At 53.7% G+C, this 57671-nt stretch carries 41 protein-coding genes (2 of these 41 running past the window's edge); 20 read left to right on the top strand and 21 right to left on the bottom strand.

The features are described 5' to 3' along the window. Positions 1-1324, bottom strand: partial view of an NADPH-dependent 2,4-dienoyl-CoA reductase gene (locus tag KUV22_RS00435; RefSeq protein WP_222227698.1) — the 5' portion only. It extends 707 nt beyond the left edge of the window; the window shows 1324 of its 2031 coding nt (coding positions 1-1324); it begins with the start codon at positions 1322-1324; the stop codon falls past the left edge of the window. A gap of 361 nt (positions 1325-1685) precedes the next feature. Here KUV22_RS00435 and KUV22_RS00440 point away from each other — a divergent pair, with 361 nt between their 5' ends. Together KUV22_RS00440 and KUV22_RS00445 are read left to right on the top strand one after the other, a co-directional pair. Next, positions 1686-2462, top strand: a complete 777-nt coding sequence (locus tag KUV22_RS00440) for an SDR family oxidoreductase (protein WP_222227699.1) — start codon at positions 1686-1688, stop codon at positions 2460-2462. A 2-nt stretch (positions 2463-2464) separates the two neighbouring features. Continuing rightward, positions 2465-3259 (top strand): SDR family NAD(P)-dependent oxidoreductase, encoded by a 795-nt coding sequence (locus tag KUV22_RS00445; protein WP_222227700.1) that lies wholly within the window; start codon positions 2465-2467, stop codon positions 3257-3259. A 16-nt stretch (positions 3260-3275) separates the two neighbouring features. Here KUV22_RS00445 and KUV22_RS00450 read toward each other — a convergent pair whose 3' ends face one another. The 4 genes from KUV22_RS00450 to dinB all read right to left on the bottom strand — a co-directional run bounded on the left by KUV22_RS00450 (position 3276) and on the right by dinB (position 6214). Beyond that, entirely contained in the window at positions 3276-3755 is a 480-nt protein-coding gene (locus KUV22_RS00450; protein ID WP_222227701.1) for a hypothetical protein, read from the bottom strand. After that, positions 3752-4468 (bottom strand): RNA polymerase sigma factor, encoded by a 717-nt coding sequence (locus KUV22_RS00455; RefSeq protein ID WP_222227702.1) that lies wholly within the window; start codon positions 4466-4468, stop codon positions 3752-3754. Before KUV22_RS00455 ends, KUV22_RS00450 begins: the two co-directional genes overlap by 4 nt. Positions 4469-4667: 199 nt before the next feature. Continuing rightward, the gene (locus tag KUV22_RS00460; RefSeq protein ID WP_222227703.1) at positions 4668-4955 is read right to left on the bottom strand and encodes a DUF6116 family protein; all 288 of its coding nucleotides are present in this window, start codon (positions 4953-4955) and stop codon (positions 4668-4670) included. 176 nt (positions 4956-5131) lie between these two features. Further along, positions 5132-6214 carry a DNA polymerase IV gene (gene dinB, locus KUV22_RS00465; RefSeq protein ID WP_222227704.1) on the bottom strand — a complete coding sequence of 361 codons (1083 nt, stop codon included), beginning with the start codon at positions 6212-6214 and terminating at the stop codon, positions 5132-5134. 72 nt (positions 6215-6286) lie between these two features. Here dinB and KUV22_RS00470 point away from each other — a divergent pair, with 72 nt between their 5' ends. Further along, positions 6287-6823, top strand: coding sequence for a carboxymuconolactone decarboxylase family protein (locus tag KUV22_RS00470; RefSeq protein WP_222227705.1), 537 nt, complete (start codon positions 6287-6289; stop codon positions 6821-6823). 92 nt (positions 6824-6915) lie between these two features. On the opposite strand, the gene fdxA is transcribed toward KUV22_RS00470, so the two are convergent. Next, positions 6916-7239: a ferredoxin FdxA gene (fdxA, locus tag KUV22_RS00475; RefSeq protein WP_010133230.1), complete on the bottom strand. Its 324-nt coding sequence runs from the start codon at positions 7237-7239 to the stop codon at positions 6916-6918. 137 nt (positions 7240-7376) lie between these two features. Further along, entirely contained in the window at positions 7377-10037 is a 2661-nt protein-coding gene (gene mutS, locus KUV22_RS00480) for a DNA mismatch repair protein MutS (RefSeq protein WP_222227706.1), read from the bottom strand. A gap of 344 nt (positions 10038-10381) precedes the next feature. Between mutS and KUV22_RS00485 the strand changes: the two genes are divergently transcribed. From KUV22_RS00485 to KUV22_RS00505, 5 genes are all read left to right on the top strand, one after another. Further along, the gene (locus KUV22_RS00485; protein ID WP_222227707.1) at positions 10382-11014 is read left to right on the top strand and encodes a DUF1214 domain-containing protein; all 633 of its coding nucleotides are present in this window, start codon (positions 10382-10384) and stop codon (positions 11012-11014) included. Then, positions 11011-11550, top strand: coding sequence for a DUF1254 domain-containing protein (locus tag KUV22_RS00490; RefSeq protein WP_222227708.1), 540 nt, complete (start codon positions 11011-11013; stop codon positions 11548-11550). Before KUV22_RS00485 ends, KUV22_RS00490 begins: the two co-directional genes overlap by 4 nt. A 34-nt stretch (positions 11551-11584) precedes the next feature. Continuing rightward, a complete protein-coding gene (locus KUV22_RS00495) occupies positions 11585-13981 on the top strand; it encodes a TonB-dependent receptor (RefSeq protein ID WP_222227709.1) in 2397 nt (798 codons plus the stop codon). 124 nt (positions 13982-14105) lie between these two features. Beyond that, positions 14106-15443, top strand: a complete 1338-nt coding sequence (locus tag KUV22_RS00500) for a spinster family MFS transporter (protein WP_222227710.1) — start codon at positions 14106-14108, stop codon at positions 15441-15443. A 373-nt stretch (positions 15444-15816) separates the two neighbouring features. Next, positions 15817-16578, top strand: a complete 762-nt coding sequence (locus tag KUV22_RS00505; RefSeq protein ID WP_222227711.1) for an alpha/beta hydrolase family protein — start codon at positions 15817-15819, stop codon at positions 16576-16578. A 124-nt stretch (positions 16579-16702) separates the two neighbouring features. On the opposite strand, the gene KUV22_RS00510 is transcribed toward KUV22_RS00505, so the two are convergent. Beyond that, positions 16703-18058 (bottom strand): helix-turn-helix domain-containing protein, encoded by a 1356-nt coding sequence (locus tag KUV22_RS00510; RefSeq protein ID WP_222227712.1) that lies wholly within the window; start codon positions 18056-18058, stop codon positions 16703-16705. A gap of 278 nt (positions 18059-18336) precedes the next feature. Here KUV22_RS00510 and KUV22_RS00515 point away from each other — a divergent pair, with 278 nt between their 5' ends. Continuing rightward, positions 18337-20154, top strand: a complete 1818-nt coding sequence (locus tag KUV22_RS00515) for a long-chain-acyl-CoA synthetase (RefSeq protein ID WP_222227713.1) — start codon at positions 18337-18339, stop codon at positions 20152-20154. A gap of 123 nt (positions 20155-20277) precedes the next feature. Here KUV22_RS00515 and KUV22_RS00520 read toward each other — a convergent pair whose 3' ends face one another. Next, on the bottom strand, positions 20278-20748 hold the full coding sequence (locus KUV22_RS00520; RefSeq protein ID WP_222227714.1) for an Lrp/AsnC family transcriptional regulator: 471 nt from the start codon (positions 20746-20748) through the stop codon (positions 20278-20280). Positions 20749-20968: 220 nt separating this feature from the next. Between KUV22_RS00520 and KUV22_RS00525 the strand changes: the two genes are divergently transcribed. Next, positions 20969-22636, top strand: coding sequence for an aminotransferase class V-fold PLP-dependent enzyme (locus KUV22_RS00525; protein WP_222227715.1), 1668 nt, complete (start codon positions 20969-20971; stop codon positions 22634-22636). Positions 22637-22761: 125 nt separating this feature from the next. Here KUV22_RS00525 and KUV22_RS00530 read toward each other — a convergent pair whose 3' ends face one another. Genes KUV22_RS00530 through KUV22_RS00545 form a run of 4 tightly spaced genes read right to left on the bottom strand, consistent with a single transcriptional unit; the run spans position 22762 to position 27290 of the window. Beyond that, the gene (locus tag KUV22_RS00530; RefSeq protein WP_222227716.1) at positions 22762-25047 is read right to left on the bottom strand and encodes a xanthine dehydrogenase family protein molybdopterin-binding subunit; all 2286 of its coding nucleotides are present in this window, start codon (positions 25045-25047) and stop codon (positions 22762-22764) included. Between the two features lies 1 nt (position 25048). After that, a complete protein-coding gene (locus KUV22_RS00535; RefSeq protein ID WP_222227717.1) occupies positions 25049-25534 on the bottom strand; it encodes a (2Fe-2S)-binding protein in 486 nt (161 codons plus the stop codon). Next, on the bottom strand, positions 25525-26193 hold the full coding sequence (locus tag KUV22_RS00540; protein WP_222227718.1) for a nucleotidyltransferase family protein: 669 nt from the start codon (positions 26191-26193) through the stop codon (positions 25525-25527). The genes KUV22_RS00535 and KUV22_RS00540 overlap by 10 nt, the downstream gene beginning before the upstream one ends. Further along, a complete protein-coding gene (locus KUV22_RS00545) occupies positions 26190-27290 on the bottom strand; it encodes an XdhC family protein (protein WP_222227719.1) in 1101 nt (366 codons plus the stop codon). The genes KUV22_RS00540 and KUV22_RS00545 overlap by 4 nt, the downstream gene beginning before the upstream one ends. 439 nt (positions 27291-27729) lie before the next feature. On the opposite strand from KUV22_RS00545, the gene KUV22_RS00550 reads away from it, so the two are divergent. From KUV22_RS00550 to KUV22_RS00560, 3 genes are all read left to right on the top strand, one after another. Then, the gene (locus KUV22_RS00550; RefSeq protein ID WP_222227720.1) at positions 27730-30510 is read left to right on the top strand and encodes a TonB-dependent receptor; all 2781 of its coding nucleotides are present in this window, start codon (positions 27730-27732) and stop codon (positions 30508-30510) included. A gap of 118 nt (positions 30511-30628) precedes the next feature. Continuing rightward, a complete protein-coding gene (locus KUV22_RS00555) occupies positions 30629-32182 on the top strand; it encodes a tryptophan halogenase family protein (protein ID WP_222227721.1) in 1554 nt (517 codons plus the stop codon). A 51-nt stretch (positions 32183-32233) separates the two neighbouring features. Further along, complete coding sequence (locus KUV22_RS00560) at positions 32234-32965, top strand: SapC family protein (RefSeq protein ID WP_222227722.1); 732 nt, start codon at positions 32234-32236, stop codon at positions 32963-32965. 70 nt (positions 32966-33035) lie between these two features. On the opposite strand, the gene KUV22_RS00565 is transcribed toward KUV22_RS00560, so the two are convergent. Together KUV22_RS00565 and KUV22_RS00570 are read right to left on the bottom strand one after the other, a co-directional pair. Continuing rightward, complete coding sequence (locus KUV22_RS00565) at positions 33036-35432, bottom strand: alkaline phosphatase D family protein (RefSeq protein ID WP_222227723.1); 2397 nt, start codon at positions 35430-35432, stop codon at positions 33036-33038. 48 nt (positions 35433-35480) lie between these two features. Further along, positions 35481-36437, bottom strand: coding sequence for a sugar kinase (locus tag KUV22_RS00570; RefSeq protein WP_222227724.1), 957 nt, complete (start codon positions 36435-36437; stop codon positions 35481-35483). 478 nt (positions 36438-36915) lie between these two features. Here KUV22_RS00570 and KUV22_RS00575 point away from each other — a divergent pair, with 478 nt between their 5' ends. Then, positions 36916-40410 (top strand): TonB-dependent receptor, encoded by a 3495-nt coding sequence (locus KUV22_RS00575; protein WP_222227725.1) that lies wholly within the window; start codon positions 36916-36918, stop codon positions 40408-40410. Positions 40411-41077: 667 nt separating this feature from the next. Here the strand turns inward: KUV22_RS00575 and KUV22_RS00580 are convergent. Then, the gene (locus KUV22_RS00580; RefSeq protein ID WP_222227726.1) at positions 41078-45184 is read right to left on the bottom strand and encodes a carbohydrate-binding protein; all 4107 of its coding nucleotides are present in this window, start codon (positions 45182-45184) and stop codon (positions 41078-41080) included. Between the two features lie 145 nt (positions 45185-45329). Between KUV22_RS00580 and KUV22_RS00585 the strand changes: the two genes are divergently transcribed. Then, positions 45330-45590, top strand: coding sequence for a hypothetical protein (locus KUV22_RS00585; protein WP_222227727.1), 261 nt, complete (start codon positions 45330-45332; stop codon positions 45588-45590). On the opposite strand, the gene KUV22_RS00590 is transcribed toward KUV22_RS00585, so the two are convergent. Next, the gene (locus KUV22_RS00590; protein ID WP_222227728.1) at positions 45567-48005 is read right to left on the bottom strand and encodes an agarase; all 2439 of its coding nucleotides are present in this window, start codon (positions 48003-48005) and stop codon (positions 45567-45569) included. The genes KUV22_RS00585 and KUV22_RS00590 overlap by 24 nt on opposite strands. Positions 48006-48280: 275 nt before the next feature. On the opposite strand from KUV22_RS00590, the gene KUV22_RS00595 reads away from it, so the two are divergent. From KUV22_RS00595 to eno, 3 genes are read left to right on the top strand one after another with little or no spacing between them, the layout of a single operon-like run. Next, positions 48281-49765 carry an aldehyde dehydrogenase family protein gene (locus KUV22_RS00595; protein ID WP_261319047.1) on the top strand — a complete coding sequence of 495 codons (1485 nt, stop codon included), beginning with the start codon at positions 48281-48283 and terminating at the stop codon, positions 49763-49765. 2 nt (positions 49766-49767) lie between these two features. Then, positions 49768-50760, top strand: a complete 993-nt coding sequence (locus KUV22_RS00600) for a phosphotransferase family protein (RefSeq protein ID WP_222227730.1) — start codon at positions 49768-49770, stop codon at positions 50758-50760. Positions 50761-50799: 39 nt separating this feature from the next. Then, complete coding sequence (gene eno, locus KUV22_RS00605) at positions 50800-52083, top strand: phosphopyruvate hydratase (RefSeq protein ID WP_222227731.1); 1284 nt, start codon at positions 50800-50802, stop codon at positions 52081-52083. Positions 52084-52240: 157 nt separating this feature from the next. Here the strand turns inward: eno and arsH are convergent, their stop codons facing one another. Both arsH and KUV22_RS00615 read right to left on the bottom strand, forming a co-directional pair. Beyond that, positions 52241-53059, bottom strand: coding sequence for an arsenical resistance protein ArsH (gene arsH / locus KUV22_RS00610; protein WP_222227732.1), 819 nt, complete (start codon positions 53057-53059; stop codon positions 52241-52243). A 131-nt stretch (positions 53060-53190) separates the two neighbouring features. After that, complete coding sequence (locus KUV22_RS00615; protein WP_222227733.1) at positions 53191-53493, bottom strand: ArsR/SmtB family transcription factor; 303 nt, start codon at positions 53491-53493, stop codon at positions 53191-53193. Between the two features lie 227 nt (positions 53494-53720). On the opposite strand from KUV22_RS00615, the gene KUV22_RS00620 reads away from it, so the two are divergent. Next, positions 53721-54233 (top strand): BLUF domain-containing protein, encoded by a 513-nt coding sequence (locus tag KUV22_RS00620; protein ID WP_222227734.1) that lies wholly within the window; start codon positions 53721-53723, stop codon positions 54231-54233. 9 nt (positions 54234-54242) lie between these two features. On the opposite strand, the gene KUV22_RS00625 is transcribed toward KUV22_RS00620, so the two are convergent. After that, complete coding sequence (locus tag KUV22_RS00625) at positions 54243-55325, bottom strand: SMP-30/gluconolactonase/LRE family protein (RefSeq protein ID WP_222227735.1); 1083 nt, start codon at positions 55323-55325, stop codon at positions 54243-54245. Between the two features lie 271 nt (positions 55326-55596). On the opposite strand from KUV22_RS00625, the gene KUV22_RS00630 reads away from it, so the two are divergent. After that, entirely contained in the window at positions 55597-57216 is a 1620-nt protein-coding gene (locus tag KUV22_RS00630) for a sulfatase-like hydrolase/transferase (protein ID WP_222227736.1), read from the top strand. A 71-nt stretch (positions 57217-57287) separates the two neighbouring features. Here the strand turns inward: KUV22_RS00630 and KUV22_RS00635 are convergent, their stop codons facing one another. Then, positions 57288-57671: the final stretch of a carbohydrate-binding protein gene (locus KUV22_RS00635; RefSeq protein ID WP_222227737.1), read on the bottom strand. The gene runs 1425 nt beyond the window's last position; 384 of the gene's 1809 nt are visible here — the last part of the coding sequence; its start codon lies off the right edge, out of view — the gene reads right to left on this strand; its stop codon occupies positions 57288-57290.

The following is a 57671-nucleotide window of genomic DNA, read 5'->3' on the forward strand; positions in this document are numbered from 1 at the left end:
CCGTGAGCTCAAGCTTGCGCTTGAAGTAGCGCAGGGTTTCTTCAAATTCCGCTTTACCGGGGATCTGTTTGGCGATATTGAACTGGCCGCCAACCTTGTCGCTGGCTTCGAATAGCGTCACCTGATGTCCACGCTCGGCAGCGACGGTGGAAGCCGCGAGCCCGGCAGGGCCAGCACCCACGACGGCAATTTTCTTGGGCTTTGCCGTTGGCAGGTAATTGAGTTCGGTCTCATGGCAGGCGCGGGGGTTGACCAGGCACGAGGTGAGCTTGAGTTCAAAGGTATGGTCCAGGCATGCCTGGTTGCAGCCGATGCAGGTGTTGATCTCGTCCGCACGATCCTCTGCGGCCTTGTTCACGAACTCCGAGTCCGCGAGGAAAGGGCGCGCCATGGAGATGATGTCGGCTTCACCTGCGGCGAGTACATCTTCCCCCACTTGCGGCATATTGATTCTATTGCTGGTAACGACGGGTAGGTTCAGGTGTTGCCTGACCTTGGCGGTGATGCCACTGAAGGCCGCACGGGGAACGCTGGTGGCGATGGTAGGGATACGCGCTTCGTGCCAGCCAATACCGGTATTGATGATATTGGCACCGGCCTTCTCAATCGCCTGACCCAGGGTTACCACCTCGTCAAAGCTGCTACCGCCCTCTACCAGGTCGAGCATGGAGAGGCGATAGATAATAATGAACTCCTCTCCCAGTGCCTCGCGGATACGGCGCACGATCTCGATAGGCAGGCGCATACGGTTCTCATAGCTACCGCCCCAGCGGTCGTCCCGGTGATTGGTGCGAGTGACGATGAACTGGTTAATAAAGTAACCCTCCGAACCCATCACTTCGATGCCATCGTAGCCGGCACTTTGGGCAAGGGTCGCACAGCGCACATAGTCGTCGATTTGTTTCTCGACCCCCGCATCGCTCAGCGCCTTGGGGGGAAACGGGTTAATCGGCGCTTGGATAGCAGACGGCGCAACGAGATTGGGGTTATAGGCGTAACGTCCGGCGTGCAGTATCTGCATGCAGATCTTCCCGTCTTCCTTGTGCACCGCTGAAGTAATCACCCGGTGTTCTTCGGCTTCTTCCGGAGTGGTCAATTTGGCACACCCCTGAAATACCCCGCCTTCCTCATTCGGGGCGATACCACCGGTGACAATCAGGCCGACACCACCGCGTGCGCGCTCGGCGTAGAAAGTGGCCAGACAGTGATAGCCCCCCGGGTGCTCTTCCAGGTTGGTGTGCATCGAGCCCATCAACACACGGTTCTTGAGTGTGGTGAAGCCCAGATCCAGCGGGGCGAGCAGGTGCGGGTAGGCTTGGGTCATGTTATGGATTTCCTTTTATGGAAGCTGGCCAAATACCTGGAAAATTAGCGAGAGAGCTAGCTGGAAACATAGCACCGGGGCTGGAGGGCCGGGAAAATCGGCAGCAAAAGTGTGTAGATACCGCTGTGACTGGGGTCATTGGCGCCTGAGTGGTCGCGCTGGAATAAGATTGTACCGCTATAGATATTTTGAATGTGGGGTGATTCACATAATTAATTTGGTTGATCCACATGGAGGCGGTAACGTGAAATTTAGGACTCTAATGGAGCGCTCTGGTGCACTTTTTATACAGCGCCGAGCGGTGTGCCTCGGATGTCAATAACCGAACAACGTATAAGACGACAACCGTCGGGAGAAATTCATGGCGACCAACCTCTTTGACTTAACCGGAAAAATTGCTCTGGTAACCGGCGCCAGTCGTGGCATTGGTGAGGCCATTGCCAAATTGCTCGCGGAGCAGGGTGCCCATGTGCTGGTTTCCAGCCGTAAGATCGATGGCTGTCAGGCGGTAGCTGATGCGATTAATGACGCGGGTGGTAAGGCGGAAGCGTTGCCCTGCCATATCGGCAATATGCAAGACATAGAGCAGGTGTTTCAGCATATTCGCGGGCAATACGGCAAGCTCGATATCCTCGTAAATAATGCCGCTACCAATCCCTATTTCGGGCATATTCTTGATACCGATCTTGGTGCATTCCAGAAGACCGTGGATGTAAATATTCGCGGTTATTTTTATATGTCTGTAGAGGCCGGAAAATTGATGCGGGAAAGCGGTGGCGGTTGCATCGTAAACACCGCTTCAATCAATGCATTACATCCAGGGGTGGGACAGGGTATTTACTCCATTACCAAGGCCGCCGTAGTGAATATGACCAAGGCCTTTGCCAAGGAATGCGCGCAGTTCAATATCCGCGTAAATGCGCTATTGCCGGGCCTTACTAAAACCAAGTTTGCCGGCGCCCTGTTTTCTCACGACGAAATCTATCAAACCGCTATCGGGCATATTCCTATGCACCGACATGCGGAGCCCGAAGAAATGGCCGGCACGGTTTTGTATCTGGTATCCGATGCAGGCAGTTATACCAATGGTGAATGTGTCGTTGTTGATGGCGGCCTCACCGCCTGTGGAGGATTGTGATCATGGCAGACTTTCAGCGAGATTCACTACTGGATTTTACCGGCAAGGTAGCGTTGATTACCGGAGCAGCCAGTGGTTTTGGGGCGCTACTGGCCGAGGAACTAGGTCGTCGTGGAGCGCGTCTGGTCCTCGGGGATGTCAATGAAGATGGCTTGCACGCGGTGGTCGAAAAATTGACGGCACAGGATATCGAAGTCCAGGCCGTTACCTGTGATGTATCCTCAGAGACGGACTGTGCTGCGATGGTAGCACTGGCGCGGGAGAATTTTGGGGGACTGGATATTGCGGTGAACAATGCCGGATTAGCACCGCCACAAGTACATTTCGAAGACGTCGATGAAGAGACTTTCGATCTTCAACACAGTGTCAATGTCAAAGGGGTCTTCTTTGGCATGAAGCATCAGCTCAAGCTCATGCGTGGACAGAAACACGGCATTATTTTGAATGTCAGTTCCATGGCAGGCCTTGGTGGAGCGCCGAAGGCGGCAGCCTATGCAGGAGCCAAACATTCGGTGGTGGGGCTTACGCGCACCGCTGCAGTGGAATACGCGCGGCACAACGTACGGGTCAATGCTATCTGCCCCTTTTATACAATGACTCCCATGGTAACGGGGCTGACGCCACCACCGGGAGCCAGTGTCGAACAATTACACGGAGTGCTTGCGGCGGGGTGCCCGATGAAACGTCTCGGCGAACCGGAAGAGGTGGTTAATGCCATGGTGATGCTGTGTTCGCCAGCGCTTACCTATGTAACCGGGCAAACACTGGCGGTAGATGGGGGCGTATCGGCTTATTGATTGGAGGGCGCATCCCTCAAGGAAGCAAGCGGCAGTGTTGCTTTGCCTTGGTCGCCAAATCCTTGGGTAAACGTGTGTTGTTGTCGCCACCCTGTTGCCGCCGCCACTGGGCGCACAGTGACATATAGTTGCCAGCCTGTATTTCTGCGCGCATGTGGTACCACTCGTCTAGCACCGACGGGATGGCTGCAGAAGCCGGCGCTTTCCGCGCAAGCTGCTCTTCTGCCGATTTTACTTTCTCCGCCTGGCCCGGTGTCACCTGGCCGGGTTCAGCCCCGATGTATTGCGCGGGGTGCAACAGCACAATGGCTACTGCCACAATGCCCAATCCCGAGCCAACCTTCGAAAGCATACTCGCCCCACCGTGCGCACTACGGATCTGCTGCTCAGGTCTTATGTTGCGCAGACCTTCCATCACCTTTTCATCGAGATGCGAAGGCACATGAATGGTGTCGATGGCCTGCTGGTAGGACGATTCCCATTGATTCGTGTTCATGCCTGCGCAATCTCAACAGAAGGTTTGCTGGTTTCGGAACTGGATGATTTCAGGCTTTTTTCCGCCCACCGTAGTCCCCAGGTGAAGCGCGGCTTGACGGTTTGTGTCTGTGCCTGCTCTTGCTCTTTAGCGAGTGCCTCTGCTGCGGCCGCCTGCTTAGCGAGTGTGACACTGGAAACCCAAGGCTTGCGCGCACTGCCGTGCAAATTGAACTCAAGGGAATTCCCGCCGTCTGCCAGTTCCTGACGGCACTCGGCCAGAGAGATTCTCTCGATGTCTGCCACCGTTGCCAGGGAGAGTCCGCACTGGTTGTACAACAGGAAAATATTGCGTTGACGGCGCGGTAACTGTTGCAGGGCCTTGAGCATGTCGGACTGCTCGAAGGCACTTTGCAGTGGGTCTTGCAGTGGGGCTTGCTGTGGGTCGGTTTCGCCTGCAATTTCGCTAGCGCCTGATTTGAGCAGGCGGTTCACACGGATGTACAGCCAGTTTTTCAGCTGTTGACGTTCAAGCAGAGGAGGCTCTGAAAGCAAGGAAAGCCAGAAATTTTCCATAAGCAAGTTGCAACGAGCCAAATCCATTTGTGCACAGTAACGGAACAGCGGCTCCTTGTAGCGACGAAAAATCTCGCGAAATGCCTGACGGTTTCGTGTGTGATAGTACTGTTGAATTAAGTCTTCGTCACTGAGACTACACAATCTGTCCGCAAACATGGGATCTGCCTCCTTGGCCTCAATTCCCATTGTTACTTATTGGTGCGTATATCCTGGGGAGTCCTTCCCTGGGCGTCATCGCCGAACCAATAAATAGTGTGTTAACGCTATTTCGCTGAAAAACGTTTCGAGCGAATACCACTCTTGACTCAGTGTTAACCGTATTGGGTTCGCAACTGCGTCGTCTCAAGTGCGACGCTTAATGTGTTGGGGGCTGCTTTTGGGGAGCCACCTTTTCTGCAGTACCGTGCACCACTTTTTCTTTACGCTCTGGAGGATCTCGCAGATCATCCCGACTTTTCCGCCAGGAGGCGAGGAAAATCGTAGCGAGTCCTAACAGGATCTCGTCCACAAATGGCACCAGATCCGGAATAATCAGATCAATTATAAAAAGGGCGCATATCCACTTGAATAGCTGCGGGTGCTTCAACTTGCGGGCGTAATTGAGGAACCAGCCCACAAATGCGCTGGGAAGTACACGCTTCATAGATTCAGTGGAGCAGCTTTAGAACCGTGTTGGGAGTATAGTCGGCAGACGCTCGACAGGTATTTGAGACAAAGGTTCCGCGACGCGAAATTCTGCCAAAACTGGCGTATAAGTCGTTTGTGATTTGAGCGCCTGAATCGAGTGCGGCACGATAGGGGACCTAAAGTTGAGCAAAATCAGGTATTGGATGAGAGCCGGTAGCGCAGTGGGAGCGGTAGCTGCTCAGGCCCCAATTCGGCGCGCAAGTCTTTGAGTTTGATGCCGACACCGAGCAGACGAATTGGATCGCTGCGCTTCTCCCAACATTGCTCCAGCAGTTGCTTGAACTCGCTGATGCGTCCGGCCTTGCTGGCGCGCTCGTGGGTGGACTGGGTAAAGTCGGCATACTTCACTTTTACGATTGCGCCACTGATTTCGTAGCGGTCACCTAGCTTCTCCATGCGCTCTTGCAGTCGACCATATAAATTGATCATTTCTTCCTGCCATGATTCCAAATTGATCAAGTCGTCGCGAAAAGTGCGTTCCACGCTCACGCTTTTGCGTGAACCATCGCTGCTGACTTTTCTGTCGTCGATGCCACGGCACAATTGGTACAGTCGGTTGCCAAACTTTCCGTATTTTTGTGCTAGCTCAATTTGGCTATAACGCCGCAAATCGCTGCAGGTGCGTATTCCCTGCCGTTGCATTTTTTCTGCGGTGACTCGTCCTACACCGTGTATCTTTTTGATAGGTAAACGCAGCACAAAGTCTTCAACGGCATTTGGGTGGATGACTGTGAGTCCATCCGGTTTTTGCCAGTCACTAGCGATCTTGGCCAGGAATTTATTCGGCGCTACACCTGCGGAAATCGTAATGCCCAGATCCTGCTGCACCCGCGCGCGAATTTCCTGGGCGATTAAAGTTGCGCTGCCGTTGCAGTGCGGACTATCGGTGACATCCAGATAGGCTTCATCTAGGGACAGCGGCTCAATAAAGTCGGTATACGATAGAAAAATTTCCCGTATCTGCGCGCTGACTTCTCGATATTTTTTCATGTTGCCCGGCACTACAATCAGATCAGGACACAGCTTTTTGGCCTGTGCAGTAGGCATGGCCGAGCGCACCCCGAAGCTGCGTGCTTCGTAGTTGCAGGTTGAGATAACACCCCTGCGGTCGCTTGACCCGCCCACGGCGATAGGGCGCCCCCGTAAATTGGGGTCGTCACGCATCTCTACCGAGGCATAGAAGCAATCACAGTCACAATGGATGATTTTGCGCATGCTGGGATTATATCCAGTATTTGGGCGCAGCCAACCATAATCTGTGCTGGTAATGGCACAGTGGGAGGAGACATGAACTCAATGCCACTGGTACATACAGCAATGGATGCTCCCCAAGACGCGGGCGTGAAAGCTGTACTGGATGATGTACGTACCCAGTTGGGTGGCGTGCCTAATTTATTCCGCGCCTATGCGAACAATCCGACGTTGCTGTCTCAATTGTGGGATCGGTATCAGCACGTGATGCTCACCGGCCATCTATCGCCCAAATTGAAAGAAGCGATGGCGTTGATGATTGCTGCGGACGAGCACTGTGACTACGGCATTGCCCAGCATGTGGCGTGGCTGGAGAAGCTGGGCGTGGCGCCGAAGGAAATCCTGCGCATTCGTACTGATCCCGACCACGCGCATTTTGATAGTAAAGAGCACGCTCTGCTGGAGCTCGCTCGTCATATGAATTCCGCACCACATGATCATGGCGATCTCGCGGTGAAGGCCGCGCGCAAGGCGGGCGCGACGGATGCGGAAATTCTCGAGGCGGTGGCAGTTGCCGGGCTGTCGGCGGAACTGAGCCACGCGGCATCGTTTTTAGGGGTACCTGTCGACTAGCGATGTATAAATTGATTAGTCCGATGGGTAAATGACAGGCACAAAAAAGCCGTCTGCAAAGACGGCTTTTTATTGGCTGGACTGTGGCCGGCTTAGCGCTCCAGATACTGCAGCTTGCCAGTCTTGCCATCCCACTCTGCGGCGTCGGGCAGAGGGTCTTTTTTCTCGGTGATGTTCGGCCACACTTCGGCGAGCTCGGCGTTCAGCTCGGTGTATTCCTGCTGATCGTCTGGCACTTCGTCTTCAGAGAAGATGGCATTGGCCGGGCACTCTGGTTCACACAGGGCGCAGTCGATGCACTCGTCCGGGTGGATCACCAGGAAGTTGGGGCCTTCATAAAAGCAGTCTACCGGGCAAACTTCCACACAGTCGGTGTATTTGCACTTGATGCAGTTTTCCCCAATTACGAATGTCATGCTAATCCCTCGATAATACTGTGGCGTTGCCGCTATTCGGCCAGCGCCTGCCGAAACCGCGTTTTATTCTAAAGCAGCGGATTCTAGCAATTAATGGCGCGAATTGTAGTGGCTTTTGAGTCAAATTGGTTGGGTGCTTATAACAATTTGCGCAGGGCGTAGAGCTGCTCCAGCGCCTGACGCGGGGTCATATCGTCCGGATCCAACCCTTCCAGTGCCTCCACAGCCGGGTGCGGGGCGCTGCCGAACAGGTCTACCTGTGCGGGTGCGGCGGGCTTCACTTTGGCCTTGGGGGCAACAGGGGCAGGCTCCGGAACTACGGGCTCGGTGGGCTCCGCTTCAATCGCGGCCTTGGGGCCGGGGCCCGAATCGCGCGTAGTGTGTCCGGCTTCCAGGGCGGCCAGGCGTGCCTTGGCTTCATCCAGCACTTCCTGAGGAATACCGGCCAGTTTCGCCACCTGCAAACCGTAACTCTTGGAGGCCGGGCCTTCCTGAATACGGTGCAGGAATACGATGGAATCCCCGTGCTCGGTGGCGTTCAGGTGAATATTGGCCACTTCGCCGCACTGTGCGGGGAGTTCGGTCAATTCGAAATAGTGGGTCGCGAACAGGGTAAAGGCACGCACGCGGTCGGCGAGGAAATGCGCACAGGCCCAGGCCAGAGACAGACCATCGTAGGTGCTGGTACCGCGGCCGATTTCATCCATCAGGATCAGGCTGTGCTCGCTGGCGTTGCGCAGGATGTTCGCGGTCTCGGTCATTTCCACCATAAAGGTAGAACGGCCACCGGCCAGATCGTCGGCGCTGCCAATACGGGTAAAGATGCGATCGAGCAGGCCGATACGGGCGCTGTCGGCAGGTACGAAGCTGCCACAGTGCGCCAGTAGAGCGATCAGCGCGGTCTGGCGCATATAGGTCGATTTACCGCCCATGTTCGGGCCGGTGATGACCAGCATTCGGCGGGACGTGTGCAGGTCGATATCGTTGGCCACAAACGGGTCATCGAGGACCTGCTCTACTACCGGGTGGCGACCACCCTCCACATGGATGCCCGGCTGCTCGGACAGCTCCGGTTTCGTCAGTCGCAGCTGGTCTGCGCGCTCTGCCATATTCCCCAATACGTCCAGCTGGGAAACTGCTGCTGCAGCGGTTTGCAGCTCGGCAAGGGATTCGTTCAGGGTGGTGATCAGTTCCTCGTACAGGAACTTCTCGCGGGCGAGGGCACGGCTCTTGGCTGACAGGGCCTTGTCTTCAAACTCCTTCAGTTCCGGGGTGATGAAGCGCTCGGCATTCTTCAGGGTCTGGCGGCGGATATAGTCAGCCGGTGCCTTGTCGCTCTGGCCGCGGCTGATCTCGATAAAGTAGCCGTGCACCCGGTTGTAGCCAACTTTCAGGGTGGGAATGCCGGTGCGCTCTTTCTCGCGCACCTCCAGCTGGACCAGGTAATCACCGGCGTTTTCACTGATACCACGCAGCTCATCCAGCTCCTCATCGAAGCCGTCTGCGATCACACCGCCTTCACGGAGTACCACGGGTGGGTTTTCCACCAGCGCGCGCTGCAGCAGTTCCACGGTTTGTGGCCACTCACCCATTTCACGATTCAACTGCGCAAGCAGGGCTGCGTCGGTCTCGCTCTGTTGGCTTTGCAGTTCCGGGAATTGGGCCAGGGACATACCCAGACGGGACAGGTCGCGGGGGCGCGCAGAGCGCAGGGCCAGGCGGCCAAGAATCCGCTCCATATCACCGATGGGCTTCAGCGCTTCGCGCAGTGGCTCAAAACGGTAATCAGTAATCAATGCAGAAATCGCGTTCTGGCGCTGCTGCAAAGTATTCAGGTTGCGCAGCGGGTTGTTCAGCCAGCGGCGCAGCAGGCGGCTACCCATGGCCGTCTTACAGGCATCGAATACCGACAGCAGGGTGTTGTCGTCGCCACCGTTCAGGTTGGTGTCGATTTCCAGGTTGCGGCGGCTGGCTGGGTCCAGGGCGACGGTGTCTTCGCTGCGCTCGGTACGCAGGGTGCGAATATGGGGCAGCTCGGTGCGCTGGGTATCGCGGGCGTATTGCAGCAGGCAACCGGCGGCGCAGAGGGCCGCATGCATATGGCTGCAGCCGAAGGCTTCCAGGTCCATGGTGCCAAACTGGCGGTTCAGCAAGCGCAGGGCGCTTTCCAAATCGAATTCCCAGGGGGCGCGGCGGCGCACGCCGGGGCGGCGTTCGATTTCCACCGGTAGGGTCAGGTCTTCGGATACCAGCAATTCGGTGGGGCTGAAGCGCTGGATCTGCTCTGCCAGGGCCTCTTCACTGTCGACTTCCTGCACCGCGAAATGCCCGGTGCCCACATCCAGCAGCGCTAGACCAAATTGATCGCCCACCAAAACGGTGGAAGCCAGCAGGTTGTCACGGCGCTCGTTCAGCAGCGCTTCGTCGGTCACGGTGCCGGGCGTGACGATTCGCACAACCTTGCGCTCAACCGGACCCTTGGACGTGGCCGGGTCACCGATCTGCTCGGCAATGGCTACAGAGACGCCGGCCTTGATCAGCCGCGCCAGGTAGCCTTCCGCCGCATGGTAGGGAATACCGGCCATGGGAATTGGCTGGCCACCGGATTTACCGCGGGCAGTCAGGGTCACATCCAGCAGTTCGGCGGCTCGCTTGGCGTCGTCGTAGAACAGCTCGTAGAAATCACCCATGCGGTAAAACACCAGCTCGTGGGTGTGTTCCGCCTTGATGCGCAGGTACTGCTGCATCATGGGGGTGTGTTCGGGCTTGGATGTCTTGGCGGCGGCAGTTGCGGGCATTATAGAAAAATCTTTATAAAACAGTGGTTTAGTTGTTTTTAGTGCTGGCGCCAGATGGCGGTTGCCACCCGTTGCGGGCGGCCCATGCAAGCCGCGTAGGATACCAAATGGGGCGGTTGAGAACTATCGGACTGACTGGTCGACCAGGCGAGGTCGACAGAGTCACATCAACTATCCAAGAGCGCGCGCAAAAATTTTGATTTTCGAAGTCCGAGCAGATTTGCACGGACGCCCGCAGCCGCAAATATCGCTAGATTGGTGCCATCGACATCCGGGCGAAGGCGAAACATGGATTCAATAACAACTGTTTGTACCAATATCCCTCCAATGGAGGTCTGGCGCGCATGACATCCAAAGGAAATACGTTCTTTAATAGGCTGCGAGTGCTTCGTTGGCCGCTGGCGGTACTGCTAGTTGCGGCTTTATCGGTCTTTCTTTTACAGGGCGCTTTAAAAACAGGTCTGCGGGAGAGTTTTCTGCGGAACGGTGACTGGCGTACCAGTGAGAGTATAGGAGCTGCTGACGCGGATGCTGTGGTAAGGGCCATCGTTGCCATCGGCGGGCTTCTGGGCTCTACCCGTGAGGAATCGATGTACTACACCCTGAATTCGGTAGCCGGGGAGCCCCTGCGCTTGAATTGTCGTTATCGTATCGAGGGTAGTGATTACGATGCGAATTGGTGGAGCATTACTGCCTATGGCTGGGACTTCTATCTGATTCCCAATCAGGAGAAGCGCTATTCCTACAACAACGAAAATCTTATTCGGGGTGAGGATGGCCGCTGGGTTATTCGGGTAGGAGTCAGTGAGCAAGAGGGGAACTGGTTGCCTGTGGGGCCGTCCGGCACACTAGCTGAAACCAACTCGATGGCACATGATTTTGATCTACTGTTGCGCCTTTACACCCCAGGAAATGCCTACCTGCAGCACCCTGAATCGGCGCCGCTGCCTACGGTGATTAAGGAGGCTTGCTCATGAGCTGGGTGCGCTGGATAGCAGTTATTTTGGTATGTGGCTGGCTGGGGCAGTACCCTTTGGCCATGTTGGTCCCCCATCTCATTATGGAGCGGCTGTACAATAAAGTCGGTGACCGAACCGGCTACAACCAGATGTATGTAAATACTCGGCCTGATGAAACCTTTCGCAATGTGGTGCGCCCAAGCCCGGACCTGTTGTACGCCCTCTGTGTTTACAATCTGGAACAGGGGGCAGTAGTGATAAACGCTCCGGTACCTGAGCGCTACTGGTCCATGCAGTTTTACCAGATGAATACGGATAACTTTGCTGGTATCAGTAACCAGCGTGAGCAGCACACACGGGTCGGCACCCAGGTTGAAGTGACTTTAGTTGGCCCTGATGCCAACCCGGCGGAATACTCCGGCGAAGTCATTCAATCACCGACTGAGCGCGGTGTCATGCTGTTGCGTGCCTCGGCGATAGGCGATGAATCACAGGCACGGACTGCACTTGAAGGCAGTAGTTGCCAACAACAATTAAAATTCGTATCCACTTGATCAAAAACATAAATATAAATAGGGAGAGCTGATCATGAATCGTAAATATGGTGATTATAGAAAAACAGTCCTGGCTGGTGCTATTGCCAGTTTGACCGTCGCCAGCAGTGCAGGAGTAGCCGCGCAAGAGTTAACACTGGAAGAGGTCGTTGTCACGGCGCAAAAGCGTACAGAGAGCTTGCAGGATGTACCCATTTCAATTGCCGCTATGGGTGGCGAAAAAATTGATAATCTGGGAATTACCTCGCTTGAGGAATTAACGCAATACACTCCCAACGTGACCGTTAATAATGGCTCCGGGACTCCCAATCTGTTTATTCGCGGTATCGGTTCTGGTACCAATCAGGGTTTTGAACAGTCGGTAGGTATGTATACCGATGGTGTTTACGCGGCCCGCGGTCCGTTGGCTGCAGTTCCTACCACAATGGACCTAGAGCGCGTTGAAATACTCAAAGGACCGCAGGGTATTCTATTTGGTAAGAATACGGTTGCGGGTGCGATCAATATCACTAGCGCGAAGCCCACCGAAGAGTTTGAGGGTATGGCCGAGGTCCTGTACTCCCCCGAGTATGGCGATCAGCAATACAACCTGGTGCTATCTGGGCCGCTGGCTGAAAGCTTGTCCGGTCGTCTGGCAGTTCGCCACGACGCGACAGGGGATGGTTGGTGGGAAAATATTACCACCGGTGATGAAGGCCCCGATAGCGACAACGTTTATGCCCGCGCCAGCCTGCGCTGGATGGCCGGCGATAATCTAGAGATCAACGCCAAGTACGAATCCGGTGATTTTCAGAGCGGAGCAACGCCAGGGGCGATATACCAGTCGGACTTTGCAGGGCAGCAGAACTTTGCCGGGTCGGTGCCGATTCCAGTGGTGTCTGATAGGGAGAAAGGCGCGGGGGAAGCTGGAACCCGTAAAGCGGTGAACACAGACGTGTTTGCGTTGACAGTCGATTGGGATTTCGAATTTGCGACCTTCACGTCGATTTCAGCCTACTCGGTCTACGATATGATGTCGACGGGCGATACCGATATCGTCGCAGCGCCCTCGATTACCCGTACACGATGGGAAGATTACGAACAGTACAGTCAGGAATTGCGTCTGGTATCACCGGGTGGCGAAACGATCGACTGGATTGCTGGCGCCTACTACCAGAGCAGTGATCTGGATATCAGCCGTCGCCTGGACGCGCTGGATTTTGCGCAGTCTGGCCCCTTGAATAGCGCCCCGCTGTATCTTCCTGGCCCTGGCGTGCCCAGTGTTTTCGATCAGGAAGGGGAGAGCTGGGCCGTGTTTGCGCAAAGTACCTGGAACGCCTCTGACGTCCTGCGCTTGAGCTTGGGCCTGCGCTATAACGAGGAGTCCAAGGAGCTGGATAAGATAGTTGACTCTTCTGGCCTGCTGGTCCGGACTCCTACCGGATTTTCTCCTATCGACGGTCAGGCCCAGCTAATTGAAGACCTGCGCCAGCACAGTTTTACCGACCTCAGTCGTGAAGAAGCCAAGTGGACTTACTCCACGAACGTCCAATGGGATGTGAGTGAAGACACCATGCTGTATACGAGCGTCAGTACCGGCTTCAAGGGCGGCGGCTACGACGAGGCCTACAGTGGTGCTGGCTATGAGATTCGCCGATTCCACCCTGCGCTAGGTCCGCTTCCTCCTGTCGAGGGCAACGACCCGTCGATACTTGAGTATGAACCTGAAGAAGTTCTCACCTATGAAGCTGGGGCGAAAATGCGTCTGCTGGATGGTGCTGCAGAATTGAATATCGCTGTATTTAGAATGGACTATGACGACCTGCAGACCAGTTCTCTCATTGGGGACGTTTACCGTGTGGGTAATGCCGGCGAAGCGATCAGTCAGGGCGCAGAAGTGGATGGCCGCATCAGGCTATCCGAGCGCTTGTCTGTCGGTGGTGCAGTGGCTTATCTTGATGCCTACTACGCGGACTTTAGCGGCGCCACTTGTACCACTCCGCAAGCGATGGATCCGGCGAACAATCCCGGTTGTCTACTTGAAGATGGCACCAATATTGTCGCAGCGGGTCAGAGGGGCGGTCAGGACCTGAAAGGGGAGACCCTGGTCTATGCTCCAGATCTGAGTGCGAACCTTAATGCACAGTATGTCGTTCCTGTGGGCGGTAGTATGGAGCTGACCAGTGCTGTGGATGTGAACTATAGCGATGAGTTTTACTCTGCTCTCGACCTCGATCCAAATACCAAACACGACGATACGGCTATCTTTAATGCCCGTGTTGCGCTGGCCAGTAACGATAACAGCTGGGTAGTGGCTCTGGTTGGTAAGAACCTGACCGACGAAACGACGTATATCTGGAAAAACGATGTGCCGGTAACTAATTCCAATAGTTACTATGGCGTGCCGGAGCGACCACGCTCCATTTCCCTACAGGCGCGCTACAACTTCTAAGATTCTTTCCACGTGCTAATCCAAAGACCGCTTATATATTGTTATAAGCGTTCTTTGGTTGCTCATAATTTTTAGGCCGTCGTACTCTCTTGGCCTAAATAAATAATGCGCTTATGAGAAACTTATGAGTTCATCCTCCAGTAAGTCACGCATCTCCAATGATTTGTACGCTAATAAATCCCCGGGTCTTATTCTGGGGTTTTTGATGCTGCTAAATATCATCAATATGGTGGATAGAAATTTACTTGCGGGTTTCGGTCCTCAAGTGGTTTCCGACCTTAACCTGAGTGATAGTGAATTTGGATTGCTGACAGGTGCTATTTTTGTTTTTTTCTACTCTATCATGGGGCTGGTGATGGGGTTCTTGGCGGATCGCTATCATAGGCCGCGGATCATCGCTGTGGGGCTTGTGGTGTGGAGCGTACTTACTGCCTATTCAGGGATCGCTAAAAATTTTCTGCAGCTGGCCATTGCACGCTTGTTTATTGGTGTGGGTGAATCTTGCCTGGCTCCCACATCCATGTCGTTACTGTCTGACTTGTACCCATCGCGTAAGCGCGGTTTGGTTTCTGCAATCTATTACCTTGGCTTGCCACTCGGCGCCGGCGGTAGCTTTGTTGTTGCAGGTGTTCTTGGCCCGAAAATAGGATGGAGGAATTCATTTCTGATCATGGGGGCGCTCGGTTTGGTGCTCACATTGCCTCTTCTACTGATGAAAGACGCACCGCGCGGGAGAGAGGATTTTATTGAAAAGAGCGACTCCGGTAAAGAAGGCTGGCGGCACTTTTGGGAAACGCTTAAGCAGCGACCGGCACTAATGTTCACTATGATGGGCGCAATTTTTTTACATATTCCAATTGGCGCGGCGAACTTTACACAGATTTGGCTGGTTAGAGAGCGCGGCTTTGGAGCCTCCGATATTGCAACCCTATACGGAATTTTCTTCATTGTTTTTGGCGTATTGGGCACGTTGCTCGGCGGTATTTTGGGTGATTGGTATAACGCGCGTCACAAAGGGGGTAGGGTTCGACTTCTCGCTATTATGATGCTTGTGTTAGCACCGCTGCTGCTCGGGTATCGTTTGGTGGATCCGTCTTCGCCCTTTTTCTATATCGGGATGTGCACCGGACTGTTCTTGATGTCCGTATTCTACGGTCCGGCATTCTCAACGATTCAGGATCTATCACCAGTCAGAATGCGAGCGCGTATGACGGCACTGCTTTTGATTGCCTGCAACCTGATTGGGCTGGGTCTGGGTTCAGTGATAACAGGGGTTGTAAGTGACTTGCTTCAAGACGCTGCGGTGGAAAATTCCCTCACCTTCTCTCTACTTGCAGCGGATCTGATGTCTCTATTGACCATTCCTTGCTTTTTCTTGGCATCTTTGCAAATCGCGAGGTCACAGGTGGGCGAGGTTTTGGGTAACCAAATAGATCAACTCCCGAGCCGAGGTTTGTCGTAGTTTTTAGTTGTGAAAATATGAGCTTTGTAGCGGGGTTTGTAGTTTAAAAGACCTGCATTATTTGCTCGCTGATGGGGATAGATTTTTTCTGGATGGAAATCCTGTAAGTGCAGATTTCTTGTCTATCAGGCGGTCGAGTAGGGCATGTCGGTTTCGTTGATCTTCGTGATGGTTTGTGTACGTCATTTTGACTTCGCGACCATTAATGAAAATAAAATAATGATGAGATTAACTAATGAAACAGATAAACAATTACAGAGATATTTTTCGTCTTGTTGCCAGTGCCACTGGTATGTGCGGTAGAGGTTTTACACGATTTTATATGATCCTGGTGCTGGCGTTTTTTTCTGCGGAGTCCGCGACTGCAGATATTATGACAACTACGAATATCGGCGGTGTGAGTGTTGAGATTCGCCGGGCTGGCAATGGGGTTTATCCATTGGTCATATTCTCTCACGGGATGGGGGGCTGTCCTGGCAATACCAATGGGATTCAAAGCCGACTCGCTGATGCAGGCTACATCGTGGTTGCCCCGAAACACGATGACTGCCTCACGGGCAATACAACGCCGGACGTCCCTTGGACGCAACCAGAGAACTGGACCGACCAAACCAATGTTGATCGGCGTGATGACATGCACGCGGTCCTCGACGCCTTACCGTCAAGCGCCTACTCACAGTACATCGAAGGGTTCAGTAACATTGGCTGCATGGGGCACTCGATGGGCGGCTACACGTGTATGGGTATTGCTGGGGCATGGAGTAGCTGGGCGCGCAGCGAGGTCGGTGCGGTTGCAGCGCTCTCGCCCTGGCATAGACCGTTAATGGTACAAAATCGGGTTGGTGATATGACCAATGGGCAAACCCTATATCAGGGCGGTACCTTGGATAGCACGATCACTCCCGAGCTTATACAGGCCGGCGGTACTTACGCTCAGACGTCGCCCTCAAAATACGGGCAGGTATTTTATCGGGCGGGGCACTCTGCATGGACGGATGGCTGGCTGTCTAGCCGGTTCCATGACGAGATGGCCTATTACCTGGTTTCATTTTTCGATGCGTATCTCAAGCACGGTTCTGTGTCGGATCTTGAGGTCAAGAAATCGCGAGTGGACACTCTGGATTACGAGCACTAGCGCTGGGTGTACTAGTAGGGCTACGCGCAGTCGAAACTCCTGAAGTGAGTGTGCGTCGCCGGTCTAGCTAACCTAGCATGCACTCGCCATCAACTTTTTGGCGAGTGCGCTGTATATATGAATGCTATTCGTTGATGTTCTGTGCCGCGGATAAGATCTCGGTTTCAGATGCCTCAGCCATTGCCCGCTTAAATTTAGTTGGCGTCATGTTGGTGGCTCGCTTGAATGCATCATAAAAGGATGATTTGGATTTAAAGCCAACTTCTGCAGCCAATTCCACAACGGGTAGATTTGCAGTTTTAGGGTCCAGCAATATACGTCTGGCCAGATCTATCCGATAACTGTTGACAAAACTGAAGAAATTTTGACTCATCTGACCATTCAGTACCTGTGAAGCCTGAGGGGCTGTCAAACCTGCAGCTTCGGCTAGTTCGGGCAGGGTTAGGTCAGAGTCCAAGTACAACTGCTCATTTTGCATGACTTGCATAAGTTTGATTTTGTAGCGCTGGCCGTCCTCGCTACTCATTTTGGAGCGCTTGTACTTAGCGTCCGGCTCAACCGGAGCGTTTTCTGTGTCCACAGGGCTGTCTACGGTTATCGTACGACTGCCTGAGAAAGAGCCCTCTGCATCCTTCGGCGGGGAGAACGGTTCGTGCTCTTTTAACCAAGCCGGTTCGCTATCTTTTGCCTGAATTACACCGCTGATCAGGCTGGGCTGAAGCAGTGCGCTGATTGCTACGGCGTAAAAAAGAGCCACGAGTAACACCGCATAAGCATTCGCGAACGGAGTCGAAAGATCATAGAGATTCAGAAATAAGGGCAGTCGGTTAAATAGTAGCAGTAGTCCAAGAACAGCGAGGAACGTAATGGTTAGTAAGCGCAACCACCTTAGATTCATATGTTCCAGCGATGAAAAATGTTGTTCTAGTCGTTTGTTGTGATCTCTGATAAGCCTCAGGACCAGCAAGCCATAGCACGTCGACTGTACTGCAAAAAATATGAAGTGAAAGTATGACTCGATTAATGCGCGCCAGAAGCTACCCATAAAGCTCCATATGATCGCTTCAGTTGTCGGGTCACTTCCCAGGTAGTTCCATAAATAGGCGGTGAAAAGTCGCTGTTGGTCGGGGTCAAGTTGCCAAAACTTTAAGTTGTTTACCGTAAAAAACACAATAGCCGGGAGAAAATGCCAGCAATGCCGATAGTTTAGCCTTGTCCCTGTAATGCTTAACGCATATAGATAGAGTAATGGGCCCCAAGTAAAGCGGAGTTGACTGAGAATGATCGAGAACTGGGGGTAATCCTGAAAAACACCCAATTGGATTAGCAGCTTTTGTAACAGGATGGCGGCAGTGGCGAGGACCAGAGTCGCCATAATGGCGTTGGCAAGGCGGTGCCCAGAGTGGGCATAGAGCAAGACCCCCGCCATGACAACACCCTGCACAACGCCGATCCCACAAAGAAAATTAACCAGGCTCATTATTATTAGATTCTCATTTCCCTAGAAAGACTGACAGTAACATCTCAGGTGTATGGATTGTTGTCAAATTTCACTATGCCACTAAACCGTGCGGGTGTCTCAGGGTGAAATATACAGTTATCACTATGTGTGTTGGTAGCGAAATAGGTGCAGTCGAGATATTTGAGGTGGTTTAACAGCTCTAGTTGAACCTTTTCTGGGTGTTTCAGGTTCGTAGTTTTAGCAGTTCGAATAGATTTTCTAAGTTTGAATTGGTTAGGTTTAACGAGTAGCGAAATATGAAAAAATTGAAAGAATTTTATCGGGTAGTTAAAGAGTTTTTGAAGATTGCCCCAACTTTGTTTACTTACAAACCTCCCGCGGATGATGAGTTTCAATCTATGGGGCTTTTGTTTGAAAAGACAGCAAAAAAGTATTCGGATAGGCTGGCCATAATTTTTGAAGGGCGTGAACTGAAGTGGGGTGAATTTAATCGCTTGGTAAACCAGTTCGCGCACGGGCTCAAGAAGCTGGGTGTCCAGCGCGGAGATGTCGTATCTGTATTTCTTGATAATCGTATTGAACTCTTAGCATCGGTATTGGCTTTGGCTAAGATTGGAGCTACCGCTGCGTTGATCAATAATAGCTTGCGCGGAAAGCCATTGGCGCACTGCGTGACTGTTGCCGAGTCGAAGAAAGTTTTGGTTGGAGAGGAGGTGCTGGGAGCCATCGAAGACGTTCGATCTGAATTGGAATTGGCCGATAAAGATTATTTTTGGCTGCGCGATGATCCTATCCAATCAGATTCCGAAACTGTGCCGGACTGGTGTGTTGATTTCAGTGCTGTTGTGCCAACAATGTCGGAATCAAATCCCGTTGAAACGGCGGATATTCTGGCTGGGGAAAAGGCGCTATATATCTATACTTCAGGAACAACTGGTTTGCCTAAGCCCGCGGTGATCTATCATCGTCGTTTTCTCTCCGCGGCCGTTCCCTATAATGCGGCGGGATTGCAGGCCAAGGTTGATGATCGTATTTATATGTGTCTCCCTCTGTATCACATTACCGGTCTGGGGCCTGGATTTGGTTCCGCTCTGGTCTCCGGTGCGTCAATATTTTTACGGCGCCGGTTTTCTGCCAGTAAGTTTTGGTGTGAGGTGCAGGAGCACCGGACTAACCTGTTTGTGTATGTCGGGGAATTATGCCGCTACCTGACCATGCAACCGGAATGCCCGGAAGAGAAAAACAATCCGATCAAAACGATGATGGGCAATGGTTTACGGCCTGATGTGTGGGATCAATTCCGGAAGCGCTTTAAAGTAGATCGAATTGCTGAAATTTATGGGTCCAGCGAAGGTAATGCGGTTTTCATGAATTTTTTGAACAAAGATCGTACTATCGGCGCCAGTGCGGCTTCGTTGATGCTGGCTAAATACGATTTGGATAATGATGAGTTAGTGAGAGATCCTCTAGGAAACCTTATCGAGGTTGAATTTGGGGACCCGGGTCTATTGCTTGCTGAAATCAACGATAAGTACCGCTTTGATGGTTACAAAAATCGTGATGCATCGGAAGAAAAAATTATCCGTGATGTGAAGAAAAAAGGTGACAGTTGGTTTAACACTGGTGATTTGATCCGTCAGATCGATGTGGGTTTTGCGATGGGTATACCGCATTTTCAGTTTGTCGATCGGGTGGGTGATACCTTCCGCTGGCGGGCAGAAAATGTCTCCACTAATGAGGTAGCGGAAGTTCTCAATACCTGCGAGCAGGTGGATATTGCCAATGTCTACGGTGTAGAAGTACCGGGAGCCGAGGGGCGGGCTGGTATGGTGGCCCTGACATTGGCAGAGGGTGTGGAGTTTGATGCGGAATCCTTTGCTACTTTTGTGCGAAAGGAGTTGCCTGCCCATGCTCGCCCGATATTTGTACGCCTGCAAGAGAGCGTCGAAACCACCGTTACCTTTAAACTGTTTAAGAGTAAGTTGAAAAAAGAGGCTTATCACTTGGATCAATGCAGTGACCGGATCTATGTGTTAAAGCCTAAATTCAACTCCTATGAACCTTTAGAACAGGGATTTTATCAGCAACTCGTAGAAGGTACGGCGGGTTATTGATTTAGTAAAGGCAATATATCTAGCTCGGAATTTTTGCACGAACTTTAAAGTTGGATCGTCCATGGCGCCATTGATGAGTTTATCTCTTTCAGCATATCTATCCGTCGCGCCTTTAAAGCCGTCTTAAAGATTGTGCAGTGGTAACTGACTCGTCTGCTTCATTGTCTCCATCACAAAGCTGGAGCTCACATCAAACAGGTCTGCCTTGATGAGCTCCTTGTACAGGCGGTCGTACCCGGGCATATCGGTTACTACTGCCTTGACAAGATAATCCAGATCACCACTCATCCGGTGTACTTCCAGTATCTCGGGAATCCCGGCGACGACTTCGCGAAAGCGGTTGGACCATGCATCGTTGTGCCGGTTAGTACGCACAGAGATGTATACGGTGAGGGGCAGGTTTACCTTCTCCGGGTTCAGCAGGGTCACCCGTTCGCGAATCACCTGTTCCTTCTCGAGCCTTTGGATACGTCGCCAGCAGGCGGACTTGGAGATGCCGACTTGCTCGGCGATGTCACCGACGGACCGCCCAGCATCCCTTTGCAGTAGTTCGAGGATCGAACGGTCCTGCTTGTCGAGTTTCAGCTCAGCCATGTTGCTTCCTTTACCTGCCCGTGCCTGTCCGACGGATCTCTTGAGGGGGGTATGAGCCACTTTAGCGAATTTTTAACCGCTTGTGAAACAATGTGCCGAAAAGTCTTCGCATTTGACACGCTGTGCCGATATTGTGGTGTTTGGTCGAACATTTAGAAGCAATGTTTCAGGCGCAGAGCCCTACAATTTGCCCCGATTCACACCGTTTAGGAAAAGAATAATGGGCGCAGTGCACAACGTATTACTTGAGAAGATTCTTCAGTCCGTCATTGGCGAAGGCTCACAGATCACCACCTGTTTTGGTCAAAAGCCGCTCGTTTACGCGGATTACACGGCGTCTGGCCGCGCCCTCGATTTCATCGAGGACTTTATTCGAGAACAGGTTTTGCCCTATTACGCGAATACGCACACCGAAACCTCGTATACCGGTGCGCAAACCACGCGGCTGCGGGAGGAGGCCAGGCAGCAGATTCGGTCTGCAGTGAATGGTAGTGCGGATGATCAGGTCATTTTTTGCGGGTCTGGCGCGACGGCCGCAATCAACAAGCTCATTGATATTCTGGGGTTTAGAAACAGTGAGGCTGAATCCTGTGTGCAGCGCCCGGTCGTTTTTATTGGCCCCTATGAACATCACTCCAATGAATTGCCGTGGCGAGAGTGCGATGTAGACCTGGTCACGATTCCTTTGACCGAAGCCGGTGTTCTTGACCTCGCAGCACTGGAATCTGCGCTGATTCGGTATCAAGACAGAGCAGTGAAAGTGGGCTCCTTTTCAGCGGCCTCTAATGTAACGGGATTAAAAACGGATACGGCTGCGGTATCGCGTTTGCTACACCGATATGGCGCTATCTCATGCTGGGACTATGCTGCCGCGGCGCCCTATGTGGGTATCGATATGGCCGGGGAGCAGAACGAAAGCGGGGACTCGAGCCTGGATGCCGTGTTTATTTCCACCCATAAATTTGTGGGAGGGCCCGGTACCCCGGGCATTCTGGTAGTGAAAAAGCACCTGATGCAAAACCCTATTCCGGCTGTCCCCGGCGGTGGCACCGTGCTTTACGTTACGCCAGAAGATCACCGTTACCTGACGAATTGCGAGCGCCGCGAGGAAGGCGGAACCCCGGCAATTGTTGAATCAATTCGTGCCGGTCTGGTGTTCAAGTTGCAACAGGATGTTGGTACGGACGAGATCGAACGTCGTGAAGCGGATTTTGTTGCGCGTGCTATCGCGCGCTGGAACGAGCACGAAAATATTGAAATCCTGGGCAGTACCGAGGCTCCGCGTCTATCCATTGTTTCACTCAGGGTGAAGTATCAACAGCAAGATTTGCACTACAGCTTTGTGGTTGCGTTACTAAACGACCTGTTTGGTATTCAGGTCCGCGGCGGCTGTTCCTGCGCCGGGCCCTATGGTCATAGCCTGCTCGGTATGAGCATGCAGCAGAGTAAAGCGATTGAAGCGCAATTACTCGAGGGAAATATGGTGCTACGCCCCGGTTGGGTGCGACTGAACTTTAATTATTTTATTGATGAAGACACCTTCGAGTACCTATTGCGCGCGGTTGAACTGGTGGCGGAGCACGGTTGGAAGTTGTTGCCGTACTACTACTTCGATACTGCTAATGGAACCTGGCGTTACCAGAAGAAGGCGCTTTCACCCGAAGTGAGCTTGAATACACTGGACTTCTCAGAACCTGCGGCGGCAGCAAGTGCGCAGGTCGACACTTCTTATGCCGAGCTACTGGCGCAAGCTGAGCAGGAGCTGTTGCGCACCGACCGCGAGGGCGAGACCTATCGTTTGGAACTCTCGGATGCGGCCGATGCGCTACGCTGGTTTGTCTTGCCGCAAAGCATCTCTGTTCTACAGATGGGTGACCAGGCTGCCTGAGGTCCAGCGGGGAAGAATTAAGTGAGCGGAGAAATTTGGTGGGTGGCAAGATGATGTCAGGGGTACTTAGCTGTACCCCTGACATCATTATCCCAGCTTTTATTTTGCGGGCTTGAACTAGCGGTCTACGCCAGCTGCAAGTGTTTGTTTACCGGCAGGTCTCGGATACGCTCACCGCAAGCGGCAAAAATGGCATTGGTAATACTGGGTGCAACAGGCGGCACTCCGGGTTCACCTACACCCGCAGGTGCGTGCTCGGTACCCATTAAGGTCACACTCATCTTGGGGCTCTGCTGCATGCGTAGCAAGGGGTAGTCATGGAAGTTGCTGTTGGTTACCGCACCCTTCTCCATGTTAATTCCGCCCATCAGGGCCAGGCTCAAGCCAAAGACCATGGAACCCTCCATCTGTGATTCCACTCGATCCGGGTTCACCGCCAAGCCTACGTCCGCAACACAGTGCATTTCCTTGATCGCGACCCGGCCATTTTCCACCGCTACTTTGGTGGCAATGCCCACGTAGGATAGGAAGCTGCGGTGCACGGCAATACCCCAGCCTTCACCCGCTTTTTGTACGTGGTCACCCTTTTGCGAGAGGTCTGCTTTCTCGGCGGTGGCTGCCAGTACCTGCTTCAGGCGCGCGGTATCCAGCGGGAAGTCTTTCAGGCTGGCACCGTGGTTGCCGTACTCGAAGTTACCCTGGTTTGGGTCGATGTGCCGGTCCTCGCCAATCAGCTCCAGCAGGAATTCATCCGGCTTGCGATTGCGCAGGTGTGCCAGCTCATCGGCGAAACTGCACACGCCAAAGGCATTCTGGATATTGGATACGGAACGCAGCCAGCCGATACGTGCTTCATATTCTGCGGGCGCGGTTTCACATTGGCGGTGGGCAATATCAAAAGGTATGTCGGCAAAGCCGAGGCTGAGTTCCCCGTTGCTCGGGTGCTCTACGCCGTTCGCAAAGGTGCCGCTAATGGTTGGGAAGGCGGTGCGCTGCTGCCAGCCAGTTACCTGGCCGTCGTCATCCATGGCGGCCTCAAAATGCGAGGCGGCGGCCGCGTGGAAGTAATCGTGGCGAATATCGTCTTCACGGCTCCAAACGACTTTTACCGGGCGCTGCATTTTCTTTGCTAGCAGTGCGGCTTCAACCGCGAAGTCCGGTTTGGATTTACGGCCGAAGCCACCACCCAGCAGTGTCACATTGACTTTTATCTGCTCGGGAGTGAGGCCGAGCGCATTGGCGACATGTTGCTGTGTGGCTTGGGGTACCTGTACACAGGCCCAGATTTCACAGTGATCGTCTTTCACTACTGCAGTGGCACTCGGCGGTTCCATACTCGCGTGTGCGAGATAGGGGACCGAATAGGTTGCACTGTGCTTGTTGGCTGCACTGGCAAGACTGGAAGCGACATCACCGTATTTGGTAACCACTTTACCGGGCTGCTGTACTCGCTGCTTCAGTGTTTCGATGAAAGGCGCGCTGTCGTGGCTAGCGTGGCTGGTGTCGGTCCACTGGATGTTGAGTGCTTTGCGGGCTTTCATGGCCGCCCAGGTGTTGGTAGCAAGTACCGCAACACCGGCGAGGGGGTGGAATAGCGGCGGTTCAATACCACCATCCATATTTTCGATTGCAACCACACCGGAAATTTTGCGGGCAGCGCTATCGTCCACCGAGGCCACCTTGGACCCAAGCACGGGGGCGCGCTCAATACTGGCGATCAGCATGTCTTCCAGAATGACATCCTGGCCAAAAACACCTTTGCCTTGCACGATTGCTGGCGTGTCGTAGGTGGCGACGGGCTTGCCAATATAGTTGAAGTTTGCCGGCGTTTTCAGGACGAGGGTGTCTTCTGCCGGTACTTTTTGGGTCGCAGCGAGTTCGGCCAGTTCGCCGAAGCTCGCAGAGCGGCTACTGGCTGAGTGGTGTACGCGGTGCTTGCGTGCCTGACACTCGCTCGCGGGCACGGACCATAACTGTGCGGCGGCTTGTTCCAGCATGGTGCGGGCACTGGCGCCCATGGTGCGCATGGTGGTGTAAAAATTACGAATACTGCGCGAGCCGTCGGTATTCTGGTTGCCGTAACGCTTGTCGCCGAGACCCTGCACTACCTCCACCAGATCCCAATCGGCTTCCAGTTCGTCGGCGACCACTTGTGGCAGGCCGGTGCGGATGCCCTGGCCCATTTCCGAGCGGTGACACACGATGGAAACGGTATTGTCTTTGGCGATACTGACAAACAGGTTTAATGGTGCTGCGGACTTGTCTTTGGCCGCAGTACCGGCAATGTCGGCCCACGCGGGCTGGAAGTTGGGTAGGGTAGCTCCGAGAATCAGGCCGGAGCTGCTTACACCGGCGAGCTTGAGGAAGCGGCGGCGGTCTACGAGTGAAATTGCGTTTGTGTTATCCGTCATTTTATTCGCCTCCTTGCTTTTCTTGTTGCTCGCTGGCGTTGTAATACTGCACAGCATCCTGAATGGCCGCTTTGATGCGCGGGTAGGTGCCACAGCGGCACAGGTTGCCGCTCATTGCGCTATCAATTTCTTTCTCTGAGGGCGTTGGGTTATTGGCCAGCAGGGCGGCAGCTGACATTAACTGGCCGCTCTGACAGTAACCGCACTGAGGCACGTTGTGCTTGACCCACGCCTGCTGCAACGGATGGTCGCCCGTATCACTGAGCCCCTCGATGGTAGTGATCTTTGCGCCCTTGGCGGCGGCAATTGGGGTCAGGCAGGCGCGCGCAGGGTTGCCATTGATGTGGATGGTGCATGCACCGCACAGGCCGGCACCACAACCAAACTTGGTGCCTGTCATTTTCAGTTCGTCCCGCAGTGCCCACAGCAGTGGAGTATCATCGTCCACATCGACCTGGTGAACCTTGCCATTGATGGTCAGTTCCATACTGCTTCTCCATTTGTGTAATCGTTATTTGTGTGTTGCTCGCGCTGCCAATTCTGCCAGTCTTGTGGCGTATCAATATCGATGGCGGCGCTGGCCATGGGAATCATTTTCCCGGCGTGTTTGTTGAGTAACGCTTTAGCCCCTTTGTCGCCGTTCAGGCGCAGTAGCTGGGGAAATAGGGCGCGCGGAAATATCGCGGGCACTCCCGGCGCGCCACGGTAATGGGCGCAGGCGAGTACCTGATGCTCGGACCACTGTTGGCAAAGCGCTTGGATTTCTTCTGCTCTGACCGCCACCTGGTCTCCCAACAGTAACAAAACCGCTTCGGTGTCTTCGGGCAGCTGGCCAATGGCAAACGCAATACTGTTTCCCAGGCCCTGCTGCCAGTTGGGATTCAAGTGCAGGTCAAAGTCCGGATGCGCCAGCTGAATTTCCCGGTGCCAAGCCCCGGTAACGATCAAAGGGGTTTGCAGGCCGGTACTCCGCACGGATTCTACACGCTGTTGCAGTACGGTCTTACCGTCCTGCTGGATCAGGTGTTTACAGGTTCCAAAACGGCTGGCTGCACCCGCGGCGAGTATGACCGTTGCCAGGTTTTCTGGGCATAGTTTTTCTGGACGGAGCTTTTCAGCCAGAAGTTTGTCAGAGGCACGCTTCACGAAGGTACCTGTGATTTGTTGCGCGCGTCACGGCGTGCATCCATTTCCTGCGATGTGCTGGTCAACGTGCGGCCAGATTTCCCGTGCAATACGCTATGGATCTCCGCACAGGTGGCCAGTGCGATGCTTTCCGGGAGCTCCCCGCCCAGGTCGAGCCCGATCGGGGCGCGCAATACGCCGTTCACTAGCCGGTCTGTTTCGCTGTTGGACAGGCCGCTGAGCGACAATACCCGGTCTCTTCGACTAATTGGCCCCAGCAGTCCGAAATATCGAATGGGGCGCGTGTGAAAAATACGTATCGCCGCGGCATCTATATTGAGGTTGTGGCTCATGGCGACTACGCCATCTACCGAGTCGAGATCCATCAACTCCACCAGCGCATCCGGATGGCAGCGGTACGCAGTGCAATCCGGGAAGTAGGCGGCGCGGGCGTTGGCCGGGCGAGGGTCGCATAGGCTCACTTTCCAGCCCTGTGCGTTGAATTGCTGGGCCATGGGGCGGGCATCAACGCCGCCACCCACAATAAGAATGTGTGGCCTTGGTTGAATTGGTGTGTTCAGCCAGCGTTCGCCGTCGGTTTCGGTGAGCATGGGGCGTTTCAGGGGAATGCCGGATTCCTGACCGGCGTCGACCAGGGGCCGAAGCTCCGCCTGGCTCTCGCCATTGACTGCAATCTTCTGGCGATAGAGCAGCGGCTGGCGCTGCTCAAGTTGCGCCCGCAGCTGGCCCAGGCACAGAAAATTATTTTCTTCGTTAATGGGCTGCAGGAGGATGTCGACTTCGCCACCGCAGCCAATACCCAACTGAAAAGAAATATCGTCTTCGTCGTTACCGTCATAGCGGATGGTTGTGGCCTTGCCGGTGGCGAGGACCTTGCGCGCGTGGCGCTGGATATCAGACTCCAGGCATCCGCCGCTCAGCAGCCCAAAATAACGCCCCAGATCGTCGCACAGCATCATTGACCCGGCCTTGCGGTAGCTGGAGCCGGCAGTCTTGAACACGGTTCCCAGGACCCATTGGCGTTCGTCCCGCTGGCTATGCCAGATGTCCAGCAGGGTCGATAGATGGTTGGCGGCTCGGATTCTTGTGCTCTGCATACTTCAACTGTTTTGGGTGTTTCTTGTACGTTTTGTCGCGGGTTCATCTTTCACGCGACCGATTGGCACTGTGCTTCTGTCTTTGCTTTTACTTAGGCCTGAGACACTAACATGCCGATAGATCAGGTGGAGAGTCAACCTACTCGCTTGGCCGCGCACAGGCTGCAGGTAATCGAGGCATGCTTGTCTGCGGCTCTGTACGCCCCTGAGGCACGTGAAATTCTCTGCAGAGAAACTATATATTGTTGACAATTAACTATTGACATTGTTGTTGGCAAACCAGACGATAGGTGCGCGGTTTCTTGCACGTACGTTCAAGTTGGTGCAAGTGTGCCCCGCAAGGAAGGTTCAACTCATAAAAATAAGCGCTCGATACTCGGTTGCCTGGGAGCAGGTGAGGGGTCTGAGCATCGAGCCTCCACATGGAGAGAGAGCACCCATGCCTATCAATAGCAAGCGCTTTACCCTGAGCGCCTTGTCTGCTGCCGTGATTTCCGCAGTATCTGTCGGTGTGCAGGCCCAGGACGCGGCTTCCACCACGCTGGAAGAGGTTTCCGTAACCGGTATTCGCCAATCCCTGACCAACGCCATGGATATCAAGCGCGATTCCGCCGGTGTGGTAGACGCAATTTCCGCAGAAGATATTGGCAAGTTCCCGGATACCAACCTCGCTGAATCCCTGCAGCGCATTACCGGTGTGTCCATTGACCGCAGCAACAACGAAGGTAACAAGGTTACCGTGCGCGGCTTTGGTCCCAACTACAATCTGGTGACCCTGAACGGCCGCCAAATGCCTAATTCCTCTGCACTGCAATCGGAAGGTATTACCCGTAGTTTCAAGTTCTCAGAGATTTCCGCTGAGAGCGTTTCTGGCGTTGAGGTCGTGAAGACCGGTAAAGCGGATGTTTATTCCGGCGGTATTGGTTCCACCATTAATATCAAGACCGCGCGCCCGTTTGACCACGATGGCTTCGTTGCCAGCGCGAGTGTCAAAGGTGTCATGGATACCAGCGTCGAGAAGGGCGATTCTGTCACCCCTGAATTTTCCAGCATGGTGAGCGGTACCTTCTTTGAGGACAAGCTTGGTGTGTTGTTGACCGTGTCCCATGCTGAGCGCGATAGCCGCAGTGAAGGCGTCGGCACCCAAGCGTGGGTACCCAACTACGGCACTGCAGATACTTCTGCTATTGACCGCAACAAAAACCCGGAGGGTACCTACTGGGCACCCTGGACCTTTGATGTAGATGTTTCTGACCATCAGCGCGAACGCCAGAACGGTCAGCTGGTAGTGCAGTTTGCGCCAGTCGAAAACGTAACCGCGACTCTGGACTACACCGCTTCCCGTTACGATGAGCAGATTTCGATGAATCGTACCAGCGTGTGGTTCGACACCTCAGCCGGTGTGACCGACAGCAACGGTACCGTGATCAACCCAAGTGTGCAGAATGATGAGCTGAACTTCTGGGCATGGGACTACCAGTTCGTGACTGACAACGACTCGGTAGGCCTCAACGTGGAATGGGAAGCGACAGACTCCCTGAGCTTCGCGCTGGACTTCCACGATTCCACTTCTCACTCGCAGCCTGGCGGCCTTCCTGCGGAAACCATCGCCAATACTAAAAACCCGGGCAAGATGGTGGATGTGGTTGCCGATTTCTCCAGCAGCAGTGGCCTGCCGGGTATCAGCTTTGATGACTCCAGCCTCGCCGGTGGCGCATACGCACCGCAAAACATCGTATCTGACCTGTTTCAGGAGCGCGGCTACGAGATTGAGAACAGCATCCAGCAGTTCCAGCTGAGTGGTGCCTGGGAAAACCTCGACGACGGCGCACTGAAGACCATCCGCTTTGGTGTTGCGACCACCGATTATCAGGTGGACGTATTTGAAAGCGGCTCTTTTGCCTTTGTAAATCTGGGTGATCTCGCGGCTCTGGGTATCGACTTCGAGAACCGTGGCGATTTCGGTGACCAAATGGGCAGCAACAGTGGTTTGTTCCCGTTACTCGCAGACTATGAAGCTTCTGACTTTATCGATGCGGTGAAAGCCAATGGCGATTACTACGAGGCGACGCCGACTTTCGACAAGGTAAGTGAAGAAACCCTGGCTGCCTTTGTGGCAATGGATTTCGAAACAGAATTCAATGGCTACCCGGTGCGTTTGAACACTGGCCTGCGCTTTGAAGACACCGACGTATCGGGTACCTCTATCCAGAACGGTATTGTTGGCCTGAGTTACTGGCACGTGGAAGAGCTGCGCGAAGTCAATGACGATATGCCGAGCGCAGATACGCTCGACGGTGACTACACTCGCTTCCTGCCCAATGTGGATGCCAGTATTGAGCTGAATGAAGACCTGGTAGCTCGTGCTTCTTACAGCCGCACCTTGAGCCGCGCTGATATCTCGGCGATGTTCCCATCCACCTCACTGGATGTGTCCCGCCCGGGTGGTCCATTTAACGCATCCCAGGGTAACCCGGGCTTGCTGCCAATCACTTCCGACAACTTCGACCTCTCTGTTGAGTACTACTACGCAGAGGGCAGTTATGCTTCTGTCGGCTTCTTCAAGAAATACGTTGAGAACTTTATCGGTGCAACGACCGAAGAACGTGTAATTTACGACGTTAACGGAAACCCGATTACCGACCCGAGTGCCAACCCGCGTCCGGGCTGCCCCGATTCTACCGGTGCTAATGCGGCGTGTCTGAACACCGCTGGAGACCCGGTGATTACCTGGAGTGTAGCGACCCCGGGTAACCTGGAAGAGGCAGAGGTTTACGGTTGGGAAGTGGCGGTACAGCATATGTTCGGCGACTCCGGATTTGGGGCCATTGCCAACTTCACCCTGGTGGATGGCGATGTGGAGTACGATGTATTCGACAACGAAAACTCCGTGGCACTGACCGGTATGAGCGATTCTGCCAACCTGATTGGCTTCTACGAAAAAGACGCCTTCCAGGCACGTCTCGCTTACAACTGGCGTGATGACTTCCTGCTGGATACTCGTCAGTCTCAGATCGGCAACCAGCCGGTGTTCACCGAGGCCTACGGCCAGTGGGACCTGAATGCCAGCTATGATGTGACCGAAGATGTATCTGTTTTCCTGGAAGGCTTGAACCTTACCGAGGAAACCATCCGCCGTCATGGTCGCTTCGCTAATCAGCTGGTGAGCGCACAGCAGTATGGTGCTCGCTACAATATCGGCGTTCGCGCGCGTTTCTAAATGCGCGTTAGTATCGTCAAGTAGTACCAGGGAGGGCTGCCACATATGTGGCGGCCCTCCTTCTTTTAAAAATTGTAGTTAGAAGTCTGATTCCAAAATAATAAATTCGAGGCCAGGTATGTCTGATCCCATCAAATCGGTTGTGATTCTTGGTGGCGGCACAGCAGGGTGGATAACCGCTGGCACTTTGGCTGCCCGATTTAACAGGGAGCAGGAAGAGCCGGTTCGTGTCACCTTGGTTGAATCGCCAAATGTGCCCACTATCGGGGTGGGGGAAGGCACATGGCCTACCATGCGTAGCACCCTGAAAAAAATGGGGGTGAGGGAAACCGATTTTATTCGTGAGTGCAATGTCGGCTTCAAGCAGGGGGCGAAATTTGCCCGCTGGACTACCGGTGCTGACGATGATTTCTACTACCACCCATTGGTGCAGCCGGAGGGCTTTCATAACCACAACCTTGCCACCCATTGGCTTGGCGGTAACACATCAGAGTCCTTCTCGAATGCAGTCTGTCCGCAGGAGGCGTTGTGTGAACACAATAGAGCCCCCAAGCAGATTGGTACCCCGGAATATGCGGCGGTTGCCAATTACGCCTATCACCTGGACGCGGGAAAGTTCGCAGGCTTCTTGCAGCGCCATTGCACCGAAAATCTTGGTGTGCGGCATATTCTCGCGGATGTTAACGGCATTGAGGAATCGGAGACGGGCGATATCGCGGCGCTAAAGACGGAGGTGCACGGAAAAGTTTCCGGGGATCTATTTGTTGACTGCAGTGGCTTCGGTTCGCGATTGCTCGGCGGTCACTACAAGGTGCCGTTCCGCTCTTGCAAGGATGTTCTGTTTATTGATAGCGCGCTTGCGGTACAGGTGCCTTACGAGCGCGAAGATAGCCCGATAGCGACCCATACGATATCCACCGCGCAGAGTGCGGGCTGGGTATGGGACATTGGTTTACAGAGCCGGCGCGGCGTGGGGCATGTCTTCTCTAGCGCTCACACGAGCGACAGTGCCGCTTATGGCGAACTGGCGCGGTACCTTAAGGTAAGTGAAGGGGAGCTGGATCGACTTGGTGTGCGTAAAATCCCGATTGTACCTGGCCACCGGGAAAAATTTTGGCACCGGAATTGTGTGGCCATTGGGTTGTCGGCGGGGTTTCTGGAACCGCTGGAAGCCTCGGCGCTGGTGTTGGTGGAGATCTCGGCAAACATGCTCGCGGAGCAGTTTCCAGCAAGTCGCGCCGCAATGGATGTGGTTGCCCGTCGTTTCAACGAGACGTTCTTGTATCGCTGGGACAGGATTATCGATTTCCTGAAGCTGCACTATGTATTGACCAAACGTACCGATAGCCGCTTCTGGATCGACAATTGCGACCCGGCTACGATTCCCGACAGTCTGCAGGAACTGCTGACTTTATGGCGTTACCAGCCACCTTGGCACGACGACTTTGATCGGGCAGTGGAGGTGTTCCCGGCCGCTAGCTACCAATATGTTTTGTACGGTATGGGATTCGAGACGCAACCCGCAGCGCATGGTGTATCGCGCGCGTCGCTTGAGCAGGCAGGGCAGTTGTTCCAGCAAAAAGGCAAGGCCACCCAGCAGATGCTGACGGGGCTGGAAACACACAGGAATTTAATCAATAAAATTTGCGAGCATGGGTTACAGCAAATATAAGCTAATCCAGATCAGTCAATATCAAGAATAGGCAGTAGTGAGGGAGAAAAAATGAGCAATACAGTTGCATTGAACAACGAAAGCCATCGCAACTTGAAAGTGATGACCAAGCGCGGCGCCGCTTTTGGTGAAGCGACACACCTGGTGCCAGTGGTGGCAAATGAGCTGCGTAATCTGGTACTGGAATATCCAGTGTGTATCACCAAGGATCCTAAAAACGGCCAATTTTCGCTGTGTGCTTTATTGGGCTTTGAGCCGGGCGAAAACCTTTATTTACAGGGTGATAACTGGGACGCGCAATATGTTCCCATGCATATCCGCAGGCAGCCATTCATGGTTGGGTATCGAAACCCTGAAGCGGAGCCCGGCGAAGACAAAGGTGCAGTGATCACCCTGGATATGGATAGCCCGCGGGTAAACAGCGACGGCAGTTCGGCGGATGGTGAGCGCCTATTTGATGATGAAGGCAGCAACACACCGTTTATGAATGAGGTCAGCGACCTATTGGGTCAGCTCATGGGCGGGATGGAATCAACCACCGCTTTCCTGAAGTTTCTGGCCGACAACGACTTGATCGAACCCGCGCATATCAATGTCCAGTTTGCCAGTGGCGAACAGAAGCGCTATGAAGGTCTTTACACGGTCAATGACGAGAAGCTACAGCAGCTGGAAGCCGACAAACTTGTGTATATGCATCAGCACGGATACTTGCAGGCAGCGTATTGGTTGAGTGCCTCGATGGGGCAGGTGCGAAAATTAATCCAGAGAAAGAATCAGCTGTGAGTGCGCCTGAATGCGCGGCGAACACCGCGCATTCAGATGGCTGGATTTAGGTGTGCTTTCCACGTATTCGTTAGGTATCTTGTTCCGACAGGATGGGATGCACCTGTGGCCAGCCGGCAAACTGTGCATCCCGCTGTGGATCCGCGTCCCAGGGCCAGCATTCCATCGTGTAGTGATTGGCAGTCTGGTCAATGGTTACCAATCCATAGCCCTCACTCTTCAGCGCCCGATCCGAAACAAATTTTCCCCAGCTGGTATTGTCGTCACTGAACTCTGCGTGTGAAATCTTCGGATTGGCGACCGCTAATACGCGCATCTTGTTGCCAAACGGATCAATAAAATGACCGGTATTCGGGTCATTCCCGACCGGGTTCTCGAGCTTGCCAAACCCTTCGAACCAGCGCTGCCAAAATGCTGCGGAGGCGGGTCCCGAGAAAAACAGGGCACCGCCGGAGAAGTCATTGGTGTATTGCTGTGCGAGCATTCCCAAGTGCTGGTCGCCGGCGAGTACCAGTGCGTTCGCGTCTTCCACCAGCTTGACCGCGCGGGTACGCCCATCGGGCGGGTAGCCGTTTGCGTCGTAGTCAACCAAGCCCGCGCCGGTCTCATCGGTTTGCGGTGAGCCCCAGATGGAGGCGGTGAGGCAAACTTTTGGCATGCCCGGGTCCATGTGTTTCCAGTCCTGTAAAAATGCTTCTTGCCGGCTGCCAAGCAAGCTGCCTGTGACTGTGAGTCGCTCAGCTTCATAGTCGGGTGCCGATTTGAACTTGCGGTCCTCCACCATGGCGAAGCTGGTTTTCCCATAGACAAAGTGTGCATAAGTGACCGGAATACCGTGCTGGATCGGGGTGGGGTCATAGGCATCCGGGGTATGGCTGCTCTGCATGCGGTACACCATTTTTACCAGGTCGATATCGTGCTTGAAGCCGCCGTCTTCTTCCCGCGGACCGCCGCTGGCATCGCCTTTGTTGCCCCACAAGTTGCCCTGCAATACGTCGTGATCGTCCACCAGAAGGATCGACGGGCGGTTACGTACGGATTCGCGAAAGGTCCAGTACCAGAGATACCAGCGATACAGCGTGTCGAGTTTTGCCTGGGGCGTATCGCGGCCGTAGCGGGTTGGAAAGGTTTCGTAGTACTGGTCACCGGCGAAAACATACAGGTCTGGCTGGTGACTGTTGCAATGTTTGGTCAGTGTCGCATGTGGGAAGAAGACAAAATCCTCTGTGTAGCGGCCAAGGGTGCGCTCTTCAGGGATATGTTTCTTTATTGCGATGTCGTCGAGGCTCTTCGCAGTAGGAGTGATGCAGGAATACAGCGCAATTTTCAGCGCGTCGGTCTTGGCGGGGTCTTTTTGTATCTGCCCGGAGTATAAAGTCTCTTCGTGGTTGTCATACCGCACACGGTACTCGTGGTCTTGCCCGGCATCCCAGCCTGTAATACGAAACGCCGCAACGTAGCCATCTTCTATTTTTGCCTCGGCCCCGACGACCCACTCTTCGGTGCCAAGCACGCGGTACTCAAGCCGTGCAGCAGGATTCGCCTGTAGGTCGATTGGCATAAATTGCGCAGACAATTTCAGCACCGCGTTATCGGGCCCACTGGCACAGTTCAGGCTGTGCATACAGCCCATGATTGGGCCGAGTACCCGCTCAGGATGGGCTGAGATCTTGTTGCCGCCGGTTTCAATATGACTAAACCACCAGCGGGCACCGGCCTGCTGATAGTGTGGAGAAGAAACCAGCATAATCCCACCGGTGAGTTGCTCAGCCTCTACACCGCTGCGCACTGCAAACCCGAGTTCACTGCCACTGTGGACGTCGCTGGCAATCAGGCGCACATCAAACCGCCCGTTGGCCACCGGGTCGATATGGCAATCCAGTTGAATCTCCCGCATGCCTATCCGGTCGATACCGACGCTGCCTGCGCGCTCAAGGCGGGTAAACGCCATGCTGTTCTTTTGGTCGGAAAAGTCGCGGAAGCTCAGTTTTCCCTGGTCATCCAGCACCGCCATAAAGCCGCCGTTGGTTCCGCCGGCGCGTTGTGCCAGAGCCGCTCCCCGGTAATCCAGTTTTCCAGCCCCCACACCTAATAAAAAACCGCAAAATCCACCGGCTTCTGGTGTCAGTAGGCCTACCCGGGCGCGCAGCCGACCCGCCTGGTGGCGGTTATTCAGTTCGCGGGTCAACAAGGCTGCGGTGCGCACTTCAAAGGACTTTTCCCCCTGCAAGCACTCCAGTCGGCCATTGTTGCAGTGCCAGTCCTGTAGCCGATTGCCCCACAAGGGTCCGCCCAGCCAGTGCTGCAAGCCAGATTCGGGGAGGGCTTCAATAGGGCGGGTACCGACAAGCTCGGGCCTGGCTGCCGCCATTGCGGAAGCAAGAGAAGGCGTTAGTGCCGGGGTCAGCGCTGCGCCAAGGATGCTCGCAGTGCCGGAAGTTAACTTGATGAAGTTGCGACGTTTCATATTGATTGAGACCTTGTTTCGCTATTTTTCTAAGGGGGCACAATTGAGCTAGTCGGCGAATGTATCCGGAAAGTGGGATTGGTCGACAAGGGCCCCGCGGTGCTGAATCACCACCGCAGAAATCTTCGCCGCCTGTGCGATCGCCTGGCGAGGGGATGCGCCTCGACTGCGGAAGGCCAGGTAGCTGCCATTGAAGGAATCACCGGCTGCGGTGGTATCCACTACCTTATCTACCGCTGTAATCGGTTCCAGAAAGCGTTCCTTGGAGCCTCGGTAGTAGACCCCATTGGGGCCGTCTTTAATCACCAGCTCTGCAATGGAGAAGGGCTCCAGTAGATCACAGGCCCCGGAGAAGTCCTTCACTCCATACAATGCTTCCAGGTCTTCGATCCCCGGCAATGCCAGGTCCGCATAAGTAAAGGCGAGTGCATATTGATCGCGGGTCTCTTTGGCCGACTGCCAGAGCTTTGGGCGGTAGTTGGGGTCGAAGACGATCTTGGTACCGGAATCCTGTAGTTTTTCCAGCAGCTCCCAAAAGACGGTGCGTGACTCGGGCGTCAATACAGCCAGAGAGATTCCACTAAAGAAGAACATGTCCGGCCGGGGCGCGAGGCCGGCAGGGGAGTAGCCTCCATCCCCTGCGACTTGTGTTGCCTCGCGAAACAGTGGCATCACTTCCCGCGCCGCTGAGCTATTCCGCCAATAACTGAAGCTACGCTCGCCGGCGTTATCGGTGTTCACCATATAGAGGCCCAATTGGCGATCGGGGTGACGGAATACCAGCGAGGTATCGATGTGCTCCCTTTCCAGGGCGTCAATCAGACCGTTACTGGCACTGTCAAAGCCAACGGCAGTCATCAGGCGCACCCGGTCATCGGCCTGCGCGAGACGCTTGTAGTAAACGGCCAAACTGTGTACGTCGCCAGCGAAAGACTGCTGGTAGAGGCCTGGCTCTACCTGGCTGAACTCCACCATGCTTTCCCCAAGAATTACCAGATCCGTCATTTCAGTCATGTCTCCTTGTTGCGCACCCGCTGGGGTATGAGAAAATCGCTGTCACGAAAGGGATTATTGACACGTTTAGCGGGCATTTTATGGTGCGGTTCGGTGGTCAAGCCCAGCAGATAAGTCTGGTGCTTTACTCCCGGGGTGCATGCTTGTAAATTGTCAACAACGGTTCGTGGAACTTTCCAGCGAGTCGTAAAAAGTATTTTAAAAACAATAAGTTAGTGTTTTTCGGATCAGTGAGCAGGCTTTTGCCCTCTGACGCGCTCTTCAGCCGCTATTAAACAACGATTGAGTATTGTTAACAATCAACAGTTGACATGTATTCGAGCGTTGGTGGATGATTGAGCCATCGATGGAGGAAACCCAAATAATTTAACCAATGGGTCTTCTTTCGAAATCTAGGGGCGGCGCCACTAGCGGTATCAGTGAATGCCGAGTTGATAATAAAAATGCGATCCGATGGAGAGAGATAACCATGTCTACGTCCAATGTACGTAATCGCTTCCGTATGTCTGCACTGTCAGTTGCGGTACTGTCCGTATGTGGCGGCCAAGCGCTTGCGCAGGAATCCGACGAACAAAACCAATACGAAGCACTTGAAGAAGTTCAGGTAACGGGCATCCGTGCAAGTATTGAAAAGTCTATTGATGACAAGCGCTACGGCGGTAATATCAAGGACACCATCAACGCCGAAGACATCGGCAAGACCACCGACCAGAACATCGCAGAAGCCCTGTCCCGCGTGACCGGTGTTTCCATGCAGACGGCGGACGGTGAGGGCACCACCATTACCGTACGTGGTGCAAACGCTCAGCAGAACAACATTAGCCTGAACGGCGTGCAGCTCGGTGCGACCGACTTTAGCCAGGCGGTTGACCTCTCGTCCTATTCTGCTGATATCCTCTCCAAAATTGAGGTTGTAAAAACCCCGAGTGCGGATCACGATGAAGGCTCGCTAGGTGCCAACATTAATCTCGTATCGGCCAAGCCGCTCGAGGTTAACGAAGGCTTCAATATCAATTCCCAGGGTCGTTACAATGACCTGGCCGACGATCACGGCCATAAGATTTCGCAAACCTATACCGGTAAGTTTTTTGACGATACCTTCGGTGTTTTGCTTACTACTTTTGACGAATCAAGCAGCAGCCGAAAAGATCAATATCGCGCTGAAACTTTTACTACCTACACGTCTCGCATCGCACGCGACCAGAACGGCAACATCGTTAATGATGTTACTGGTATTGTTCCTTCTTTCTCGAACCTGGAACTGGCGGAAAACCAGCGTGATCGCAAGGGTGTAAACGTAGCGCTGCAGTGGCAAGCGACTGATACCACTGAAGTTAATACCAACCTGAGCTGGAACGAACAGGATATCGAAGCGACTACTCATAGTATTCGCACCCGTATAGGTGATTACGGTAACAAGGTTGAGGGTGTTTCGACTCCGGGTCTTTTTCTTGATCCTGCCGAGTATAGTGATCCTCAGGAAGACTGGCACACATACGATACAGAGACTCGTACCTTCACCAAGATGTTGAACCGTGCTGCACTGGGTGACATCTCCCAGTCAGAGAACAAATTCAGCAACGTAAACAAAATTGCTGCCATCGATATCAGCCAAGAGATAGGCGATAGTGTGGTCGTTAGTGGCGGTATTGGTTATTCCAGCGCAGAGCAGATCCCTGATCAGTCGCTTTACGTAAACCTGCAAAACTACGCGAATATCAATGCGTGGGTACTGCAGCATGCAACTCCAGATGAACTTGAGCCGGTTGGCTTTGACTGTACTTCAGGCGTATGTGAGTTGGTTGGCGGTACTGGGCAGCTTGATCAAGGTACTACCCAGTATCCAGAAACTGGTGCTGTCTGGGACAACTTCTCAACCACTGGTTTTAACCCGGATGATCTGGGTTCTCAGCATCTCTCCTATCTTGCCCGTACCGTGCGTGCAGTCGAAGATACTCAGAAAACCGCATACGTAGATGTAGACTGGGATGTGGATTTCGCTGGTGTTAATCGACTTGAATTTGGTGCGAAGATTTCCAACCGAGAAAAATTTGTCGATAACCAAACCGGTGCGTTCTTTTCGGTAGGAGAGGGCGTCGTAGTTGTAGACCCAGATACTGGCGTTCGAGTAGCTACCATTAACGGCCTTCAGGACATTCCTGGAACTTATATCCAAGAGGGTGAGTTCCCTGCAGATGACTTCATGGAGTCTCTCGGTTATAGCCGCAACAATATCACTGACGGCTGGACTACTATTTCTGCAGAAAAAGCATTCCTTGCTGCTCAGGGCAGTCCAGATGCGGGCTTTATTCCTGACGACACCGAGACCCGCTTTGCTGAGCTGGATAATCAGGCTGTTTACTTCAAGGCGAACTTCTCTTTCTTGGATGATCGCTTGAGTGGCGACGCTGGTTTGCGCTATGTGGAGACAGACGTATTTGCTAGCGGATATTCCGGTGTGACTTTCCAGAGTGACCCATTCAACCTTGGTCGTACTTTGGACCCAATTAAATTGGCAGAACTACGGGATTCCTCTCTGCCAACCTGTGCTGATCCAGTATGGTACGGTGCGGACTGGAACGAGGAGATTCGTTGGTCGCGTGTAGATGGCCAGGGTTACGACACTCAGGGAACCGCAACCAAAGAAGACGATACTCCGCTACCCGATCAGGGGCCTTGTTACGACGCACGTGCTGAGCGTATCCACCCGGGAGATGGTGCTCCAGCGAGTAACTGGTGGTTGTGGCGTCACACTGACCTGTCTACCGAGCAGTACTATGTGTACGGTGAGCGTCGCTACGATGAAAATGGACAGCTTCTGCCCACAGGTGATCTTAGCAAACGCTCTTTCGAGGTTGATGATGACCATACCTACCGTGTTTTGTTGCCAAGCTTGAACCTGAATTACGTGATCAATGATGAGATGGTAGGTCGCTTGGCTCTGTCCAAAACTATGTCTCGTCCGCAGATCGATTCCCTACGTCCTGGCTTTAAAGTTACTGAAAGCGTTTGGGGTGGATTTGATCGTCCAGGAAACGTGGTGACCCTGACGAATACCAAGCTGGACCCTCTCGAATCCAATAACCTGGATATTGCATTTGAGTGGTACTTTGCTGAGAACTCCCTGTTGGCGGCTGGACTTTTCTACAAGGACATGACCAACTTTGAAGAGTCTCAAACCATTGTTACTTACCTAGATGATCTGCGTGATCTCGGTTTGAACGAGAACGGTGAACCCTACAGTACTGCCGATCTGATTAAGAGTGAAGATGACCTCGAAGGCTGTATGCCGCGTCGTATCCTGAATTTTGGTGAGTTGGCTGAAGACTGGGTTTACTCTGACGATTTGAGTCAATTGTGTGCGCAGTTCCAGACCACGCAGATTAACAATGGTAAGGGCGCCGAGATCCTGGGTGCCGAATTCCAGTACACGCAAACCTACGACATGCTGCCGGGTGTGTTTGCTGGCTTGGGTACCATGTTTAACTATACATATCAGGATAGTGCCTACGATCAAGAGGTATCTTCTCTCGATCCGAACATTGTCTTGCCGGAGCTGCCGGTAGCCTATACCCCAGAGCATAGCTATAACGCGACTGTTTTCTGGGAGCAAAATGGTCACCAGCTTCGATTGGCTTACCAGGGTACCTCCGACCAGCTGGCAAATCGTAGCTGGAACAACGGTTCCCTTTGGCAGGAGGGTCGTAATACCTTGGACTTCTCGGCCACCTATGCAGTCAACGACAACTTCGATGTGTACTTCCAGGCTACAAACCTGACTGACTCTGAAGTGCGCACCTATTTCACCAGCCGCTTTATGGACCTGGGTGATGTCGATGCGAGTGGTGCTCCGGTTTACTACGATGAGGGTAACCCCCTCGATGGTGATGCAACCAAAGGTCGCACCGAAATCGAGTACAAGACTGGTCGTGCGTTCCGCGTGGGTGTACAGGCACGCTTTTAAGTCCTCTTAGCAATTATTGTCATTGCTTGGCCGCGTCTGGAAACAGGCGCGGCCTTTTGTTTTGGGGTTGCAGATGATGCGCTATTCCGAAGCTGCGAATAGGCCAAATTTTCCGCTACAGTCTCTCAGGATTTCTATAGCTCTTTGAGAGAAGTCAGTCCTTAGTATCCATATAAACTTCCAGCTGCACTGAGTGATAAGGATCAATTTCATATTGAAAAAGGGTTGTTCTACGGATTCATTCAAAAGTTGAAAATTTTTACCGCGGGATTTTATTGGGAATATGGCAGTGGTAAAAAGTTTTGGTGTGACGAAAAGGTTACCTACCAGAATCCAGGTGTATATGTTTCTGAGGAACTGGAGTGTTCCATTTTTTTATTAGTGGAATAGTGCTGTATTTCTGGCTCTGGAGTGCCCTCTAATTTAGGGGCAGATCAACACCCTCTCCATTCTGTCCAACTGATATTCCGAGCCGTCTAATCTAATTCCTGTGTTCTATGCTTGCCTATTTCTACGGAAGTATAGGTTTCCTATTGAATAGTTTTAGTTGAGTCTTTCTGGGCAACAAAAAAGCCCACAGACAGAGCTGTGGGCTTAACAGTACCGGTATTGAATTTATATTCGCGATACCGAATTTTCTAGAGCTTTTCGGCTACTTTTTTCGTCTTTAGTTACGCACAGGCGCCGCACTAAACTCCTTGATCACCAGGTTTGCAACCGCCAACTGGCCATCGTGGCGGAAGTCCACCGCAATGGTGTTGTTGGCTTGCAGCAGTTCAACAGGCACAGGAATTTCCAGTGTGTTGAAGTAGCGTTCGGCGTTGTTTGCCCGGCGGCCACGCCAGTCAATGGGTGTTTCGACCACTTCACCATTCACGGTGAGAGACACAATGCCGAGGTTGGTGTCGACCTTGTCGTCTTCATCCGGATAGAGTGCCACGGTCAGGCGCAGTTGCGCTTCAGCGTAACCTGCAGGTACCGACACATTGTTAATACTCAGTGTCTTGGCACCGCCGGCCACGGCAATGCGGTGCGGTTCACTGCCACCACTTACGCTGTTACCGAAGTACTTCTTCTCATCCATGGACTGGTTGATAGCGATGTTGTTACCCAGGGTGTAGCGCAGAACAACCGTTGCATCGGCACCCAGTGTCAGTGTGCTCGGGGCTTGCTGCATGTGGTGACGATCGGTCACGGTGTCATAGCTGCTGTCGTAACGCATATTACGCATTTCAACATTCTGTACTGCAGTGCCGCCAAGACCTGCCACATTCAGGTTGATGGTAGTGGCATAGGTCTCCAGATTGTTGATGATGACGAACAGTTCGTTGCCGTTTACGTAGGACTGCACCTGTACGTCCGCATCGGTGGAAACACTGTCTACACGGGTACCGTCGACATCCGCCCACAGTTCGAAGAACTGGATGTAGTCGGACCACTTCCACTCGTCACTGTTCAACGCAGTCTCTTTCATCAGGCTGTAGTGGTAGGGCGCAGTACAGGTGCGTACTTCGTCATAGCCACAGCCGAATGGCTTATAGCCCCACAGCGGTTTCGCCGGGGTGAACGGCATGGACTTGATGACATAATCCGGACGCTCCAGAATCTGCATAAACATGGCGTTGAAGGATTTCATCACCTCAGACTCGTAGCGATTGTTGTGCACCAGGTAGTCCCAGCCACCCTGTACCGCACCGTACTCAGACAGCACGATAGGCTTACGGTTGGCTTCACCGTTTTGGTAAACGTCGTACCACTCCATCATGTCCAGCATGGCGTGCAGGTGACCGTTACGGCGCAATACCGACATGTTGTCGCCATCGACACCGGGCCAGTCATAGACGTGTACCGCGTAGAAGTCCATGTTGTGGCCGGCAGCATCCATAAAGCCTTTCCACATCACATCCCACTGATACCAGTCTTGGTCGCGGGTATCGTCCACTGTGGTAGCCATCGCATTCTCAAAGAAGGCTTCGGCAGCGGCTTCCGCCTCCGGATCTTCGTCGGTAATCCACTGTGCGTAGTTATCGTCTCCAAAGCGAGAAATACCATCGCGACGATAGAAGTCGTGCTGACCCCAGGTCATGCCACCGATCAACGGTGCTTCATTCCCGAGCTTCGCACGGATTTCCTGCGCTACGAGGTTGTGGTATTCCCACAGCGCTTCCTGGTTAGTGACCATGAACTTACCGGTTTTCATTTCCATGTCCGGTTCGTTGATCACTTCCCAGTACTTCGGCATTGGATCACCAATGAAGCCGTTACTGCTGTTGGCGTAGTAGTGCTTCAGGTACTGGCCCATCCATGCGGCGGAGGTCTGGATATCCATCGGCTGCCAGTTGTGCCAGGTCTTCCCGTTGTCGTACCAGCTCAGTGTCGGGTAGGTGGGGTGTGGGTTGGTACCGGCGATCAGTTCGGTGCTTTCCGGGCTGAAGCGCTTGTAGAAGGCATTGGCTTCATAGTTTTCACGCAGCTCCTGCCCGCGTGTCACCATGTAGTCCATATCCGGCCAGTTTTCCTTGTTCGGGTCTTCCTTGGTATCCGAGAACTTCCAGGTAGCAGTACCGTTGTCGCGCCCGAGGGTCACGTCGAGGGTATTTAACAGGTAGTTCAGCTTGTCAGAATGACCAACCCAGTCCTGCTCATAGATCGCAGTGTGCGCTGTGATATGCCGTGCGCGACCAAAGTCGGATACGCCGTTAACACTATGTGCGATGTTGGCATTTACCGTGACGGTAGCGCTGTGGGTATTACCAACTTGTGCGGCAGAACAGCCGGACTCATTGGCAAACGCACCGGCGGCAGTAGACGGGCAGTTGTCCGCGCTGTCTGCAACACCATCGCTATCGCTGTCTGAGAAACCACTACAGCCCATCGGGTCAACGTTTTGACCGTACGGGGTGTTGGGACATTGATCCGTCGTGTTGAGTACGCCGTCGAAGTCGTCGTCGTCACCACCGGGGCTCGCACAGCCTACGGCATTCACGAATTCGCCAGGTCCGGTAGTAGGACATTGGTCTTCCGCATCGTTTATACCATCTTCATCGGTATCCAGCTGCGAGGGCGCACAGCCGACACTATTGGCGGTTTCCGCTGGGTCTGTGCTCGGGCATTGGTCGCTAACATCCGGAGTACCGTCGCCGTCACCGTCGAGGTTCAGGTCAGCATCACCCACGCGTTCGAAAATGGCGTAGTCGATATTGAACTGGAAGTCCTCGCTGCCGGCACCGTAAATACGGATGGTCAGGTCGCCGGCAAACAGGTTCACTTCGCTGGAAGCATTTACCAGATAGAAGCTATCCCAGTCACCTTGGCTCACCACATCGGTGGTGTTTTTGATCACCAGCTCACCTTCGTGGTCGGTGGCCATCAGTCCAACCGCCGTGCCGGAAGTATTTCCGGTACCCACATAGAACTTCGGACGGTACAAGCCGGATTGATCCAGACTCAGGTTGTATTCCAGGTAGTCACCACTGTTGAAGTAGTTGACGGCCATACCACCGTTGATGGCATAGGATTCGATATCGCCACCTACTACATGGGCGCTTTCTGCCTGCAAGGTAAAGGTTCCGGAAACCGGGCTGCCGTTACCGGGCGAGGTACCACCAGAACTGGAGCTGGAGGAGGAACCGCCGGAGCTGGAGGAACTCGAGGAGGAACTGGAAGAGGAGCTCGACGAAGAACTGGAGCTGCTGCCGCCGGAACTGGACGAACTGCTCGACGAACTACTTGAAGAACTGGACGAACTACTCGAAGAACTGCTGGAGGAAGAACCACCGGTATACGCAAACTCCATGCGGTCCAGGTTCCACTGCCAATCATTACTACCACCGCCGTACACGCGAATTTGTTGGCTGCCTGCTGGCAGGTATACGGTACCCGCGGCTTGCGGTTGGAAGTTGTCCCAGCCGATGTTCGGGACATTGGTTTGTGCCAAAGTCTGCCAGCTTCCGCTGCTGTTTAGCTGGAAATCAATCTGCGCGCCGTTCACCGCAGTGCCGGCGAAGTAGGTCAGGTCGTAGTTGCCCGCCTGAGGTACAGAAACGGAGTATTCCGCGTAGTCACCTTTATTGACGTAATTAATCGCGGTCGCGCCATTGGCCGAGTACACGCTGATTTTTTGCGGCTGGCCGTCGGCATAAGTACCGCCAACCTGCGCGAAGCTTTCTGCTTCCACGGTAAATTCCGTGCTGCCACCGCCGCTGCTGGAACTGCTAGAGCCACCGCTGGAGCTGCTGCTCGAACTTGAGCTGCTGCTAGAGCCGCCGGTGCTGACGAGAGTCAGTTCCAGGGCATCCAGGTTCCACTGCCAGTCGTTGCTGCCAGAGCCAACAACCCGCAGGTTAATAGTGCCCTCTGGAAGCGCAACGTTACCTGCATCCAGCGGCTGGAAGTTGTCCCAGTGGCCAGCAGGTACCGCTTTCTTGGCCAGGGATGTCCAGCTGCTGCCGGAGCCGACCTGGAAATCGATCTCCGCACCAGAGGTCATGCTGGTACCGATCAGGTATTGCAGGTTATAGGTGCCTGCTTCTGCAACTTGCAGGACATATTCGGCGTAATCACCACGGTTTACGTAGTTAATGGCGGTCACACCATTCACATTGTAAACACTGATTTTTTGAGGCTGGCCATCGGCGTAGGTGCCGCCGACGCTGCTGAATGATTCAGCCTCTATTCGATAGTCTGCTGCGGTTGCAACAGTACTGAAGGCGAGGCCTGCTGCCAGCACAGACTGTGCCAGTACCAGGGGGCGCCTGGGGTAGGGGAGTTTCATCGCTTGCTCCGGGATCGAGACACGGTACCGCTTGTGTCGTTTTTATTTTTGAACCGCTCTGGCGTTTCGCCGATACCTCGAAATGGCAAAGCGCACAGGAAGTGGCTTTGAATTGACCGTAGTTGCCGCATCCAGGTGATTAGAATTGCTGTTGGATAAACGGCGGCTGTTAGCGTTATATCTACGGGCGCGACTATTTAACAATAAACTGTTAACAATCGACAATATGATGGGCGGGAATTTTGCCCGTTTTTTCGCGTTTTTTCAGAAATGCGAACTGGTACTGGAGGATGGTTTGACTTGGAGTGGAGATGGAAACCAGGCCGGCAGCAAGGCTGCCGGTCTGGCGAAAGAGTCAAAATTTTGCAGAAAAAAGAATGAATTAGTCGCGCGTCCCACGAACTAGCGGGGTCGACGTGTTGGACACCTGTGCAGTGACAGTGCTGACAAAGCCACCATCGTCGTCAAATACAATTTCAATTGCATTGTTTTCACTCAGGTAACTGTGGTCCACGGGAATCTCGATAACGCCGAAGAACTGTGCGCGACCTTTGCCACCGTAATATTGGTCGTAGCCCTGGTAGTCTTCCGGCACGGACAAGATGTTGCCGTTTATGGTTACAGAAGGCGTGAGGGACTTGCCATGATCTCGGCCGACGCCCAAACGCAAGATTGCTTCGCCGTTATCGCCAAGGGTAACGCTGTTGATGGCGAACGAAATTTTTTCGCCGGCAGTAATGGCCTGTTTGTAAGTCTCTGCGTAGTACTTGGTTTCCATATTGTCGTTGTCGATGGTAATCGCATCGGTAAAGGTCAACTGCAAAATGGCGGTCGCTTCGGCGTTTAAGGTAAACGTTTGCGGCAACTCGGTGACCGAGGTTTCGTCCAGTACAGGCTTTCCAGTATCGTCATAGTGCAATTGCTTGATAACCGCACTTTCAAAACTGTTCCCAGCGATTCCGAGAGTGGCGAGGTCCAGTACCGAAGCTTCCTGTTCCAGGTTATTGAGTACCAGATACGCGGTGTTGCCATCGACATAGGCATTCACCTGTACATCCAGATCGCTCGCCCAACTATCTACGCGGGTACCTTTTACTTCGGACCACAGCTGGTAGAACTTGACGAATTCCGTGTATACCCACGCATCGCCAGTTTCACCGTTCCCTTCTTTTTTCTGTCGCATCAGGCGGTTGGTGTAGGGCATGCCGGTGTCTGGGTCGCGCCCCCATTCCGCCTTGATGGTGACAAACGGGATGGACTTCAGAATTTGGTCCGGTCGCTCCAGCATATTCATGGTCAGGCCGTTCAATGCGCGTAATTTGTAACTGTCGCGCTCTGGCGACCAGGCGTCGTTCATCATGCTGTGCACCGTGGCACCGATCTCGGAAACCATAAACGGCATGCGCGCGCCGGTTGCCATCAGGCTATATTGCTCGAGCATATCGAAGGTGGCTTCAATATTGCTGCCGCGGCGGAGCTGTCGGGTGCCCTGAAATGCAGGGAAGTCATAGAAGTGCACAGACAAGAAATCCATGTTGTCGCCGGCGACATCGATAAACAGCTTGTCGCGCTCTTCCCAGCGGTTGAAGTTATCTTTTTCAAAATCGGGGAATGCAACGGTGTAGCCACCAATCAAGACATTCTCGTGTGATGCCTGATTCCATGTATCGCGATATGCGCGAACTTCGTTTGCCACAGCATTATGGAAATCGAATACTTTTTGCGGGGTGGTGGCGGTGGTGCCTTCACGTGGGTAATCCACCAGTTCGTAAAGAGGCTCGTTCATTACCTCGAGATAAACCGGCTTGGGCTGACCAAATTCATCACTTTCGCCGCGATTAAAATACTCGTAGAGGAAGTTCGCCATATAGTGACCGACAGCGGTACCAAACGGTTCCGTATCGGTATCGGTTGTGGAGAAGCTCCAGCCCATACCCGTATCATCACCATTGGGCCAGTAGGGGTGCTGCTGGCCACCTACGACCATGTCGATGGCACGGTGCCCATGTTTGCGAATCAGATCGCCTTTTGTGCTGGTGTCTTTTGTGTAGTTCCAGCGCATACCGCCACCGTTGGTGATGGCTGAATCGACATCGATAAACCCAGGACGTGCGCCATCTTCCGGCAATTGGCTCAATTGCCATTTCATGCCGCCGGTGTCGCGGCCGAAATAGACATCGTAACCTTCCAGAAAATTCGTCATCAGTTCGGGGTCTTCATTAACCGCGCCGGCGCTTTGCGAATTGCCACCAAACCAGTCGTTTTCGGTATTGGAAGCGTGGACAGTTATGAACTTGCGACGATCAAATTCTGACTCACCGCCCACCGAGTGCCGCATGTTCAGGTTGAAGTCGACTTTAATCGCACTCTCTGCCGGAGGCTCCGGTTCTACAGGCTCTGCCATAGTGGTGACTGTGTAATCCGCACTCACACCACCAATCGTCAGCGTGGCGACGACTTCGGTGCTGTATGCGGTGCTCGAAGTGACACGCACAGCGACACTGTCACCATTCTCAAGGGTGGCGGCATCGCTGGAATAGCTGCCGTTATTCACCGAATACTCTCCACCACTAATGCTGACATTCGCGGCCGCATTGATACCGGAGACGGTAATGGCACCGGAGGTATAAGCCGTATCCAGGTCTGCGTCGTTAACGGCAGAAAATGCAAAGGTATCGGGACGTGTGTCTTGTTGCACACCGCCGTTGTCCTGTGGCGGCTGGTCGTTACCAGGGTTGCCGCTACTGCCTCCGCCACAGGCCGCAAGGGCTGTGGTCAGGGTAAGCAAAGCGAAGCGCGCAGGTAGGGAATAGGGTCTCATCCGCTCTCTCCAGATCGGTTTTATCGTTTTGTCTCGCGGATACTAGCGGCGCCAGCAGCTCACTGTAAATAGTAAATTGTTTACAAAAATCGTGTAATTTGGACATTCCTGACATTGCTGCCAGATTGGCAATGCGCTGCCTTTTCCTTGTCCTTGTGCTTAATAGAACACCTCTTCATGGCAATTTATATGTTGTAGATTGTTAACAAAAGGCGTAATGTCATAGTTACAGCAGTCCCACCTTTAGTCGATAACCAAAAATAATGGGTAAAGTGATGATTGAAACTACCGCGAAGGTCCAGGCGTTTATTGGCCAGTCCCCCGTCCCTTTCTATTCCAATGGTGCTTGGGTAACGGGTAGTGCTGGCAAGTCCATGGCTGTGGAGAACCCGGCAGATAAATCCCATCTGGCAACGATTTCCGAGGCTCTTGCCAGCGACGCTGAGCAAGCTATTGAAGGAGCCCATGCTGCATTTTCTTCCTGGCAAGAGACCAGCCCTGCTGAGCGCGCCGCACTGTTGCGCAAGCTTGCAGACTTGTGTGAGCGCGATGCCGAGGAACTGTCGCAGCTGGAAGCTCTGGATGTCGGTAAGCCAGTGGAAAACGCCCGTGGGTTCGATGTCCCATTCGGCATCGAGTGCCTGCGTTATTTTGCGGATCTCTGTGAGAAAGAAGAGTTTGAAACCCCACTGACTCTCGACGGTATGAAGCAGGCCCGCAAAGTGCGCCTGCCCTACGGCGTGGTCGGTTTTATTTTCCCCTGGAACTTCCCGCTCACACTGTGCCAATGGGGTATTGCACCGGCGCTTGCGGCGGGCAACACCGTGGTGGTGAAGCCTTCTGAAGTAACCCCGCTTTCCACGCTGTATCTCGCCAAATTGGCGGAAGAAGCTGGCTTTCCCGCAGGCGTGATCAATGTGCTGCCGGGTGAGGGTCCGGAAGTCGGCTCCGTATTTACCCAGCACCCGAAAGTGCGCTTTGTTTCTTTCACTGGCTCTTCCCGCGTGGGTCGTCTGATTGGCGAAGCGTGTGGCGCAAACCTGAAGCCGGTGAAGCTGGAGCTGGGTGGCAAGGGCGCGTCCATTATTTGCGACGACGCAAATATCAGCGCCGCTGCCGCGGGTCTGGCTGGTGCTATTACCCTGAATACTGGGCAGGTATGTTGCACTGCGACCCGTTGGATTGTGCATGAGAGCGTAGCGTCCGAATTTATCGAGCAGGTAAAAGCGGAGCTCGACAAAGTGCTGATCAAGGCCGGCATGAATGAAGACAGCCAGATGGGCCCGCTGGTAAGCGAACGCCAACTGAACACCGTTAATGGTTACATTCAACAGGGTCAGGAACAGGGCGCAGAAATTGTGTATGGCGGCCAGCCGCTCTCTGACGCGGAACGTTCTGGTTACTACGTTAGTCCCACGCTGTTGATGGGCTCTGAAGAAAATATTTGCTTCCGTGAGGAAATTTTCGGGCCAGTGGCTTACATCACCACTTTCAAGGACGACGCCGATGCATTGCGTCAGGTCAATAGTCTGGACTACGGTTTGGCCAACAGTGTTTGGACCACGAACAACGACCGCGCTATTTCCATCGCCAAGAAGATGGTCTCTGGCAACAGCTGGGTAAATGCGCACAACGTGTTTGCGTACGGTCTGCCGTATGGTGCCTGTAGTGCCAGTGGCATGGGTGGTGGCGTGAACAGCCGCGAAACAATGCTGGACTACACCCGCAATTTGTCGATCGCCGAACCCGAAGAGGAATAACTGTGGATCAGGTAGCGTTATGTAATTACCTGATCGAAAAAGGTCTTCTGCACTCACAGGATGCAACCTTTACCCCGCTGTCCGGCGGGGTTTCTTGTGAGATCCTGCTGGTAGACGACGGTCAGGCACGCTTTGTCGTTAAGCGTGCGCTGGACAAGCTCAAGGTAAAAGACGATTGGTTTGCGGATATCAAACGCAATATCACCGAGCAGGAATACCTGCGTTATGTCGGTGCATTCCTGCCCGAGTCTGTGCCCGCCATTCTCTATTCCGATGCAGAAAAGTATTTTTTCTGCATGGAAATGATTGAGGGAGGGCTGGAAAACTGGAAGTCGCGCCTGCTACTTGGCGAATATGATCGCCAGTATGCACGCCTTGCGGGGAGCTATCTTGGCAGTATTCACAAGCAGTCCCTTGGTGATTCTTCGGCACAAGCTAAATTCGATACCCTGAAGGACTTCACCGAGCTTCGCCTTGAGCCATTCCTATTGAAAACCGGTAGCCGGCACCCCGGGCTGAACACGCACTTTGTGTCAGAGGCCGATCGGATTGCAAGCACGGCTACCTGTCTTATTCACGGTGACTACAGCCCGAAAAACCTGATGGTTGGGAATGGCAAGCTGGTGATTCTCGACTGCGAGGTGGCCTGGTATGGCGACCCCGTCTTTGATGTCGCCTTCCTGTTAAATCACTTTTTGCTCAAGGCACTGCACAAGCCAAAGAACGCGGCGCAAATTCTGGGCCTGGGCGAGAAGGTGTGGGAAGCCTACTTGGCTGCGGCGGGAGAGGTTGTTGACGATGGCTTCGAGTCCCGGCTGTGTCACCTGCTGCCCATGTTGATGTTGGCCCGGGTAGATGGCAAGTCCCCAGTGGAGTACCTGAATGCCAGCCAGCAACAAACCGTCAGGGACTTTGCTTACGCAGTAATCCCTGATGGACCAACCACATTAAGTCAGCTGCTCCATCAATGGACAGAACTTTTGGCCGCAGAATGATTAGCGGTAAATAAACACGGTAAATAAATTAAGCACGCCATGAATATCCAAAGTATTGACGCGTTTCAAATATACGATTCACGGGGTTTTCCCACAGTTGAAGTAGAAGTCACCCTCGAGAACGGCGTGACCGGTTCTGGCTTGGTGCCCAGTGGTGCATCCACTGGGCAGTTTGAGGTACTTGAGCTGCGCGATGGTGACAAGTCTGTTTTCCGCGGCAAGTCTGTCTTTAAGGCGATTGCGAATATTCGCGAGGAAATTGCCCCGGCGCTGCAGGGCATGGCCGTCGCCGACCTGAAGGCGATCGACGGCAAACTGGTAGAGCTGGACGGCACGGAAAATAAATCCCGGCTCGGCGCTAACGCTACCCTTGGCGTCTCCATGGCGTGCGCCCGTGCCGCGGCAAACGCGCGCGGCGTGCCGCTGTACGAATACCTGGGCAAAGGGCAGGGCACCCTGCTCCCATTGAATGAAATCCAGATTCTGGGTGGTGGCGCACATGCCGACTGGGCCATTGATATTCAGGATTTCCTGATTATTGCGGTGGGTGCGAAAACCTACGAAGAAACTCTGGAGATGACCTTCAATATCTACCATGCCGCCGGTGAAGTGATGAAGGGGCGGGGCAAGAGTGTTGGGCTTGCCGACGAAGGTGGTTGGTGGCCAGCGTTTGACAGTAATGAAGAGCCTTTTGAAGTCCTTCTGGAAGCGGTGCGTCTGGCGGGTTATGAAGCTGGGAAAGATGTGGCCATTTCTCTGGATATCGCCGCCAGTGATCTGTACGACGGTGAGCGGTACCACCTGAAGAAAGACGGTACCTCATTTACCCCCTCAGAGTTTTGTGACCTGATGATTGAGTGGTGTGACAAATACCCGATCATCTCTATCGAAGATCCCTTTGCGGATACCGATTTCGATAGCTGGAAACGGTTTACTGAAGAAGTGGGCAAACGTGTACAGGTAATCGGTGACGATCTCTTCACTACTAACATCGCCCGTATCCAAAATGGCATTGATAACCAGTTGGCGAATTCCGTACTGATCAAACTCAATCAGATCGGTACCGTATCCGAAACCATGGCGGCAATCGAAATGACCCAGAAAGCCGGTTGGCTGCCGGTCGTATCGGCGCGTTCTGGTGAAACGGAAGATGCGTTTATTGCCCATCTCGCGGTTGCGACCAACGCGGGTCAGCTCAAAGTTGGTTCCTTTGCCCGCAGTGAGCGTATGGTGAAGTGGAATGAGGTGTTGCGTATTGAGCGAAGCCTGGGGAAACGCGCGCGTTTTGTCGGTGCGGAGCTGTACCAGACGATCTTCGGCTAGTCGTTCGGATAGTTGTTGGGGTAATTGTTCGAGCGGTTGTAACGACATTCAGTCTGTTCGGCCGGCATGTTGTAGCCGGCCGAACAGACTGAGTGGGAATTGCGCTAATTCACTGGTGCGCACCTGCTTTTGCTACCGCTTGGTATTAGCAGAAAATTTAGCAGCAGCTTTGGGCCTTTGGCGCACAGCAAGCGGACTTTTGCGCAGCTTGCGGAGCAACCGGGGCAGGCGCAGTCTTGGGAGCGCAACAAGCGCTGCGTTTAACATCCATTGCGCCGGCGGCTTCTACCTGGTTTTTCAGTGCCTCCGCAGCCTGCTTTGACAGAGCGGCCTTGGCCTCGCTAAAGCGCTCGGTCAGATAGTCGCTCTGGCCACGCATCAGTATGGTGGTTTTCACCAACTCTTCCAGTACATCGATAACACGGTCGCGGAAGGCGGAGTCTTTGAGCTTTCCGTCTTCGTCGAACTCTTGCCAAGCCTTGGCAATAGACGACTGGTTGGGGATGGTAAACATACGCATCCAGCGGCCGAGAATGCGCATATTATTTACCGCGTTAAAGGACTGCGAGCCGCCGGTAATCTGCATCACCGCCAGACTTTTACCCTGGGTGGCACGCACTGCGGATTGATCCAGCGGCAGCCAGTCGATTTGGTTTTTGAATACCGCCGACATGTTGCCGTGCATCTCGGGGCTGATCCAAACTTGGCCATCACACCACTCAGACCATTCGCGCAGTTGTTGCACCTTCGGGTGATCCGTACTTTCACCGTCGAAAATTGGCAGGTCGCGCGGGTCAAACAGTCGGGCTTCTGCACCGAATTGCTCGAGCATTTCCATCACTTCGTCCGCCAGTTTGCGCGTGTGTGAATTGGGGCGCAGGGAACCGAATAGCACCAGGATTTTTGGTGCAACGTCGGTCGGCGAAACTTGTTGCAGCCTGTGTTGAATATTCTTGGCTGTGTGGTTGGGAAGCATTGTGGTCACCTTTAATCTGTATCTATCTGTATGTGTATCTGTCACGTCTTTGTCTAGATTTTGATATTTCTAAAAATATCGAAATATAGATGAAAAAAACGGGTGCAAAAAACTCCATTCGAGGCGTGCGATCAGTCGCAACAGCCTTGCTGCTCAACGCAGCATTCTTCAGCCAAATAGCCCACCAGCGCACTGAGCGCGGGGAAACAGGCTTCACAGCGCAGTACCCGGCCCTGGCGCTCCTGACTCATTAGTCCCGCGTTCACCAGACGACTGATGTGGTGGGAGAGGGTTGAGCCGGGGACGTCCAGCGCCTGCTGTATGTCACTTACTGCCAGACCCTCCGGACCCGCTTTTACCAGCAGGCGATAGATGGCCAGGCGAGTGGTGTGACCCAGCTCGGCGAGTTTTTTGGCAGCGTCTTGATGTTCCATGTCTGAACTGTAGTGAGTGCGCGATCATTTGTAAACTATATTTCTAGATTTATCGAAATATTTGTTGACCGTTCGTTCACATCAGTGGTTCATGTCTCTTGTTCGCGCCAATGTGATTTGCTGCAACTTTACGGGCTCTGCACGGACTCTGCGGACGCGTTGATAGATCCACGGTCGGCCGTCGCGCGTAATAGGTTGCCATATAAAGAATAAAATTGGAGAAGACCTTGAGTGATTTGATTCAGTTGGTATACGCGAGCCGGGCCACGTTCAAGCCCGCACCCAATAGCCAGGGAGTTGAGCCTTCCGTCGCCCGCATATTGATGCAGAGCCGCCGCAATAACAGTCGCGTCGATATTGGTGGGGTGCTCTATTTTGGCGATGGGTACTTCTTTCAGGTGCTAGAGGGCGATCGCACCGTGGTCACCGAAACCTATGAGCGAATCACCTCTGATCCCCGTCACAGCGACGCGACGATTCTGTCGTTAAAAAATACGCGTGAGCGGGGCTTTAACGAATGGTCGATGAAGTATGTCCCGGTAGATGACGCAGTACGCGCATTTTTGGCAAGGCGCGGTGAGCGCAATTTCGCACCGTTCAAATTTTCAGGTGGTGATGTGGAGGCATTGGTTCGCTTGCTGCATGCCCAGGGTGAGGGCGGCGCGACGAAGGCGAAGCGAAAGTGGGATCTGGGCGGGCTGCTCGGAGCGCCCGCGTTACTGAATCCTTTTCGCCGGTAATCGGTATTGCTAGTGTTTTTGCATGCGCCCCAGATTTTCTGAGAGCAGGCTGCCGACATAAAGGTAGTCTGGTGTTTCAAACACACCGGTGGTGGTGGCATAACCGCCAGAGGGGTCTTGCAGGTCTTGCAAGACTTCACCTTCTTCATTGATCGCTATGACGTGGCCGTAATAGGTGGCTTTGGGGCGCATAAACTGGGGCAGGCGTTGCACGATTTTGCGTAAAAAGGGGCGGCCGGATATTTTGTCCAGCAGCGGGTTTCTCGGCGATACCAGACCGACCCAGTACTTTCCGTCCAGTCCACGGTTCAGGTTATCGGGGAATGCCGGTAGCTCGCCAATTACTTCCGAAAGTGCACCGCGATTGTCCGCGGCGATACCCACTCGCACTACCCGGTAGTTACCGGTCTCATTGACCAGCACGGATTGTTCATCGGACGCCAGTGCCAGACCATTGGCGAAATTCAGCCCCTGATAAATCAATTTTGTTTTGTTGTCCGCAGGCGAGTAGCTCAACACGCGCCCGTGACCACCGTGCTCCATCAGGTCTAACAGGCTGGCGGGGTAGCTGCCACCCCACTGCTTGGCACCAAACTTCATTGAGGCGTCGGTGAAGTAGATGGTGCCGTCGCTGGCGATATCCAGATTATTCGCGTAGAGAATCGGAGATTCACCAAGCTTGTTGGTGAGCAGGGTCTGTACACCGCTAGGGCTGATAGAGAGCAGGCCCAGGAAGGCGTCAGCCACAATCAGGTTTCCCTGTTGGTCAAACGCCAGCCCGAGCGGGCGGCCGCCGGTTTCAGCAAATACTTCGCGGTTAGTGCCGTCTGCGTTGAGGCGCAGGATGCGGCCTTCATGTACGGAAACATAGATCCGGCCCTGGTTGTCCAGCACCACATCTTCCGGGCCCGTCCATTCACCAATATCGATCTGATCAAGCCCGGCCAGCTTATCGTTGACCGCAAACTGGCCGCTATACCCGGGGTTGGCGGGGGCCTGCCAGGCCTGGGGGTTGATAGGCACCGGTGCGAGAAGAAAGTAACCAAGTACAAGTCCCAGTATTAGTGTTATTGAGATGCCTGCTGTTTTCATTTTTTCCTTCTCGCTAAGGCTGAAATTTGGAGTCTGCTGAGTCTATGTGCTTCGACGTGTCAAATCTACAGATGCGAGACCGGAAGGGTGGCAAGTACAACGGTGCCACTTACGGCTGATATACGGCTCTTGCTGAATTAGCTTCTATATTCACCGTATTGCGACTATCGACACGGTGCTTCATATGCTTTGCAGGCGGCAGTTCTTTTTGCTCTTTTTCACGTTTTTCACCTTTTTTACCGTTTCAGGTTCTGCGGTATCGGATCCGATCGTGCATGACGCCGAACATTACATTCTCGAAGCGCAATTCGGTGAGCGCTGGCAGCAGGAGGATCGTCAGCTGAATCAGCGCTTGGCAGAGCTGCGAGAAAAACACGGTACGCCGCCGAATATTGTGCACATCATGTGGGACGATACCGCGTTGGGGGAGGTGGGCATCCCGGCCATTCAGAGTGTGCGCGGGTTCAAGACGCCGAACATCAACCAAATGGCGAATGACGGCATCAATTTTATGCGTATGTACACGGAGCCCGCGTGTACGCCGACCCGCGCAGCCTTCCAGACCGGGCGCTATGCGGTGCGCAGTGGCATGCATACGGTATCGTTTCCGGTGGAATACTCGGGGATGGATGCGGGAGAGGTAACGATTGCCGAGGTGTTGGACAAGGCTGGGTATAACACCGCGTTCTTTGGCAAGTGGCATCTCGGCGATACTGAGTTCAGTTACGCGCATAAACAGGGCTACGACGAGGCCTTTTTCACGCCATACAACCAGGTGCCCTCCATGTGGATTCCGCAGGCGGAAGTGGCAAATGTAATAACCGGACTCTACCCGGATCTGCATGGCGAGGATCAATACGATCTCGATCAATCTCACCAGCCCCGCGGTGTGGTTTGGACCATCGAGGGCACCAAGGGTGGTCCCAGCCGAGAGTGGGGCCCTCCACCGGATATCAAAAATTACTGGGATATTGAGACTGAGGCGCAAAAGCGAACATTGGCCTTTATCGACAAGAGTGTCGCCGACAAAAAGCCGTTTTTCATTTCCTATCAGCCGATTTTGACGGCATTCTTTCCCGATCCTCGCGAGAAAAAGCGGCTTACGGCGAATAAAAATGTAGGCGCGGAAGGGTTGGTCAAGCTCGATGCGTTTGTCGGCAAACTGTTTGAACACTTGCAGAGCCAGGGGGTTGCGGAAAACACCTTGGTGATTGTAATGGCGGATAATGGTCCCTTTATCCACTACGGCCCGCGTGGCATGGTGGAAACCTTATACCGTGGCGGCAAAGGGGACTTTACCGAGGGCGGTGTACGGGTGCCTATGCTGGCTACCTGGCCGGGGGTCATTAAGCCCGGGCAGATTGTCGGGGATATATTGCATGTAACCGATTTGTATACCACGTTCGCCAACCTGGGTGGCGCTAAGAAATATATACCGCGCGACCGGATTATCGATGGCGTGGACCAGACATCGCTGTTCCTGAATGGGGACGGGTTCAGTCGCCGCGACTATGTGATGATTTACCAGGGGCCAAATCTGGCGGCTGGCGTAAAGGGGCGCTTCAAGCGGGACTGGAAAAATGCCGAAGTGGGCTTGTCAAAAAACGAGTTCTACGACTTGTTTACCGACCCGCGCGAAATGCATGGCGAGATGATTGAGCAGTTTCATGTAAAGAGCATGTTCAACCGGCAGCGGCAGCGCCACGAACTGTGGATTAAAAAATACCCGAATCGCCCGGACGCAACGCCGGGGCCAGCACTGACTGGTTTGGAAAATGTGCGGCCTGAGACCGTGGAGATTTATACCGCACCGGTTGATCCCAAAAAGTTACCGTTTGACCCGCAAGAGGTAGGCGAGCAGCCACTGCCTTTTAGTGGTAGTGACTTGTAGTGCTGTATTTTGTATCGCGCAACTAAAAAAGGGGGCCATTGGCCCCCTTTTTTAGTTTGTATGACTGGTGATTAGTTACTCAGCACGAACTTATCCAGGTTCCACTGCCAGTCGTTACTGCCGACACCATGCAGGCGCACCTCATACGTACCTGCCTCCAAGTAGACGCTGCCACCGTCTAGTGGCTGAAAGTTGTCCCAGCCCTGGTTCGGTACAGGCGTTGCCGTTTTACTATTCCAGCTACCGCCTTCGTTCACCAGAAACTCAATGCTGCCACCGGTCACGCCGCTACCCACGTGATAGGTAATGGCATAGGTGCCCGCGTCGGCAACATTGATGGTGTAGTCGGCAAAGTCACCGGCATTCACGTAATTAATCGCGGTGCTGCCATTGGTGGTGTAAACGCTGATGGGCTGCGCCTGCCCGTCGGCATAGGTGCCGCCGACAGAAGCGAA

The sequence above is a fragment of the Microbulbifer agarilyticus genome, from assembly GCF_019800665.1.
GTDB lineage: Bacteria > Pseudomonadota > Gammaproteobacteria > Pseudomonadales > Cellvibrionaceae > Microbulbifer > Microbulbifer agarilyticus_C.

Coding starts and splice junctions, on each gene's coding strand:
- KUV22_RS00440 (WP_222227699.1), top strand. CDS start 1,686: ATGGCGACCAACCTCTTTGACTTAACCGGAAAAATTGCTCTGGTAACC.
- KUV22_RS00445 (WP_222227700.1), top strand. CDS start 2,465: ATGGCAGACTTTCAGCGAGATTCACTACTGGATTTTACCGGCAAGGTA.
- KUV22_RS00450 (WP_222227701.1), bottom strand. CDS start 3,755: ATGAACACGAATCAATGGGAATCGTCCTACCAGCAGGCCATCGACACC.
- KUV22_RS00455 (WP_222227702.1), bottom strand. CDS start 4,468: ATGTTTGCGGACAGATTGTGTAGTCTCAGTGACGAAGACTTAATTCAA.
- KUV22_RS00460 (WP_222227703.1), bottom strand. CDS start 4,955: ATGAAGCGTGTACTTCCCAGCGCATTTGTGGGCTGGTTCCTCAATTAC.
- dinB (WP_222227704.1), bottom strand. CDS start 6,214: ATGCGCAAAATCATCCATTGTGACTGTGATTGCTTCTATGCCTCGGTA.
- KUV22_RS00470 (WP_222227705.1), top strand. CDS start 6,287: ATGAACTCAATGCCACTGGTACATACAGCAATGGATGCTCCCCAAGAC.
- fdxA (WP_010133230.1), bottom strand. CDS start 7,239: ATGACATTCGTAATTGGGGAAAACTGCATCAAGTGCAAATACACCGAC.
- mutS (WP_222227706.1), bottom strand. CDS start 10,037: ATGCCCGCAACTGCCGCCGCCAAGACATCCAAGCCCGAACACACCCCC.
- KUV22_RS00485 (WP_222227707.1), top strand. CDS start 10,382: ATGACATCCAAAGGAAATACGTTCTTTAATAGGCTGCGAGTGCTTCGT.
- KUV22_RS00490 (WP_222227708.1), top strand. CDS start 11,011: ATGAGCTGGGTGCGCTGGATAGCAGTTATTTTGGTATGTGGCTGGCTG.
- KUV22_RS00495 (WP_222227709.1), top strand. CDS start 11,585: ATGAATCGTAAATATGGTGATTATAGAAAAACAGTCCTGGCTGGTGCT.
- KUV22_RS00500 (WP_222227710.1), top strand. CDS start 14,106: ATGAGTTCATCCTCCAGTAAGTCACGCATCTCCAATGATTTGTACGCT.
- KUV22_RS00505 (WP_222227711.1), top strand. CDS start 15,817: ATGACAACTACGAATATCGGCGGTGTGAGTGTTGAGATTCGCCGGGCT.
- KUV22_RS00510 (WP_222227712.1), bottom strand. CDS start 18,058: ATGAGCCTGGTTAATTTTCTTTGTGGGATCGGCGTTGTGCAGGGTGTT.
- KUV22_RS00515 (WP_222227713.1), top strand. CDS start 18,337: ATGAAAAAATTGAAAGAATTTTATCGGGTAGTTAAAGAGTTTTTGAAG.
- KUV22_RS00520 (WP_222227714.1), bottom strand. CDS start 20,748: ATGGCTGAGCTGAAACTCGACAAGCAGGACCGTTCGATCCTCGAACTA.
- KUV22_RS00525 (WP_222227715.1), top strand. CDS start 20,969: ATGGGCGCAGTGCACAACGTATTACTTGAGAAGATTCTTCAGTCCGTC.
- KUV22_RS00530 (WP_222227716.1), bottom strand. CDS start 25,047: ATGACGGATAACACAAACGCAATTTCACTCGTAGACCGCCGCCGCTTC.
- KUV22_RS00535 (WP_222227717.1), bottom strand. CDS start 25,534: ATGGAACTGACCATCAATGGCAAGGTTCACCAGGTCGATGTGGACGAT.
- KUV22_RS00545 (WP_222227719.1), bottom strand. CDS start 27,290: ATGCAGAGCACAAGAATCCGAGCCGCCAACCATCTATCGACCCTGCTG.
- KUV22_RS00550 (WP_222227720.1), top strand. CDS start 27,730: ATGCCTATCAATAGCAAGCGCTTTACCCTGAGCGCCTTGTCTGCTGCC.
- KUV22_RS00555 (WP_222227721.1), top strand. CDS start 30,629: ATGTCTGATCCCATCAAATCGGTTGTGATTCTTGGTGGCGGCACAGCA.
- KUV22_RS00560 (WP_222227722.1), top strand. CDS start 32,234: ATGAGCAATACAGTTGCATTGAACAACGAAAGCCATCGCAACTTGAAA.
- KUV22_RS00565 (WP_222227723.1), bottom strand. CDS start 35,432: ATGAAACGTCGCAACTTCATCAAGTTAACTTCCGGCACTGCGAGCATC.
- KUV22_RS00570 (WP_222227724.1), bottom strand. CDS start 36,437: ATGACGGATCTGGTAATTCTTGGGGAAAGCATGGTGGAGTTCAGCCAG.
- KUV22_RS00575 (WP_222227725.1), top strand. CDS start 36,916: ATGTCTACGTCCAATGTACGTAATCGCTTCCGTATGTCTGCACTGTCA.
- KUV22_RS00580 (WP_222227726.1), bottom strand. CDS start 45,184: ATGAAACTCCCCTACCCCAGGCGCCCCCTGGTACTGGCACAGTCTGTG.
- KUV22_RS00590 (WP_222227728.1), bottom strand. CDS start 48,005: ATGAGACCCTATTCCCTACCTGCGCGCTTCGCTTTGCTTACCCTGACC.
- KUV22_RS00595 (WP_261319047.1), top strand. CDS start 48,281: ATGATTGAAACTACCGCGAAGGTCCAGGCGTTTATTGGCCAGTCCCCC.
- eno (WP_222227731.1), top strand. CDS start 50,800: ATGAATATCCAAAGTATTGACGCGTTTCAAATATACGATTCACGGGGT.
- arsH (WP_222227732.1), bottom strand. CDS start 53,059: ATGCTTCCCAACCACACAGCCAAGAATATTCAACACAGGCTGCAACAA.
- KUV22_RS00615 (WP_222227733.1), bottom strand. CDS start 53,493: ATGGAACATCAAGACGCTGCCAAAAAACTCGCCGAGCTGGGTCACACC.
- KUV22_RS00625 (WP_222227735.1), bottom strand. CDS start 55,325: ATGAAAACAGCAGGCATCTCAATAACACTAATACTGGGACTTGTACTT.